Here is a 54,888-nt window from a genome sequence, read left to right as displayed (position 1 = left end):
GCCCGCCCGCGCATTGTCCTGGTCGCGATGATGCGCCATGACGAGCGCCCAGGAAGCGAGCGACATGAATTCCCAGGAAAGCAGGAAAGTGAAGGCATCGTCCGCGAGCACGACAAGATTCATTCCGGCGAGGAAGGCCGGGAAGAACGGCAGCACCCGATGTGGCACAGACTCATGCCTGCCGTAGCCGAGGCCGTAAAGACTGGCCATGGCGCCGCCGAAGTTGACGATGACGAGGAAGAAAGTCGAGAGCGCATCCAGACGGAAATGCGCGCCGATCCATGGCAATCCAAGCGGCAAAACGGCGGTCGACGGGGTGACGGGATCATCGGCGATGCGGCTCGCGAGAACCAGGAGCACGGCCGCCGATATGCCTAGCGTCAAGCTATAGATCAGGCGTGTTGCCGGTCCCGCCCTGCGGCTTTCCGAAACCGCAAGCACCGCGGTCCCCAGGAGCGCGGCAACGCTCCACAGAAGGACCGCGGCCCCCGGAATCACGCCACGCTCCTCACAGGGAATTTGGCATCCGCATCTGCCCGGCCAAGAACCTTGGCAGGATCAAAGTCTGCCTTCAACCGCACGCCGCGCCCGCCGATCTGGCTCGAGGCGCCATCGGCGATCAATTCGACGCCGGCGAGGTCAAGTGCTCCGATCAACTTCATGAGGGAATCGACGTTGCCCCGGATAATCGACTCGCTGGCCTCCATGCGTTGAATTGTCGGCACGGAAAGGCCAGACAATTCGGCAAGCCTGCGCTGGTCGATACCAAGGAGCGCCCTCGCGGCACGCAACTGTGGAGCAGTTATCACGGTCGCACCCCCTTTGTCAGCTTTGAGGTATTATCTCTGGGCGTTGGAGCATATATTAAAATGGGGAGCATTCAAATAATGATGCGTTACGCATCTGCGAGGCGAGCTGCAATGGTGGAGGTATCGCTCCCCTCACGAGGGGCGGCACAACGCTTAGCGGCGAGGCATCCCTTGACCTAGTCTTGTCGTGGTCCTGAGGCAGGACTGCCGAGCTGTTGCAGGAGCCGCCTCATGCGAACGGAGACATCCTCCAGGACTGGCATGGTGGCCAGAACGAGGAGGATGGCTGCGAGAAACAGCGTTGCGGCAAAGCCGACGTGCTTGAAACCCACTGCGCCGATGACGCCGCCGATAAAGAACAATGCTACAAGCGACGCGAGCAGTCTCAGCTTCCTTCGATCCGCCTTCACGAACAGTCCGTCGGAATCATTTCCCGAGATGTTCCAATAAAGCAGCTTGCCGATTTCGATGCCCATGTCGGTCACCAGGCCAGTGACATGCGTCGTCCGGATTCTGGCTTCCGACAGCTTGGTGATGATGGCGTTCTGCAACCCCATGATGAAGGTAAGCAGCATCACGGTCATCGGCACGAACAGCGCTTCGTGACGTGCAAGATGGCTGCCGAGCAGACCGAAACAGATCAGCAGGATCGCTTCCAGGACAAGCGGAAACGCGTATTCGCTCTGCAGACCCTGCCGCCTTCCCCAGTTGACCAAGATCGCCGAACAGGCGGCCCCGGCAACAAACGACAAGAAGGCTCCCAATCCGGAAAGCACCAGTTCGACATTGCCGAGTGCCAGATGATCAGCCATCGAGGACACGATGCCTGACATGTGGGACGTATATTGCTGAACCGCCAGAAAGCCACCGGCATTGGCGGCACCTGCGATGAAGGTCAGAAATCGAGCGAGGTGCCGGTCGGTTCTTTCGCTTCGCTCCTTTCCGGTCAACCGGCGCAGATACACGATCATGAGCGAACCTTGCCTCCCGCGCGGAATCGAGGCTTCAGTGTCTGAGTGTGAGAAATGATAATCCGGATCGTATCATTGATGTTCAAAACATCAATACAAACCGAAAAATATTGACCCACCCTTGGCATGGCAAACTGGCGCGATTATCGTGCATGCGTGATTCAACGCTACAAACCTTGCCGGGAGCCGGGCGGCACCTGGACCGTCGACGATGCCCTTACCGGGCGGCCCGCCGAGATGGGCAGCCGTACCATTGTTGGAATGAACCAGCACGATGCCGAGGAACTCGCCGATCTCCTCAACGGGCTGAATGCACAACGGCAGGAAGCGAAATCATGAAAGTCAAGGACAGCAACGGCACCCCTTTGAGTGACGGAGATTCCGTCACGCTCATCAAGGATCTCAAAGTCAAGGGCACGTCCGTCACTCTGAAACGCGGAACATTGATCAAGAACATCCACCTCACGGGCAACGAAGATGAGGTCGAGTGTCGAGCCGAAAAGGTCAAAAATCTGGTGCTGCGAACGGAATTTCTAAAGAAGGCGTAGGAGAGCGACCGCTCCGATGGGATGTTGCCTGGAGTGCAATCCAGAGCACCGAAACCGCAATCAGACACCCTTCTCGGAAAAACATCACTGGTGTTGTGGCGCGGCTCTTGTTTGGTCGCCAACGGCAAACACGGCGCTCGCTTCGCTGACGATGGACACGTGATCCCTGGCAGCCTGGCCTGCCGCATTGCCATCGCCGCGCATGATCGCGGTGACGATGGCGTCGTGCTCCTGCCAGGACTTGGCGAGGCGCCCCGGCAGCATGAACTGGGCACGGCGGAACGGCGCCAGCCGGCTCCGCGTCATCACCGTCATTTCGCAGATATGGGCGTTGTGGGCGCCGCGATAGAGCCGGCTGTGGAACTCGGTGTTGAAATACTCGTAGTCCTCCTCGGCGCCTAGCCGTACCATCCGCGCCGAAGCCTGGTGCTCGACCTCGAGCGCCCGGCGCTCGCTGCTGGTCATGCGCTCGGCCGAGAAGCGCGCGCAGATCGCTTCCAGTTCGGCCATGCTCTCGAACATCGAGGCCAGATGCTCCTGCGTCACCACGGCGACGATGGCGCCGCGGTTGGGGCGCCTTTCGACCAGGCCCATGGCGCTGAGCTGCCCGAGCGCCTCCCGAACCGGAGTGCGTGACACGTCGAAGCGGGCGGCGAGCGAGGTTTCATCGAGCTTTTCGCCCGGGCGCAGGAAGCCGGTGACGATCCGGTCGCCGATCGCCCTCACCATCTGATCCACGGTCGTGCCCGACCTGATCAAGCTGCGCTTCCCCGACAAATCTCCTCCGTCCCGTCTTCTCGTGGCGTCGGTCGAAGCGGCGTCTTCGACTCAATATACCTCTCTATGCCTTTATTTTAATCTGCCTGTCAAATTGGCTGTTTTCAAGGCAAAAAGTGCATGCAATTGCCTGCTACATGAGCAGTCGCTTTTGAAGCTTGAGTTGATTTCATTCAATAAATTCCGCCAAACAAACTGGCACAGCGATTGCATGCACTTTCTTGATGGCATGTTAACCGGCCCGGAAGAAGGGTCCTACAGGGGAGCATTCAATATGACCGCGAGATTCACGCTTAACCGCCGCGAGCTGCTCAAGACCTCCGCCGCCGGAGCCGCGCTCGGCCTGGCTTCGGCATCCTTTCCGATCAGCAGGGCCTTCGCCGCCGACGCCACCGTCGGCTTCATCTATGTGGGGCCGAAGGACGACTACGGCTACAACCAGGCGCATGCCGAGGGTGCGGCGGCGCTGAAGGGCATCGAGGGCATCACCGTCGTCGAGGAGGAGAACGTCCCCGAGACGGTCGACGTCCAGAAAACCATGGAGTCGATGATCAATCTCGACGGCGCCTCGCTGATTTTCCCGACCTCCTTCGGCTATTTCGACCCCCACATGCTGGCCATGTGCGCGAAATTCCCTGACGTGCAGTTCCGCCACTGCGGCGGCATGTGGAACAAGGACAAGCATCCGATGAATGCCGGGTCCTATTTCGGCTATATCGGCATGGGCCAGTATCTCAACGGCGTCGTCGCCGGCCATACCTCAAAGTCGAAGAAGCTTGGGTTCGTCGCGGCCAAGCCGATCCCGCAGGTGCTTCTCAACATCAACTCCTTCCTGCTCGGCGCACGCTCCGTCGACCCGACGATCACCTGCCAGGTGATCTTCACCGGCGAGTGGTCGCTGGCGGTCAAGGAGGCTGAGGCCACCAACGCATTGGTCGACCAGGGCATTGACGTCATCACCTGCCATGTCGACAGCCCCAAGGTCGTGGTCGAGACGGCCGCCGGCCGCGGCGCCTTCGTCTGCGGCTACCACGCCAACCAGAGCCCGCTGGCACCCGAGAAATATCTCACCGGCGCCGAATGGAACTGGGCCAAGGTCTACAAGATGTTCGTCGACGACCTCATCGCCGGTAAGCCGCTGCCCAATTTCACCCGCGGCGGACTGGCCGACGGGTTCGTCAAGATGAGCCCGCTCGGTCCCGCCGTCTCCGAGCCGGCGCGCAAGCAGTTCGACGCCACGCTGGCCGAAATGATGAAGGGCGGCTTCTCCGTCATCAAGGGCCCGCTGAAGAGCAACAAAGGCGCCGTCGTGGCCACCGAAGGCCAGGCCTTCGCCGAGACCGCCATCGAGCTCGAAAGCATGGACTATCTCGTCGATGGCGTGGTCGGCTCGACCGCCTGAACCGCACGGAGGCGGCAACATGACAGACACGGTGGCAGGCGCGCCGGCGACGTTCGGGGCCAGGGGTTATCCGGCGGCGCTCGAATGGATCGCCAGGCGGGCGGAAGCCTTCGTCGTTCCGCTCGCGGCACTGGTCGTCGGCATGGTGCTGTTCAGCCTGTTCATCCTGGCTGTCGGCAAGTCGCCGGTCCAGCTCTATGAAACGATGTGGCGCGGCGGCTTCGGCTCGTGGTTCTCTGTCCAGAACTCCCTGTCGCGCGCCGCACCCTTATTGCTGGCGGCGCTCTGCGTGGCGCTGCCGGCCCGGCTCGGGCTGGTCGTCATCGGCGGCGAGGGCGCCATCGTGCTCGGCGGCGTCGCCCCCGCGGCAGCCGGCACCGCGCTCAGCGGCGCTCCCTCCCTCATTGTCATCCTCGTCATGGGCGTGGCGGGCATGGCCGCCGGCGGCATCTGGATAGGTGCCGTCGGCGCGCTCCGCCATTACCGCGCCGTCAACGAGACCATTTCCAGCCTGCTGATGGCCTATATCGCGATTGCCCTGATGAACCAGCTGGTTGAAGGGCCGCTGCGCGATCCAGCCTCGCTCAACAAGCCCTCGACCCAGCCGCTGGCGGACATCTACCGCATCGGCAACATGCCCGGCATGGAGGTGCATTGGGGCCTTGCCGTCGGCGTCGTCGCCTGCGTGGTGTCCTGGGTGCTGATCGAAAAGACCCGCTGGGGCTTTGCCGCACGCATCGCCGGCGGCAATGTGCGGGCGGCCCAGGTGCAGGGGCTTGCCGTCGGCTCGCTGATCGTCGGCTTCACCGGGCTGGCCGGCGCGTTCGCAGGTCTCGCCGGCATGCTGGAGGTCGCGGCGGTGCAGGGCAGCGCCAACGCCTCGCTCGCCGCCGGCTATGGCTATACCGGCATTCTCGTCGCCTTCCTTGCCCGCCATAATCCGCTGGCCATCATACCGGTCGCTTTCCTGCTCGGCGGCATCGATGCGTCCGGCGGACTGATCCAGCGCCGCATGGACCTTCCCGACGCCACCGTTCTGGTGCTGCAGGGCATGCTGTTCATTGTCATCCTGTTCAGCGAGACCCTCTACGGCCGCTTCAAGGCCTTCAACCCCGATCTCTGGCAAAGGAGCAGCTGATGGACGACTCCGGGATCGGCCTCTGGGGCGTTCCGCTCGCCATACTCGGCGGCGCCATCCGCGTTTCTACCCCCTTCATCTTCGTCTCGCTCGGCGAAGCCATCACCGAACGCTCCGGCCGCATCAACCTTGGCCTCGAAGGCACGCTGGTGTTCGGCGCCATGTCCGCCTATGCGGTGGCGGTGGAGACCGGCTCGCCCTGGCTCGGCCTCGTCGCCGCCGCCTTCGCCGGCCTCTGCTTCGGCCTGTTCCACGGCTGGATCTGCAAATTTCCGAAGGTCAACGACATCGCCATCGGCATCGCCCTGATGCTGTTCGGTTCGGGTCTGGCCTTCTTCTTCGGCAAGCCCTTCATCCAGCCTTCGGCGCCCGACCTGCCGGCCATTCCCTTGGGCGCCTGGTCCGACATTCCGCAGGTGCAGGCGGCGCTTGACGTCAACGTGCTGTTCCTGACCGGCGCCGCACTGGCGGTGTTCCTGTGGTGGGCCTTCCGCAACACCCGCGCCGGCCTGATCCTGCGCGTCGTCGGCGACAGTTCCGACGCCGCGCGCGCCATGGGCCTGAACCCGAACACTGTGCGGCTCGCCGCCACCGGCGTCGGCGGCGCGCTGGCAGGGATAGGCGGCGCCTATCTGTCGCTCTACTATCCCGGCAGTTGGACCGAAGGCATCTCCTCGGGGCAAGGGCTGATGGCGGTGGCGCTGGTCATCTTCGCGCGCTGGAACCCGCTCGGCTGCTTTGCCGCAGCGCTTCTGTTCGGAGGCGCCGGCGCGCTCGGGCCGGCGCTGCAGTCGGTCGGCGTCACGCAAGGCTACTATCTCTTCTACGCCGCCCCGTACATCCTCACCCTCGTCATCATGATCGCCACCTCGTCGCCGAGCCGGTCGCTCGCCGGCGCGCCGGGCGAACTGTCGATCACCAAATGAGACCGGAGGTTTTGCCATGAACGCCAGAACCGGGCAGCGCTACATCGAGGCCGATCCCTATCCATGGCCCTACAATGGCGATCTCAGGCCCGACAACACGGCGCTGATCATCATCGACATGCAGACCGATTTCTGCGGGCCGGGCGGCTATGTCGACCACATGGGTTACGACCTGTCGTTGGTCCGCGCCCCGATCGAGCCGATCAAGTCGGTGCTGTCGGCGATGCGCGAGAAGGGCTACACCATCATCCACACCCGCGAGGGCCACCGGCCCGACCTTGCCGACCTGCCGGCCAACAAGCGCTGGCGCTCGCGCCGCATCAATGCCGGCATCGGCGATCCCGGCCCCTGCGGGCGCATCCTGGTGCGCGGCGAGCCGGGCTGGGACATCATCCCCGACCTCTATCCGGCCGAGGGCGAGCCGATCATCGACAAGCCGGGCAAGGGCTCGTTCTGCGCCACCGACCTGGAACTCATCCTCAACCAGCGCGGCATCGACAACATCGTACTCACCGGCATCACCACCGATGTCTGCGTCCACACCACCATGCGCGAGGCCAACGACCGCGGCTTCGAATGCGTCATGCTGGAGGATTGCTGCGGCGCCACCGACTACGGCAATCATCTGGCGGCCATCAAGATGATCAAGATGCAGGGCGGCGTCTTCGGCGCGGTGTCGAGCGCAGCCTCGCTCGTCGCCCAGCTACCGTGAGGAAATTGCCATGAGCCGAACCAGGAAAGCGGTTGGCGTCGAGACCATCGGCATGACAATGCGTTTCGGTGCCTTCACCGCACTCGACAATGTTTCGGTCAAGGTTCCCGCCGGCTCCTTCCACGCGCTGCTCGGCGAGAACGGCGCCGGCAAGTCGACGCTGGTCAAATGCATGATGGGTTTCTACCACCCGACATCAGGCGACATGCTGGTCGATGGCCGCGAGGCAGCGATCGCCGGCCCCAGGGATGCCTCCGCGCTCGGCCTCGGCATGGTCTATCAACATTTTACGCTGGTGCCGTCGCTGACCGGCGCCGAGAACCTGGTCATTTCGCGCGAAAAAGTGCCTGGGGTCATCGACTGGCGCAAGGAGCGCGCCGGCCTTGCCCGGTTCATGGAGCGGATGCCGTTCAAACTGCCGCTCGATGTGAAGGTGGCCGAGCTTGCCGCCGGCGAGAAGCAGAAGCTGGAGATCGTCAAGCAGCTCTATCTCGGCCGCTCCTTCCTGGTGCTGGACGAGCCGACTTCCGTACTCACGCCCGCCGAGGCGCAGGAAGTGCTGGGTCTGGTGCGCGCCATGACCAAGGCAGGCGACCTCACCGTGCTGATGATCTCGCACAAGTTCCATGAGGTGACGGCCTTCGCCGACGACGTCAGCGTGCTGCGCAAGGGCAGGCTGACTGGCACCGGCCGCGTCGCCGACCTCGACCATAGGCAGATGGCGGCGATGATGATCGGCGACCAGCCGATCGCCGCTCTCGACAGCCGTGCTGAGACGAAGCCGAACGCCGAGATCGTGCTGAAAGTCAGGGCATTGAAGGCGCCGGACCGCACCGGGCTGAAGTCGATCCGCATCGAGGATCTCGGCGTGCGCTCGGGCGAGATCGTCGGCATCGCAGGCATTTCGGGCAACGGCCAGAAGGAATTCCTCGAAGTGCTGGCCGGGCAGCGCCCGCGCGATACCGGCGAAGTCCTGGTGCGCGGCACCGCCTATGCGGCGACGCGCGCCGAGGCGCGCGCGCTCAATGTCCGCCTCATCCCGGAGGAGCCGCTGAAGAACGCCTGCGCGCCGAAGATGACCGTGGCCGAGAACATCTCCTTCCGCACCTTCGATATCGACGGCAACGGCAAGCCGGTGAGCTGGATCAGTGCCGGCGCCATCAGGACATTCAGCGCCCGCCTGGTCGAGCAGTTCAAGGTCAAGACCGCATCGCTGTCCTCGCCGATCGCCTCGCTGTCGGGCGGCAATGTGCAGCGCGCCGTGCTCGCTCGTGAGCTCACCGGCGCGGTCGATCTGCTAATCGTCTCCAACCCGTGCTTCGGTCTCGACTTCTCGGCCGTGGCCGAGATCCGCGCCCGCATCATGAAGGCGCGCAATGCCGGTGCCGCCGTGCTTTTGATGTCGGAGGATCTCGACGAACTGCTCGAACTCTCCGATCGCATCCTTGTCATGTCCGACGGCGCGCTGGTTTACGAGACATCGATCGCCCAGGCGAGCGTGCAGACGATCGGCGAGCACATGGCGGGACATCATTGATGGCTGAAATCGCAGCGCAGCCATTCCCATTTGCCTTCAAGCCGCGCACCATGGCGCTGGTCGTCATCGACATGCAGCGCGATTTTGCCGAGCCCGGTGGCTTCGGCGCCAGCCTCGGCAACGACGTCAGCCGGGTCGTGGCGATCGTTCCGACGGTGAAGCGGCTGATCGAGGGCTTTCGCGCCGCCGGCCTGCCGGTGATCCACACCATGGAGTGCCACAGGCCCGACCTTTCAGACCTGCCGCCGGCCAAGCGCAACCGCGGCAATCCATCGATCCGCATCGGCGATGCCGGCCCGATGGGCCGCGTGCTGATCGCCGGCGAGCCGGGTACGGCGATCCTCGACGCGCTTGCGCCGCTGCCCGGCGAGATCGTGATCGAAAAGCCCGGCAAGGGCGCGTTCTATGCGACCAGCTTCGGTGACGACCTCAAGCGGCTCGGCGCCCAGCACCTCGTCTTTGCCGGAGTGACGACAGAAGTCTGCGTGCAGACGACGATGCGCGAAGCCAATGACCGAGGCTATGAGTGCCTGCTCGCCGAGGACGCGACGGAAAGCTATTTTCCCGAATTCAAGGCGGCGGCACTGGCCATGATCCGGGCGCAGGGCGCCATCGTCGGCTGGACGGCAACGACCGACCAGGTGCTCGAGGGAATTGCCAATGCCTAATCTTGCCTTTGCCGGCCTGCTCGACGGCGGCTGGCGCGATCTCGCGTTCGAACATTTCCGCGACGGCATCAGCGTGCACTGGCTGCTGAAGGGCGGGCCGGTCGAGCCGTCGGTCGCGATCCTGAAATATCGGTCCCGCGCCAGCGTGCCGCGACACCGGCATGCCGGGCTGGAAACCATCGTTGTGCTGGAAGGCACCCAGAGCGACGAGAACGGCGACTATCCCGCCGGCAGCGTCATCCTCAACCCGGTCGGCACCGAGCATTCGGTTTGGACGAAGGACGGTTGCGTCGTGTTGATCCAGTGGGACCTGCCGGTGATCATTCTGGGGGAGACGAAATGAGCGAGATCCACTTCGACATAGCGAGCCTGCACGCAGCCTATCGGGGAGGCCTCGCCGTCGGCGATGTGATCGCGACGATCTTCACCAGCATCGAAGCGGCCGACGACCCGGGCATCTTCATTCATCTCGCCGCCAAGGCGGATCTCCTCGCCCAGGCCGCGGCGCTCGGTCCGTTCGACCCGGTGGCAAAGCCGCTCTGGGGCATTCCCTTCGCCGTCAAGGACAACATCGACGTCGCCGGCATGCCCACGACGGCCGCCTGCGCCGAATACACCTATTGGCCCGAGAAAGACGCCACGGTCGTGGCGCGGCTGAAAGCGGCCGGTGCGCTGGTCGTCGGCAAGACCAATCTCGACCAGTTCGCCACCGGCCTCGTCGGCGTGCGCACGCCCTGGCCGATCCCGCGCAACGCCATCGACGAGACGCTTGTGCCAGGCGGCTCCTCCTCGGGGTCGGCGGTGGCGACGGCGCGCGGCATCGTCTCCTTCGCGCTTGGCACCGACACCGCCGGCTCCGGACGCATTCCGGCCGGCCTCAACAACATCGTCGGGCTGAAGCCGACGGTCGGCGCGCTGTCGGCCGCCGGAGTCGTGCCGGCCTGCCGCACGCTCGACTGCGTCTCGGTGTTCGCGCTGACCGTCGATGATGCGTATAGGGTGTTCTCCGTTGCCGCCGCGCGCGACGCTGCCGATCCTTATTCGCGTGACATCGCCGTCCAGCCGCTCGCCACGCGCCAGCCGGTGCTGACCGTCGGCGTGCCTGCAAAAGCGGACCTCGAATTCTTCGGCGATACGGCCATGCAGGCTGGATTCGAAGCTTCGCTTGCCATGTTGTCGCGGCTTGGCTGCCGGCTGGTAGAAATCCCCTTCGGCGATTTCTACGCCACCGCCAACCTGCTCTATGAGGGCGCCTGGGTGGCCGAGCGCTATGCGGCGATCCGCGATTTCATGGAGGCCAACGAAGCAGCCTTGCATCCGGTGACGCGCAAGATCATCGGCGGCGCCAGGAACCTGTCGGCGGCAGACGCCTTCCGCGGCCTCTACGCGTTGCAGGGCTACAAGGCGAAGCTCGCCCCGGTCATCGCCTCGGTCGACCTGTTCTGCGTGCCGACCGCCCCAACGCACTATACCACTGCTACCGTGCTCGCCGATCCCGTCGAGACCAACAGCCGCCTCGGCACCTATACCAATTTCGTCAACCTGCTCGATATGTGCGGCATCGCCGTGCCGACCGGCAAGCGCGGCGACGGCCTGCCGATGAGCGTCACCTTGCTGGCGCCGGCCGGCTGCGATGCGCTGACGGCGATGCTCGCCCGCGACCTGCATGCGGCGAGCGGCCTTCCGCTCGGCGCCACAGACTGGCCACAGCCCGGCCTGCAGCCAGCCGCCCAGCCGCCTGGCGACGGCCTGATCGACCTAGTGGTGGTCGGCGCGCACCTGTCGGGCATGCCGCTCAACGGCCAGCTCAACCAGCTTGGCGCGCAGTTCGGGCGCGCGACCAGGACCGCCGCCGCCTACAAGCTCTATGCTCTGGCCGGCCAGTTGGTGCCGAAGCCGGGGCTGATCCGCGTTGCCGATGGCGGCATGCGGATCGACGTCGAGGTCTGGCGACTTGATGCGGCTGCATTCGGCCGCTTCGTCGCCGCCATCCCGCCGCCGCTCGGCATCGGCACGATCGAGCTCGATGATGGAACGTTGGCGAAGGGGTTCCTCGCCGAAACAGCGGGCCTGTCGGCGGCCACCGACATCTCGGCCTATGGCGGCTGGCGCCGCTTTGTCGCACGCGGCAAAGACATGGCCGATCAAAGTGAAAAGCGGTAGGACCGGCGCGCTGGCTTCCCGATCTGACCGTCGTGCAGACTTGCCTTGCCGGACTTGCCTATTGGCACGCCGGTAGAGGTGTCCTCTCGACCAGCAGTCCGATAACGCTTGCCTATCTCATGAAGCCCCTGTGTCAGATTGCGCGGGCGTTGAGGGGTTAAGGAGGCGCTCTTTTGCTATCGTCGGCGTCCTACGCCGTCACCTTGTCTTGGCCGTTCTGGCCTCGGGATCGCAATAGATGCCGTAGAGCGTTTGCAGGATTCGCTCGACTTTAGACGAAGCCAGCCGGTAGTAGACCTGCTGGGCATCACGCCTTGTGTCCACAAGTTTGAGCGCTCGCAATTTTGAAAGCTGCTGCGAGAGCGCTGACTGGTTCATATCGACCAGCTCGGCCAATTCGTTGACGCTAGTCTCGCCATCGAGCAGATGGCACAGGATCATCAGGCGCTTCTCGTTGGCCATGGCCGCGAGCAACTCGGACGCTTCCCGCGCCATCTTGCCCAATTCGATAATTTTTATATTGCGCATATGAACACATTATCATATTAAGAGTTACAAATAATAATAGTTTGGCGCCAGCGCCTGTCAAGCCAGCGGATCGATGGGAACGGCAATCCGGTCCAAGCAGCCTTATTGATCCGCATCAAGTCGCAGCCGATCGCAATGGCGCAGACCGCAATGGCGCAGACTGGGCAACGCTGCCCGTGAGCCTTGGAGACCGAAAACGTCGGCATCGCTGCAAGCGACACCGCAAAGGAGGAAAGAGCATGGCGCATATTGTCGTCCTGGGTGCCGGACTGGGAGGCACCATCATGGCCTACGAGCTTCGCGATGAACTGGCAAAGGAACACAAGGTTTCGGTCGTTAACAACGGCAGCCACTATTCTTTCGTGCCGTCCAATCCCTGGGTTGCCGTCGGCTGGCGCGACAGGGAGGCGGTCGAAGTCGACCTCGCTCCGGTCCTGGCACGCCGCGGCATCGGGTTTCATCCGCAAGGGGCGCGGCGCATTCACCCGGCCGAACGGTCCATCGAACTCAATGACGGGGGCAGGATCCCCTACGACTATCTTGTGATCGCCACGGGCCCCGAACTCGCCTTCGACGAGATCGAAGGCCTCGGGCCGGAGCACAACACGCAATCGGTCTGCCACATCGATCACGCCCTCAAGGCCAAGGCGGCCTTCGACGCGCTCGTCGCCAGGCCGGGTCCAGTCGTCATCGGCGCGGTCCAAGGCGCGTCCTGTTTCGGGCCGGCCTACGAATTCGCCTTCATCCTCGACAAGGCGCTGCGCGACGCCAAGGTGCGCGATCGCGTTCCCATGACCTTCGTCACCTCGGAACCCTATATCGGCCATCTCGGCCTCGACGGCGTCGGCGACACCAAAGCCCTGCTCGAGAGCGAGATGCGCCAGCATCACATCAAGTGGATATGCAACGCCAAGGTGGACAAGGTCGATCTGGGCAAGATGTTCGTCCAGGAGATCGCCGACGACGGTTTGGTCAGGCAGGCGCATGAATTGCCGTATGTCTATGCGATGCTGCTGCCGGCATTCCGCGGGGTGGCGGCGGTGCGCGGCATCGAGGGCCTCACCAACCCGCGTGGCTTCATCCTTGTCGACAAGCACCAGCGCAACCCTGCCTTCCCCGAGATATTCGCGGTCGGCGTCTGTGTCGCTATCTCGCCGGTCGGCAAGACGCCGGTTCCGGTTGGTGTGCCGAAGACCGGCTTCATGATCGAATCCATGGTGACGGCGACGGCCCGCAACATTGGCCGGCTGGTGAAGGGGGAAGAGCCCGACGCCCAGGGCACGTGGAATGCAGTCTGCCTAGCCGACTTCGGCGATTCCGGCGTCGCCTTCGTGGCGCAGCCGCAAATCCCGCCCCGCAACGTCAACTGGTCGTCTTCCGGCAAATGGGTGCACACCGCCAAGGTCGGCTTCGAGAAGTATTTCCTGCACAAGATAAGAGCCGGAAAGTCCGAACCCTTCTATGAGCGCCTCGCGCTGCAGGTGCTGGGTATCGACAAGCTCAAGCAGATCAAGATCGAGGCGTCCGCGGATGCGCCGGCTGCCTGACCGGGACGAGCCGGCACCGCCGGCCTTTCCCCGGATGGCGACTGGGGGGCACATGAACGTCCGCAGCCGCCAGCGGCAAATTCGATGGCGACGCCTCTTGCAGCCAACGATAACATTCATATATTTAGATATGATCATATACAAATGGAGGTGATGATGTCACTCGATCGTTCCGTTCTTGCGTTTGCCGGCATCATGGTGCTGCTGTCGGTCGCGCTGACTGCCTGGGTTTCGCCGCTGTTTGTCTGGCTGACGGTCTTCGTTGGGCTCAACATGCTGCAGTCGGTGTTCACCGGCTTCTGCCCCGCGGCCATCGTCTTCAAGAAACTCGGCGTCAAGCCGGGATGCGCGTTCTAGGACCATTGGAATGCGTACGCTTCTTTTGTTCGCCGCGTTGCTGGCGGCCTCTCCGGCGCTGGCCGGCACGCTCACGCTCGCACCGACAACGGTGACCGAATGGAAGGCGGTCTATGGCGGTGTCGAAGCGCGCGACACTGTTCCGGCACGGGCACGCGTCGGCGGCCTCGTCGTCGACCTGGCCATTACCGAGGGCGAGCCGGTCAAGGCCGGCCAGAAGATCGCCACCGTCCAGGACGACAAGATCGCCTTTCAGGTTGCGGCGCTGGACGCGCAGCTTCGCGCCCTGCAGGCACAACTGGAAACGGCGCAGTCCGAACTGACCCGCGGCCAGACTCTGGTCGACAAGGGCGTGATGACCGCGCAACGTCTCGATCAGCTCCGCACCGAGGTCGACGTCGCGCGCAACCAGCTTGCCGCGACCGAGGCCCAGCGTTCGGTGATCATCCAGCAGGCTGCCGAAGGCGATGTCTTTGCCCCCGGCGACGGTCGCGTGCTGACCGTGCCGGTCACACGCGGTGCAGTGATCATGGCCGGTGAAGTGGTGGCGACCATCGGCGGCGGCGGCGTGTTCCTGCGGCTGGCCGTTCCGGAGCGGTATGCGGCGACACTGAGGCAGGGCGCCGCTATCCGCATCAATGCCAGCGGCAAGGAGTCAGCCGGCCGCCTCGCCAAGATCTATCCGCAGATCGAAAATGGCCGCGTCATCGCCGACGTCGAGGTCGACAATCTCGATACAGATTTCATCGGCGCCCGGGTGCTGGTCGAACTGCCGGTCGCCGAGCGTTCCGCGCTGCTGGTCCCGACTTCGGCGATAGCGACCCGCTCCGGGATCGATTTCGTCCGCGTCACTGCGGCCGGCGTGGAGACCGAGCGGGCGGTAGTGCCTGGTGAACGGATGACGCGAGCCGACGGCGATTATGTCGAGATCCTGACCGGTCTTGCGCCTGGCGATGTCGTGATCACGCCATGAAAGGTCCTGCCAGCTTCGGTATTGCGGGTGGGCTGACCCGAGCTTTCATCGGGTCGCCGCTCACGCCGCTGTTCCTGGTTGCTGCGTTTGCCTTCGGGCTGGTGGCGCTGCTCACGTTGCCGCGCGAGGAGGAACCGCAGATTTCGGTGCCGATGGTCGATATCTTCGTGCGCGCCGACGGCCTGAAGGCCGACGATGCCGTCAAGCTGGTCACCGAACCGCTGGAGACGATCGTCAAGGGTATAGACGGTGTCGAGCACGTCTATTCGCAAACCCGCGACGACCAGGTGATGGTCACCGCGCGCTTTGTCGTCGGTACGTCGTCGGACGCAGCGGTGCTGCGCGTCCACGACAATGTCCGCGCAAATATGGAGCGCATTCCCATCGGCGTGCCCGAGCCGCTCATCATCGGACGCGGCATCGACGATGTCGCCATCGTCACGCTGACGTTGTCGCCAAAGCCTGAGGCGGCCGGACGTCTGACGGCGAACGATCTCACCCGCATCGCGCGCGAACTGCGCACCGAGATCGCCAAGATCGACAATGTCGGCCTGACCTATCTGGTCGGCGACACCGGCGAGATCATACGCGTCGACCCCAGCCCGGAAAAGCTCGCCCTCTACGGTGTGACCTTGCAGCAGCTTGCGGCAAAGGTCTCTGGCGCAAACAAGGCCTTTCCGGCGGGACGGGTGCGCGATGCGGGCGAACAGATCGACATCGTCGCCGGCGAGACGCTGGGCTCGCCGGACCAGATCGGCAATCTGCTGCTGACCTCGCGGGACAACCGCCCGGTCTATGTCCGCGACGTTGCCGACGTCGCCTTCGCGACCGACACCGGCGACGTGCTTGTTTCGACACTCGCAAAGTCCGCAACGGGCGTGACGCGGGTGCCGTCGGTAACCGTCGCCATTGCAAAACGCGCAGGCTCCAACGCGGTGTCGGTCGCCGAGGCGATCCTGCGCCGGGTCGAGATGCTGAAGGGCAGCCTGATCCCCGCCGACCTGTCGGTCGAGGTTACGCGCGACTATGGCGAGACGGCGAACGAAAAAGCCAACGAGCTCCTCTATCATCTCGGCCTGGCGACGATTTCGATCATCGTGCTGGTCTGGATCGCCATCGGCCTCCGCGAGGCCATGGTGGTGGCGATCGTCATCCCAGTCACCATCCTGCTCACGTTGTTTGCCTCGCGCGTCATGGGCTATACGCTGAACCGCGTCTCGCTGTTCGCGCTGATCTTTTCCATCGGCATCCTAGTCGACGACGCGATCGTGGTGATCGAGAATATCTCCCGGCACTGGGCCATGGGCGACGGTCGCGACCGCCGGCAAGCGGCGATCGAGGCGGTGGCGGAAGTCGGCAATCCGACCATCGTCGCCACCTTGACCGTGATTGCCGCGCTGCTGCCGATGCTGTTCGTCTCGGGAATGATGGGCCCGTATATGAGCCCGATCCCGGCTAATGCATCGGCGGCAATGATCTTCTCTTTCTTCGTCGCGGTGATGGTGACGCCGTGGCTGATGCTGAAGATCGTCGGACGGGCGCCGGTGCATGCCGATGTAGGCCACGCCGGCGGCGGCATGCTGGGCCGCGTCTACACTGCGGTTGCCAGGCCCATACTGTCGTCAAAGACGGCCAGTTGGACATTTCTGCTTGCCGTCGGTGTGCTGACGCTTGGCGCGCTCGCGCTTTTCTACACCGAGCATGTCACGGTCAAGCTACTGCCCTTCGACAACAAGTCCGAACTCTCGGTGACCATCGATCTGCCGGAAGGGTGCTCTGTCGAGGCGACCGATCAGGTAGCGCAGGCGGTCGCCGGCAAGGTTCTCGAACTCGGCGAAGTCAGGTCGGCCCAGACGCATGCCGGAACCCCGGCGCCATTCAACTTCAACGGTCTTGTCAGGCACTCCTTTCTGCGCAGCGCGCCGCAGCAGGGCGATGTCGCGATCAACCTCTCGCCGAAGTCGGAACGCAGCCATTCCAGCCACGACATCGCGCTGGACATTCGCCGCCGCATCGCCTCGATCGCCGTTCCCGCGGGCACCAGCCTGAAGGTCGTCGAGCCGCCGCCGGGACCACCCGTCATGGCGACATTGCTGGCCGAGATCTACGGGCCAGGCGGCGAGACGCGCCGTATGGTTGCGGCCAAGGTCGAGGCGGCCTTTCGTTCGGTGCCGTTCATCGTGGATGTCGACAATTCCTGGGGACAGCCGGCGCGCCGGCTGCGCACCACGGTTTCTACCGACAATGCTGAGTTCTTCCATGTCGAGGAGAGCGACGTGTTCGATACGATCGCCATCCTCAACGGCGGCAAGACCGTCGGCTATTCGCATCGCGGCGGCGGCCGCCAGCCGATCCCGATCCGCATCGAGCGGAAGAAGGGCGAGAGGACGCTCGACGAGCGCTTCCTGACCACGCCCATTCCGGCGAATGTACTGCCTGGCGACCGCGGCGTCGTCGAGTTGGGCGACGTCGTGCGCGTGGCGCCGGAACGCGCCTCTTTCCCGGTGTTCCGGCACAATGGCCGCGCCGTCGAAATGGTGACAGCCGAACTTGCCGGCAGCTTCGAAGCGCCGCTGTACGGCATGCTCGCGGTCAGCAAGGCCATCGACGCTCAGGACTGGACCGGCCTGCAGAAACCCGCAATCTCGCTGCGCGGCCAGCCGGAGGATGAGAGCCGGGCGACGCTTCTGTGGGACGGCGAATGGGAAGTCACCTGGGTGACCTTCCGCGACATGGGCGCAGCCTTCGGCGTCGCGCTGCTTGGCATCTACATCCTGGTCGTCGCCCAGTTCGGCTCGTTCAAGGTACCGCTGGTGATCCTGACGCCGATCCCCCTGACCTTCATCGGCATCCTCGGCGGACACTGGCTGTTCGGTGCGCCGTTTACCGCTACCTCGATGATAGGCTTCATCGCGCTGGCCGGCATCATCGTGCGCAATTCGATCCTGCTGGTCGACTTCATCCGGCACGCGGCATCCCCGGGCAGGCCCTTGGGCGAGATCCTGATCGAGGCCGGCGCGATCAGGTTCAAGCCGATCCTGCTGACGGCACTTGCCGCCATGATCGGCGCGGCCGTGATCCTGGCCGATCCGATCTTCCAGGGGCTCGCCATCTCGCTGCTGTTCGGCCTGGCCTCCTCGACGCTGCTGACGGTGCTGGTCATCCCCGCGATCTACCGGGTGCTGCGCACGTGAACCCGCGCGGTATTTCTCCCGTACGATGTGCCCGAAATGCGCCAAAGGCTATGGCACCAATTACGTCCTCGGTGTCGTGCCGGTAGCCCAAGGTTTCTGGGGGAATAGAGCGCTGGCTTCGAACCAGGTGCCGCGTTGCCCTCTGACAATTTCAAGGGCGTTATCGAGCTTGCCGATTGCAGCAGACTTGCCTGTCGCTTCAATGAATTCGATTGCAGCGCTGACCTTTGGCCCCATGGAGCCGGCCGGAAAAGTCCTCCCCGATAGCTCCTTGGGGCTCACGCTCCGGAGTGCCCGAGCGGCTGCTGTTCCGTAGTCGGCATAGACGGCGTCGACATCCGTCAGCATCAGCAGCATGTCCGCCTTCAACTCGCGAGCGAGAAGCGAGCTTGCCAGATCCTTGTCGATGACCGCTTCCACACCGCAAAGACTGCCGTCGTCACGGGCTATTACTGGAACCCCGCCGCCGCCGGTGCAGATGACGATCACGCCGCGCTCGACCAGGAACGAGATCACCGATGCTTCCAGGATCACCAGCGGCTTGGGCGAAGGCACGACGCGGCGCCATTTGTCGCCATCGGGCGCTATCTGCCAGCCTCGCTCATTGGCAAGCCTATGTGCGGTTGCCTCATCGTAGACCGGACCGATCGGCTTCGTCGGATGAACGAAAGCCGGATCGTGCGGGTCCACTGTCACCTGTGTCAGCAGGGTCGCGAACAGCCTTCGCTTGAGGAGGTTGCCGAGTTCCTGCTCGATCACATATCCGATCATGCCGGCGCTCTCGGCCCCGAGCACGTCGAGTGGAAACGCCCCGTCGCCCGGGTTGGCAGCCGCCTGGAGCGCGAGCAGGCCCACTTGCGGGCCGTTGCCGTGCGTAACTACAACCGAGTGTCCTTCGCCGATGAGTTCCGCGAGCACGGATGCGGCGCGTTTGATGTTGGCGCGCTGATTCTCCGCCGTCATCGGTTCTCCTCGGCGCAGCAGTGCGTTTCCGCCGAGCGCAACGACGATAAGCATCTCAGTTGCCGATCGTGGCGACGAGCAGCGCCTTGATCGTGTGCATCCGGTTTTCGGCTTGGTCAAAGACGATCGACGCAGCCGATTCGAACACCTCGTCGGTGACCTCCATGCAATCGATGCCATATTCCTTCGCGATGAATGCGCCGATCTCGGTATCGGTGTCGTGGAATGCCGGAAGGCAATGCATGAATTTGACATGGGGATTGCCGGCGGCAGCCATCACCTCGCTGGTGACGCGGTAGGGCGCCAAAAGCCGGATGCGCTCGGCCCAGGCCGATTTGTCCTCGCCCATCGACATCCACACGTCGGTGTAGATGAAATCTGCCTCCTGGACGCAGGCCGTCACATTCTCGTCGAGCCGGAAACGGCCACCGCTGCGTTGAGCCAGGTTCCGGACATGGGCGCAGAATTCCTCGTCTGGCCAAAGTTCCTTCGGCGAAGCGATGCGCATGTCGATACCGACCTTGGCTGCGCCTAGTGCCAGCGACAACGCGACATTGTCCCGGCCTTCACCGACGAAGGTGACTGTCATGTCCGAAAGATGCTTGTGCGTGTATTCGCGCATGGTCATGAGGTCGGCGAGGATCTGCGTCGGATGCGCTTCGTCGGTGAGGCCGTTGTAGACGGGCACGCCGGCATGCGCGGCAAGCAATTCAGCCTGGTGCTGGCCAAAGCCGCGATATTCGATCGCGTCATACATGCGGCCGAGCACACGCGCTGTATCCTTCATGGATTCTTTGTGGCCAATATGGCTGCCGCTGGGGCCAAAGTAAGTGACGTGCGCGCCCTGGTCGTAGGCCGCGACTTCGAAACCCGTGCGCGTGCGCGTCGAATCCTTCTCGAAGATCAGGGCTATGTTTTTCCTGACCAGACGCGGTATCTCGTGACCGGCGAGCTTGGCCGCCTTGAGATCGGCGGCCAGCTTGAGAAGAAAGCGGATTTCCTCGGCGCTGAGATCGTCCAGCGTCAGGACGGAGCGGCCGTGAAGATTGGTCGACATGGAGAATTCCTTTCAGGTATCAAATCGCGTCGCGAGCGATCGGACAGGTCATACAATGGCCGCCGCCGCGGCCGCGGCTGAGTTCAGCCCCCTCGACGGTGATCACTTCGACACCTGCGTGGCGCAAAAGCGTGTTGGTGTAGACGTTGCGGTCGTAGCCGATGACCACGCCGGGCCCGACCGCAACGACATTGTTGCCATCGTCCCATTGTTCGCGCTCGGCCTCGTAGCGGTCGCCACCGGTGGCGATGATGCGCAGCGTTTTCAGCCCAAGGGCTTCGGCAACAACAGCCGTGAATGGTTTTGCCTCATCGGTGATGTCGACCGCCGCCTCGCCATCGCCAGGACGCAGCGAGAAGGTGCGCAACCGGTCGACCACCGGCGGATACAAGGTCACAAGATCGCGATCGCAGAAGGTGAAGACGGTGTCGAGATGCATGAAACTGCGGTCGCGCGGCATCAAGGCGGCAATCACGCGTGTCGCCTCGCCGGCTGCAAACAGCTTGCGGGCCAGATCGCCAACGGCTTGCGGCGTGGTGCGCTCCCCCATGCCGACGAGAACAGTCCCGCTACCAATAGGCATAACGTCGCCGCCTTCAAGGCTGGTGCCGGTCCCCAGGTCCGGCGACACGAAAGGAATACCGCTGTCGCGAAAGCGAGGATGGAAGCGGTAGACAGCCTCGACATTGGCCGCTTCGGGGCGCCGCGCCACCCAATACATGGAATTGACGGAGACGGAGCCGTAGATCCAGCAGGAACTGTCGCGGGTGAACAGCTGGTTCGGCAATGGCGGCAGCACAAAATCCTGGGGGGCGAGCGTCATTCCCGTCAGGCCCTTGGGCTCGAAAGGAAGCTCCGCCCGGGCAATGCCCCCGACAAGGTAGGAGGCAAGCAACTCTGACGGCATTTCATCGAGCCATCCGCGCAGTTCGTCGACCATGTCGAGCCCGACGACGCCGGGATGGACCCGACGATCGAGAAGCCATTCACGGGCCTCGACCAGGCCGAGCGTCTCGGCCAGTAGTCTCCCGAACGAATGCACCAGCACGCCCCGCTCACGCAACGCATCGACGAAAACATCATGCTCCTGACGTGCCTTCTTGACCCAAAGGACATCGTCGAAGAGCAGCGCCTTACAGTTCTCCGGTGTCAGCCTTTGCAGGCTGAGGTCGGGGCGGTGGACGAGCACCTCGCGGAGTCGACCGACTTCAGAAAAAGCGCCAAGCTTGGTCGTGGTAATAGGTGCGTTCATAGTGGGCTAATGCTCCCGTTCCAGATGAGGTAGGCTGCGGCGACACCGGCGGCGACCAGGGCCACGGCAAGCAATCCCTCGATGAATGTGAAGCTCTTCTCGTCGGCCTCGCGGCGCGCCCAGACGTAGAAGATAATGCCCGGGGCATAGAGCATCGCGGCCATGAAGAGGTATGTCGGGCCGGCCGCGTAAACGAGCCACAGCCCGTAGACCGTCGCCAGCAGTCCGGCGAACAGAGGACCGACGCGTTGCTCGCCGCTGCCATAACTCTCTCCGGTCAACGCGAGCTTGGCCGCGTAGGCTCCGGAAAATATGTAAGGCACCAAGATTGCGGCCGATGCGATGTAGAACAGCGCCTGGTAGGTGCTTTGCGCGAAGAGCGTGATGACCAGGAATGCCTGGACGAGCAGGTTGGTGATCAACAGCGAAGTCGACGGCACGCCGCGTTCGTTCTCTGTGCCGAAGAAATTCGGCATCGTGCCGTCCTTGGCGGCGGCATGCGGAATTTCGGCGGCAAGCAGCGTCCAGCTCAGGAAGGCGCCGACCACCGACACGACAAGCGCGATGTTGATGAGGATGGCGCCCCAAGGCCCGACAACCGCCTCCAGCACGCCGGCCATCGAGGGGTTCTTCAGCGCGGCGAGCTCAGGCTGGCTCAGGATGCCGAGCGACAGCAACGACACCAGCGCATAGAGCGCGAGGCAAGTGACGAAGCCGAGAACTGTCGCCGTGGCGATATCCTTGCGGCGCTCGGCACGGCCGGAATATACGCTGGCGCCTTCGATGCCGATGAACACCCACAGCGTCACCAGCATCGTGCTCTTCACTTGCGCGGTGATCGAGCCGAGACTGGCGTTGCCCAGACCGGTGAAGTCGAGCGACCAGACCTGAAGTTTGAAGGCGACGGCAACAACCCCGACGAACAGGACGATCGGAGCGATCTTTGCCACCGTGACGATCAGGTTTATGACCGCGGCCTGACGGATGCCGGCAAGAATCAAGCTGTGAATCAGCCACAGCAGGATCGATGCGCCGAGCACGGCCTGCCAGGTGTTTCCGTCACCGAAGGCTGGGAAGAAGTACGACAGGGCGCTGAATACGATCACTGCATAGGAGACATTGCCGACCCAGGCGCTGATCCAATAGCCCCAGGCGCTGTTGAAACCGATGAAAGGACCGAAGCCGGCCTTGGCGTAGGCGTAGGGTCCAGCGTCGAGTTCGGGTTTGCGGGTGGCAAGCGATTGATAGACGAAGACGAGCGCCAGCATGCCGGCCGCAGTGATCGCCCAGCCAATGAGGATGGCCAAGGGACCAGCACCTGCCGCCATGTTCTGCGGCAGGCTGAACACTCCGGAGCCGACCATCGAGCCGATCACCAGTGCGGTCAGGGAACCCAATCGAAGTTTTGACGGCAACGCGGTCGCGACTTTCCGAACAGGAATGTTGATGTCCGCCGTAGTCATGATGCTCTCCCAAATTGAGGCGATGGGAGGCAATAGACAGGAGTTCCGCACTGCCAACTTTGATGCGGGTCAAACAAGAGGTAATTTCCAAAGCTGTGCGTTGAGGTCACGCATCGCGCTCAACCAGCGATCGTTTGATCGTCATCAACGTCGACACGAACTCGGCACTCCATTGTCGGTTCGTTCAACCGGGCGAGCGTGGCCCGCTCACAAGAAGAGATGCAACCATGAACAACAATATTTTGAGGCAGGACATCATCGATGAACTGGAGTTCCAGCCAAGCATCGACGCGGCCAACATTGGCGTCGCCGTGGACAACGGCGTGGTCACGCTGACCGGCCATGTGTCGACCTATGCGCAAAAGGCGACCGCGGAAGAGGCGGTACGCCGCGTCAAGGGTGTGAAGGGTATCGCGCAGGAAATCGAAGTCCGGCCTGCCGGCAGCAATCTGACTGCCGACGACGAAATTGCCAAGCGCGCTCTGCACTCGATCAGCTGGAATACGGTCGTGCCGGATGGCGCCGTACAGGTGCGGGTCCAGAATGGCTGGGTGACGCTCACCGGCAAGGTGGAGTGGCAGTACCAGAGATCGGCAGCGTTTGCCGCCATCCGATATCTGGCAGGCGTGCTCGGGGTTCACAACAGCATCGAGGTGCTGCCGCACGCAACGGCATCGGATGTGAAAAAACGCATCGAGGACGCGTTGAAACGCAGCGCCGAAGTCGAGTCGAGAGCGATAGAAGTCAACGTATCCGACGGCAAGGTCACGTTGAAGGGTAGGGTCAACAGCTGGGCCGAACGTCGCACAACCGAGCGCGCCGCCTGGGCTGTGCCCGGAGTGCGTATGGTCGAAGACCGCATTACAATCGCCTGATGCATCGGAACTTCAAAAGGGAAGCCGATCATGATCCCGCTTCCCTTGTCCCTCGCTCCACTCAGGAGCGTGTCATGAGCGCGATGGCGCTCGAAAAGGTCGGACGCCGAATCGACAGGCTCGATTTCGCACCTGGGTCGGGTGAGATCAGGCTCACGCGATATCGGCCGGCTCTGCCTTGCGCTTTTGCCCTGTAACCATGGCTCTAACCAGGTTTTCGCGATGGCGAAAGCTTGCCAGCACGACACCGCCGATGTGGAGTAAAATAAGCAGCAACAAGCCGTGCGCGGCGAGGCTGTGCGCCGCTTCGACCCACGACACGCCGAAAAAGGCGTCCGTGGTCATCAGCCATCCGGTAAGGGCGGTTAAAGCCATGGCTGCGATCAGCACGATCACCATCGCCCCACCTGCCGGATTGTGGCCGATATAGCGGGCCTCGCGACCACTCAGTATCGCCAACAGGTATTGCACCACCGTCGCTGGGTCGCGCAGAAATTGCGTGAAGCGCGCATAGGGCGTCCCGATGACACCCCACAAAAGCCGCATCGATACGAGGGCGGCCGCGACATAGCCCGCCCAATGGTGGATGTCCTCCGAAGAATGAGAAGTGAGCCAAGCCGTTACGAAGCTTAGCACCAGCGCCCAGTGGAAGCTGCGCACGACCCGGTCCCAGACGCGCACCATCTCCGGAGATGGATGCGCGTCCGCGGCCGAAATGATCCGATCAGTTTTCACCGGCTTCGGCATTGTCGAGCTTTTCAAGGGTCTCGGCATTGTAGGCCAGGTTCACCTTCTTGCCGGCCTTGTCCACCGCGTAGACTTCATAGCAGCCTTTCTCCACCTTGATCTGGCGGACGGTGAGACCTTCGCCGGTCAATTGCGTCTCGAGCGTTGCCTTGGGCTTGAACTGTGATTTCGGGGCGGTGCTGCAGCTGCCGCCGGCGGCGAGGGCTGGCCCCGCAACGACGCCAGCGAGAGCGGCGATAATGAGTGTGCGATACATGATGGCTCCATTCGGGAGTTTGGGCGCAGATGTCGCGCCTGCTGGGTTTCGATCGGTTCTGTCAGACGGCGATTTCACCGTCATTGGTGCGAAATAATCAATTCAAGCTGACAACTGGCTGACAGTTGTATCGGCGCCGCCGATCGACCTTGCAGAAGCCGGTTTGATCTGGCGCAAGGACGGCGTGCGGCTATACGGGCAGGATCGCGGTCGGGATGGGAAGCGTTTTTGCTGCTGTTCTGGAGGAGATCGCAATGAAAGCCATATTGAGGAGTGCAGCGCTCGGACTCGCTGCCGCAATGCTCATGGCCGGCAATGCCGGCGCCGTCCAGGCAGCCGCGCTTGTTCAAGTCTCCCTGTGGGACAAGGGCGCCAGCACGGAGATGCCGATGGGTCTTGCCTATGCGGCGCCGGGGCTCGATCTCGCCAAGGCGACCATGGGCATCAAGGCCTTGCCCGGTGCGGTGAAGGCCGGGGAGGTCACATTCAAAGTGAGGAATGACTCCAAGGACACCGTTCACGAAATGATCGTGATGTACCTTGCCGATCCCAGCAAGCCGCTTCCTTACGTTGAGGCCGAGAACCGGGTCGACGAAGACAAAGCCGGCGACAAGGGCGAAGTTTCGGAGCTCGATCCTGGCAAATCAGGCACTTTGACCGTCGAACTGAAAGCTGGAAAATACCTGCTCATCTGCAACGTGCCAGGTCACTATGGCGCCGGCATGTGGGCCGAATTCACCGTCGATCCGTAACCCTGCGGGATCCAGGTCGCGTAGGTCTTATCGTTGATGCCAGCGACCATGCCGAACTTGACGGACCGTCTTAAGCCTCGCGATCATCGAGAATGCGAACCGGGCTTGGTGCGCAGACAGATCATCAGGCGATGTTGCGTCAGCTCAGTTTTGCGTTTTCACCCTTGATCATGCTCCGACCAGATTTTTCGCGAAGCGAGGGGCCTACCGTGCGAACCTATCCGACAAATAGCGCACGGAAACGATGACGCAACGGAGCGACCGTGAGGCGGTTTAGCCACGTCTGATGAAGGTGCGGCCTCATCCTTGGTCGCCTGCCTCCGCTGTCAGCGCGTTGTCAGCTTGGCTGTTCTAGCCGGGTGCCGCGACCATCAATGATTCGCCAAACACGCGTTTGTGGGGGTCGCCGCAAGCGATCAGGAGCCTTTCGAACATGCAACCTTTCAAGACCGGACTGGTCCTCGTTCTTCTAGCCGTGTCGGCACCCGCCTCCGCCAACACGATCGTAAACGTCAAGCTGTGGGACAAGGGAGGCGTCGCGAACCCCGACGCAAAGATGGGAATGGGCATGCCCGCAAACATGAGCATGGCGACGATGAGGATCAAGCTGGATCAAACCGTCGTGCCTGCGGGCAAGGTGACCTTCGAGGTTCAAAACAGCTCCAAGGACGCAGTCCACGAGATGATTGTGGTGCCGGTGACCGATGTCAAAAAGACTGCGCTGCCCTATGTGGCAAATGAAAATCGCGTCAATGAGGATGCGGCGGGCCATCTCGGCGAGGTCTCTGAACTTGATCCGGGCAAAACCGGATCGCTGACGCTCGACCTCAAGCCCGGAAACTATGCTGTCTTTTGCAACATTCCCGGCCATTTCATGAACGGAATGTGGGCGACAATCCTGGTCAAATAGGCCGTGGTTTGATGAGGCACCCGCCGCGCCAAAGGCGCGGCGGTTTTTTTGATTTCGTATACGTCGTTGTCCCGATCAGAATCGAACTCGAGCGACCCGCCTATAGGCAGCCATCAGGGCCGCTCGACCCTTGCCACCTGGTAGGTGTGCATTGCGCCGTTGCGCGCAATCGACACATATTCACCGGTGACGAACCGTTCCTCGCCGAGATGAAAACCTATTTCGTCGTCGCGATCGCCTTCGGCATAGTCGAAATACCATTGCCCGCCGGGCTTGCGCCTCAGTCTTCCGACCAGATCTTCCTCACCGGTACGAAACCGGCGAACACGGCAAGAGCCCTTGTGCGATTTCCACTCTTCCGCATCGAGCCGGCCTTCGCCGGTCAATGGAGCGAGCATGTCATAGCCTTCTTCGCGGTCGCCTGCCGGATGACCCTTCTCGCGGGCGAGCAGCAACCGGACATTGCGGAAATTCGGGGTGAGGTCTTTCAGACTGGGCATGGCAAACTCCTTCACGGAGTTTCATGGAGCGGTTTTAGGGCGCGGCCCTTGATCCGCGTCAAACAAGACTGCGGGAGCAGCACTTCTATCCAGAACCGAGTAACAAGAAGGTGCAGATGCCCAGGGTCGCGGCGACCAGGGTTGCGGCAGCGAGTGGCAACCAGAATCTGACCGGACCGGCAAATACTGCGAACGACAGGCGGCCGAGCGCGTTTGCGGCCAGCGCCACCAGCACGGCCTGGCTCACCGTCCCGATTGGGACCGAATGCTTGATCAGTCGCAAGGCACTGAGCACCGAGACGTCAACATCGAAAGTGCCTGCCAGCGCCGAGGTACCCAGCAAGCCGCGGCCGCCGAATTGAGCTGCCAACGCAGCGCTTGCGGTCGCGACAACCGCAAACAGCAGGGCGAACAGCAGCAGCGGACCCAACTCGAATGGGTTGCGCGCGATAGCGCTGCCTTCATTATTTCCGCTGTCATGCGCGAGCAGTAATGCTCCGCAGATAGCGAAGGCGAGCGCCGCGGCAATCGCCGGAATGCCGGCCGAAGAGAACACGCTTGGCTCGATGATCAGGACCACGGCACAAACGCGGAGCACCGAAACCATGGCAGCAAGCGAAGCGGCTCCGGCAAGCGGCAGGGGGTTGCTTGCCGACATCGCGTTGCGGGCAAGCGCCATGGTTACGGCGGTGGAAGAAACGATCGCACCGGAGAGCGAACTGACCAGCAGACCACGCGTGGTTCCCAATAGGCGAACGGCGACATAGCCGGCGAATGATATCGAGGCCATCAGCACCGTCAGGAACCAGACCTCCCACGGATTGAAACCGCCCCACGGGTCCATCGTCCGGTTTGGCAGCAAGGGCAAGACGATGGCCGTCATCACTGCCAATATGAGCGCGGAACGAAGTTCCACCCAGGTCAGTCGCTTCAAAAGACCGTGCAGGATCTCGCGGCTGGCCAGGATTGCCGCCAATGCCGCGCCACCGGCGGCAGCGGCCCGATAATCGCCGGCGACGGAAAGTGACCCAAGGGCAAAGACGCCTAGGCCCGCGATCACGCTCGTCACGCTGAAATCTTGGTCATGGGCAGCCTCGCGCGCCTTGTACAAGGCGAAGATTGCCGCAAAGGCGATGAAGCCGCCGACCAGCACCGACACCGAGCCTAGTGCACTCGCCAGCGCCGCGAGCACGCCACCAAGCAGGCCGGAAATGCCGAATGTCCGGATGCCAGCTGTGCGACTGCGATCGGGCGCATCCCGCTCCTGCCAACCACGCTCCAGGCCGACAAGAAGCCCAATTGCGAGCGCCAGTCCAAGCCGGGCGATGAGCGGATCCATTGGCGCGACGACTTCAGGCGGTGACCGTTGGCAGACGGTCACGTACCCACCTGACAATCTGGCCTGCCGTCATTGCGCCGGATGTGCGCGCGACTTCGCGCCCGCCATGGAACAGGATCATGGTCGGGATGCCACGGATGCCGAGCCTGGCCGCGACAGCCTGCTCATTGTCGGAATTGAGTTTGATCAGGCGAACATGGGGCTCCAGTTCACTTGCCGCCGCTTCATAGGCCGGTGCCATCATCTTGCAGGGGCCGCACCAGGGTGCCCAGATGTCGACGACAACGGGCAGGCTGCTGCGCGCGATCTGATGATCGAAACCAGCGGCGTCGACATCTTCGGGATGCCCCGAAAACAGCCTGGTCCCGCACCTTCCGCATTTTGCCTCACTGGCATTGCGAGCGGGTGGCAGGCGGTTGACCCCACCGCATTTGCTGCAAACCACCAGATTTTGCTGTGCCATGGCCATTCACCGATTTTGTTCTCGATCACTATGCGCGCCGCAGATGCCCGTCGCCAAGGGTGCGCAACGCGTTCAGGATAACCGCCACGTCGATCCCTTCCTGAAGCAGCGCTCCGGCAACCGGCGTGATCTGCCCCATGGCCGCTGCGATCATTGCCAGCCCGGACAACGCCAGCCCGGCGATGATGCTCTGCAAGGCGATCGATCGCGTTCGCCGTGCAATCCGGACTGCATCGGCGACGGGCTGCAGCCTGTCGGTCAGCACGATGACGTCCGCCGCCTCGGAGGCGGCGGTGGCACCCCGTGCGCCCATGGCGACACCGACCGTTGCCGCCGCAAGCGCAGGGGCATCGTTGATGCCGTCGCCGACCATCATTGTGGGCGCCTGCGCTTTCTCGGCCTCGACCGCGGCGACCTTTTCGGCAGGGGTCGCGTCGGCGACGACGACATCGAGGGCGAGCAAGCGTGAAATCCGCTCGGCCGCCACGCCGTCGTCGCCCGTGAGCATAATCATGCGCTTGATGCCCGCCTTGCGTAGCTTGCCGATTGTGTCGCGCGCGTCAACGCGCAGGGCATCCCCGAACGTAAAAATCCCGGCAAGCTCTCCACCGACGGCGACAAAAACCCTAAGCACCGGATTGTCGCGGTATTTTTCTTCGCCGCTTTTCGCCCAGCCGGGCAGCGGCTGGTCGGCGAGCACGAGAGCCCGCGATCCTGCGGCAATAGACATGTTTTCGACCCGGCCCTTCAGGCCCGCGCCGCGATGCTCGCTGACATCATGCGGATGCGAAAGCATCAGCTGTCTGCCGCGCGCCGCCCGGACGACGGAGTCGGCGAGCACATGGTGCGAGGCCTGCTCCAGGGATGCGAGCAGCTGCAGCAGATGGTTGGCGTCACGGCCGGGTGCAGCTTCTATTTCGATGAGCTCGGCGCCGCCGATGGTCAAGGTCCCCGTCTTGTCGAAGATCGCGGTTCGGACTTGCGCAAGCGCCTCCAACGCCGTGCTGCCTTTCATCAGGATGCCAGCACGCGCGGCGCGCGAGACGCCACCGATGAAGGCAACGGGCGCGGCGAGGATGAGCGGGCAGGGCGTTGCGACAACCAACACCGCAAGCGCTCTGATTGGGTCGCCGGAAACATACCAGGCGACACCGGAAACCAGCAATGTGACCGGCAGAAGGAACAGGGCAAAGCGGTCGGCCATGCGAATGAACGGGGATTTAGCGGTCTGCGCTGCAGCGACCATGCGCACGATCGCCGCATAAGTGCTTTGTTCCGCGAGGGCAGAAGCCCGCATGTTGAAGGTCTCGCCGGCATTGACGGTGCCGCTGTGCAGCATATCGCCTGCGCTGCGCCGTTCCGGCAGGGGTTCTCCGCTCACCGCCGACTCGTCGAGAGAGGCCGAAGCATCGAGCAGAATGCCGTCAACAGGAAGCAGTTCGCCGGCACGAACCAACAGCTCATCACCGACAGCTACGTCTTCGACAGAGATGCTCTCTGTCCCTCGGGTTGACGTCCGATGGGCGACACGCGGCGATCGGTCGGTCAATGCCTTGAGGTTCCGTTCGGCGCGGCCGCGAGCGAAATCCTCAAGCACTGTGCCGCCGGCATACATGATCGCGACCACCACTGCCGCGAGGGGTTGTCCAAGCAGCAGCGCGGCGGACATTGACACCAGCGCAATCGCATCGACACCGAAGCGGCCTATCCAGAAATCACGCAGGATAGAGATGGCGAGAGCCGCCACCACGGGCAAGGTCGCCACCGTCCAGATCGTGTTGGCTTCAAGCGGGCCGAGCCCGATTCGCCACGCTCCAATCCCTATAGCGAGACCCAGGATGGCAATGACCAGCAATGCGCGTCGCAAGGTGGACTCGTTCATGCGATGCCTTTCGATTTGATCGATGCTCGCCAATCTTCGCCAGCGCTGACGGGGCGCGTCGAACTCGCGCAACAGCTAATAGCGAGAACCGGAGAACGCTTTGATCCAACGCAACGAACGGGCAAGATCGACGGGCGATCATCGCTACGAACAAGAGGGCATGAGGGTGACGATCCGAAATCTCGAACATGCGTTCACCCCAAAGTCCGTTGCCGTGTTCGGGGCATCGGAGCGCGACGGCTCTGTCGGCCGCGTCGTCTTCGACAATATCGTCAGCGGCGGCTTCGAGGGCGAGATCTGGCCGGTCAATCCGAAATATTCGCAAGTGGCCGGTCGGCAATGCTATGCCAAGGCGGCCGATCTTCCGGGTGTTCCAGACCTTGGTGTCATCGTGACGCCGCCTGGGACAGTCCCCGCCATCGTGCGCGACCTTGCTGAAAAGGGCACGCGGGCGGCGGTTGTCATCACCGCCGGGTTGACGCACGAAAACGGTCTGCGCCAGGCGATGCTCGATGCGGCCAAGCCCACTGTTTTCCGCATCATTGGGCCGAACACGGTCGGTCTGATGATCCCGCCATTACGGCTCGATGCCGGATTTGCGCATATGGCCGCCAGACCCGGCAACATCGCACTGCTGTCGCAATCAGGCGCCATCGCCACGTCGCTGATCGATTGGGCGGCTGACAACCATGTCGGTTTCTCGCAGATCGTCTCTCTGGGCGACATGGCGGATGTCGACGTGGGAGATTGTCTGGACATGCTGGCGGGCGACATCCACACACGCGCCATCGTAATGTATCTCGAAACCATTCCCAACCCGCGCAAGTTCATCTCGGCCGCCCGTGCGGCGGCACGCATCAAGCCGGTGATCGCGATCAAGTCTGGCCGGCACGAGCAATCGGCCAAAGCGGCTGCGACCCATACCGGCGCGCTGTCGGGGGCGGATCGTGTCGTCGATGCGGCCTTGCAGCGCGCTGGCATACTGCGCGTCAAAGGCCTCACCGAGTTGTTCGATGCGGTTGAAACGACCGCTCGTTTCGTTCCGCTAGAACGAGCCCGTGTCGGCATCGTCACCAATGGCGGCGGCGCCGGCGTGCTTGCCGTGGATCAACTCATCGAAGGCAACGGGGAACTGGCCGAACTGTCGCCGGAAACGATCGCCCGCCTGAATGCCGTCCTGCCGAGCACCTGGTCCCACGCCAATCCGATCGACATTATCGGCGATGCCCCGCCAGAGCGCTATCGGGTCGCGACCGAGGCCGTGGCGGCCGATGCTGGAACCGACGTCGTCCTGGTCATGAACTGCCCGACCGGGCTCGGCTCGCCGCTTGGCGCGGCAAGCGCGGTGGCGGCGCTCGCGCAGGACGGCAAGATCGGCGGCAAACCGATCCTGACCTGCTGGCTTGGCGAACACACGGCTCGCGAAGGGCGGCGTGTTCTTCAGGATGCCGGTATTGCAAGCTTCGAAACGCCCTCCGATGCCGCAACGGCCGTCTCCTACCTGAGCGAATGGTCGCGGGCTCAGCGGGCATTGATGCGCACGCCGTCGAGTCGCAGCGAGGACGCTGGAAGCGGCCGAGAAGCCGTGCTTGCCATATTCAGGCAGGTCGCAAAAGGCGGCCGGCGAATGCTGACCGAGCCCGAAGCCAAGGCGGCGATTTCCGCCTACGGCATTCCGGTGCCCGAGACGATCGTCGCCAGATCTCCTGTCGAAGTGGAAGCGGCTGCTGGCCGGCTCCTCAAGACGTCCGCGCAGGCCGTCGTCAAGTTGTTGTCCAAGGCGATCTCGCACAAGTCGGACATTGGCGGGGTGGTGCTTGGCATTGCTAGCTCTGCCGCCGCCGGGGAGGCCGCACGCTCAATCGAGGCGCGTGTGCTCAGCCACGCTCCGCAAGTCGATATTGAAGGGTATGCCGTTCAGCCCATGGTGGTGCGGAAACAGGCGCAGGAACTCATCCTCGGCATGAGCCGCGATCCGATTTTCGGCCCGGTCATCCTGTTTGGAGCCGGTGGCGTTGCGGTCGAGGTGATGGACGATACCGCGATCGGGTTGCCGCCGCTCGACGACGTTCTTTCCGATGACCTGATCAGGCAAACGCGGATCGGCCGCCTGCTCGCCGGGTTCCGCGATCGCGAGCCGGCGGACAGGCAATCGATCATTGCAGCACTCACCGGCCTGTCGCAGATGATCATCGACTTTCCGTGCCTGGTTTCGTTGGACATCAATCCGCTGCTGGCCGACGCCGAGGGCGTGATTGCGCTTGACGCCCGCATCGAGATCGAACCGGAACGGGTGGAAGCGGCCGGGCCGAACCCGGCACTTGCCATCAGGCCTTATCCGTCGGGTTGGGAGAAGACGTTTTCAGTGGGCGACACCCACTACAGCATCCGCCCGATCAAGCCGGCCGACATCGCGCTCTATCCCGAATTCCTTGCCAGGATTTCGCCTGACGATTTGCGCCTGCGTTTTCTGTCGCCGCGCAAAAGCTTCTCCGACCAGATGTTGAAGCGGCTCACCCAGCTCGACTACGATCGCAACATGGCCTTCGTCGCGCTGGAGACACGCACTGGCGCTTTGGCGGGCATCAGCCGTCTATCCTGCGATCCCGACCACGTCAGCGCGGAATACGCATTGCTGGTTCGGACGGACTTACAGGGGCAGGGCCTGGGTTGGGAGTTGCTCAGCCAGATCGTCGACTATGCAAAGGCCGATGGGATCCGCCGCATCCAGGGCATCGTGCTTAGTGAAAACAGCAAGATGCTGGCAATGTGCCGTGAATTCGGCTTCTCCATCATGCATCTTCCGAACGAGCCCGGCCTTGTCGAGGCCAAGCTCGAACTCTGTTGAGGCGATCATCCGCAACAGTCAGGAGGCCGTGCGCAGGGTCTGCGAAGCATCGCGCTCGCAACATCTCCTCAACTCCGCGACGATGTCGACGAGCTTTCGATCGGACTCGGTCTTGCGCCAGGTGGCCTGGCTGACATTTCGCTGCAATTGACGCGACAGGATATCCCCCGTGGCGTCCGAGGGGCCGCCCTTGCGTTCACTGACCCGCTGCCAAAGGACGAGTGGATCCGCCTCCAGCCAGAAACCGGAGAATGGGATGCCCCGGTCGCGTGCCGCCTTTTCAATTCGCTCACGATCGGCCGGTCTGTCGAAAACCGCATCAGCTACAACCGAGCCACCCTCGGAGAGGATCAGGCCGGCGCGCCATGCCATTTCGTTGTAGACCCGTTCGGAGACCTCAGGTCGATAGGCCTTGTTCGGCAGCCGCGTTTCGGCCGGCACGCCATGCATCGCTTTGCGGATGCGGTCGCTTTCGACAATGCGGGCGCCGGGCGGTGCACCGATCTGGGCGGCGAGCGCCTCGGCAATGGTCGTCTTGCCGGAGCCACTCAGGCCACCAATCGCAACGACTAGCGGAGGCGTTTCTTGGAGCAATGCTTGGGCCAGGTCGAAATAGGATCTGGCTTCGGCAGCCAATTTGTCGCTACCGGCACCGCTTTGCTCGACCTGGGTCGCTGTGACGTGGGCGCGCACGGCAGCCCGCACCGCCATGAAAAAGGGCAGCAGGATGAAACCGTCCTCATCGTCGGCTTCGTCGAGATAGCGGTTCATCACAAGATTGGCGAGCTCCGGAAACCCCTGGTGCCAAAGGTCCATCAGCAGGAAGGCAAGGTCGTACAAAACGTCGATGCTGGCGATCTGGTCGTTGAATTCGATACAATCGAAGAGGCGGGGCTCGCCGTCGAAAAGGCAGATGTTGCGCAGGTGCAGGTCGCCATGGCACCGGCGAATCTTGCCTGCGGCTTCGCGGCGGTCGAGCAGTCCGGAGTGGCGGACGAGGGCGGTGCGGAAGGCCTTTGCAAGGGTCTTGACCTCCGGTTTCGTGAAAATGTGGCTGGTGGCAAAGGCGGCCTCGTTGATGTCGAGCACGCCAGCCATGTTGGACGACCCGCTGCCATTGTGGATTGTCGGCGCGGCACGGTGGTATCCGACGATCATGCGCGCAACCGCGGTCATCAGCACCTGCGTCAATTCTCCCGCGGCAGCCATGCGATCAAGAAGCTTGGATTGGTCGAAGCGGACCATCTCGATCACCGCGTCGACCATCTGGCCAGCGCCGTCAAAAGCCAATTTGCCATCCGCCTCGCGTGTGACGCGCCGCACTCCCAGATAGAGGCCGGGTGCGGTTTTCGAGTTGAGTTCCACCTCTTTTTCGCAAGCGGCCAGCCTCAGCGTCGGCGTCGAGAAATCGACATAGGGCAGCTTGACCGCCCGTTTCATCTTATAGGCGCGTTGGCCAACCAGGAAGATGAGTGAAATGTGGGTCTCGATCCCCTCGACGGGTCCGGTTGCGCCATACGAGGCAGGATCGAGCAGAAACGCGGCAGCGGCTTGCTGGTCGTCAACAATCATGTCCGGCCTCTTCGACGCCTTGTCGCGCGGAGACCGACTGCGCCTTCTGCTTCATTGCTGCAGCGTCTCGACATAACCGGCCAGATCATGGATACGCTCCCTGGTGACGATTTCGCCGGCGTTAGGGCCATATTTCGTCACCTCGCCAGGCAGGAACTGGTTGCCCCACACCGGCATATCGCGATCGCCATGCGCGGGCACCATGCCGCGGCCATCGATCATGGCAAAGACGCGCCAGTAAGGGAATTCGCCGCCATTGCGCCTGGAGAGGCGCGTCAGGTCGCTCGGCCGCTTCAACAGTTCGTCGCCCAACGGTCCATCCCCCTTGCCATCCGGGCCATGGCAGACGGCGCATGAGTTCATGTATTCCGCCTTGCCGTCACCGAGTTCCTGGGCACTGGCTGCGTCAAAAACCAATCCTGCCAGAGCCGCCGCGATCAGGAATCTCATGTGTGTTTCCTCGATTGATTGGCTGAAATCTACCGCCTCGCTTTGGCAGCGCGTTGATGCGGATCAATGCCGCCGCGGTCACGGTGTTTGATTCAACTCAATGAACGCGCTGGCCGTCCTCGCTAGTGACTGAAAACCACGACTGACCCTTCAATCGAAATCAGGAGTTGCCGCCGTGACATTCAAGACACTGCTTACGGTTACCGGACCGAACCAGGGCGAGGGCGATCTGAAGCTCGCCGCCAACCTTTGCGAACAGGTCGGTGCCCATCTCTCCGTGCTCGTGCTCGAACTGGCATCACCGCCCTCGGGCGGCGAGTATGCCGCTGTCGTCTCGCCTGCCTGGCTTGAGGAACGGCAGGCCGAGTTGAAAAGGCTCGAGAAACGAATTGCGAACGTCGCCGGGTTTCTCGCCCAGAGCGCCGTGTCTGCTGATCTGAGTGACGACTATCCCGACATGGGATGGGCAGACGACGTCATCGGAAGGCGTGCCCGCTACGCCGACCTGACCATTCTGGGACCGGATCTGCTGGCAAGCCATGCGCTGAGGGACAAAGTCATCGAGGGAACACTGTTTTCATCGGGAAAGCCCATTCTGCTTGTTCCCGAGGGCTCGCGCCCGACGCTGAAGGCGAAACGCATCCTCGTTGCATGGGACGCCCGTCTTGAGTCATCGCGCGCCGTCCGCGAGTCGCTCGACATGCTGAAAGGCGCCGAAGATGTGCGCCTTGTCATCGTCGATCCCATTGAAAATGAGTTCCATCATGGTGAGGAGCCAGGTGCAGACGCCGCGGCCTATCTTGCCCGGCACGGCGTGAAGGTTACGGTCGACCGGCTGCCGAGCGCGAACCATTCGGTTGCCGACGTGCTTAGCCAGCATGCTGTCGATGTTGCTGCAGAGTTGATGGTGATGGGCGCCTATGGTCACTCCCGGTTGCGCGAACGCATTTTCGGAGGTGTCACCAAGTCAATGCTTGCGGGTCAGTCGTTGCCGGTCTTGATGGCGCGATAGCAATTCAACGGGAGGAGAAAAGGACCGGTGCAGATTGCGCCGGCCCTTTTCGTCACTCGCAAGACTTGATGGGCCGACTACTCGCTCGCTTCCCGTCCGGATACCTGCTCGATCAGGATACGAAAGAAAACATGCGGTGCACTGTCGGCCGTGGGGGGAATGACGGGCTTGAGTGAGCCCGGCTCCCACCAGTCGGAGTGCTTGCTCAACACCGACCAGGCATGGTCCCGCTGGAGCTTGTGGCCGATCCGGTCAGGCAATTCTTCATATCGGCCGTCAACAACGACGCTTTTCCATCCGCGGCCCTGGCCATGTTCGTCGACTTGGATGCACACCAGCGGATTGGCGCGCATCCAATCGATCTTCTTGCCCGGCATTGAGAACGCGTAAAGATGGGCATCCGCATGGGCGTAGTGAATGGGCACGACGTAGGGCTGCTTATCCCTTGCGCATGCCAGGCGGCCAACGCGATTGGCCGTCAGGATTTTCGTGCATTCCAAGGCAGAAAGCGTGCGGATCAGCATGACGTGACCTCCTATTTCTCACGGTTGTCCCGTGTCATTGATTTTGTGGTGGCTTTTGAGCCATGGCCAGCGGCGTGTTGCGCACTTCGATGCTATCAGGCTTTTTGCGCGACCGAATAGCCTCGTCCATCGCAGCGGCGACATCGCTGTCGGAGAGCGGAGGAAAAAGCAAATATAGCAAATAGCCCAGGGCACGGAAATCTCCTGGCTGACTAAGGCAGACCACACGATCGGCTTCCCGTGCCAGGTCAGCAACTGTCTCCTGCGGTGAAAGAGGGACTGCCACGATGATTTGCCTCGGTGACCGTCGCTTGAGGGCAGGAAGCGAGTTAGCCCAAAAAGGCGACGAACACCTTGATGCGTATCAGCGCGGCATCGAGGTCCGTTGCCGGCTCTGCATTTCGGGCAGGGGTGAAACGGTTGATCCTGATCAAGGACATGGCGAGGAATGGCGTCAGATTTGCCAGTTGGCGGCTTTCCTTTGCATGACGTCAGAACGGAGCAATCGATAATGCACACTCGGACCGAACTGTTGTCTTTGGACATGCCGTTGTTGCCGATGGCGGAGAATGGCCAGAAATTCTTCCTCACTGCTGCATCCCTTCAGATGCACGCCTTCAAGGCGATGATGCGCTATAACGTCCAGGCGCTGGCGTTTCTGAAGCATCGTTGTGAACAGGACGCCAAACTGGCCGATGACTTGATCACGGGTACGCAGTTCAATGACGCCGTCGACACCTTCGCCGCTTTCCTGCAGAATGCGACATCGCAATACGTGACCGAAGCTGGCAAGGTCGCCACACTGACCTCCCGGCTTGCCTCCGAAACAGCCAGACAGATGCGCAAGGGCGCCAGGATCGCGATCGAGAATGCCGCGGCGAAGACAGTCGCGTAGACCGGCAATGCGGAGATCGTCAGACAACATGAACACCGTTTACAGGCATCGTCGTCTTAAGGCTTCCGTACTCGCACTGGTGTTACTCGGATATGTGCAGCCCGCCTCGGCCGACAGCGTGACGGAGCATGGCAAGGGGTTGGTGGAAGTCAATTGCGCCCGCTGCCACGCCATTGGAAAAACCGACGCGAGCAATCATCCTGACGCCCCGGCGTTCCGTACCTTGTCAAAGCGCTATCCGATCACTGATCTCGAGGAGGCCCTCGCCGAGGGGATTTCGACTGGCCACCCGGACATGCCTGAGTGGATCGCAAGCCCCGACCAGATCGAGGCAATCATCGCTTACATCAGCACCCTGCAGGAGCCGTGACCCACGCTTCAAATGCTGCAGGCGATCGAGCCTTGGTGCATCAGTCGTGCCAAGGAGGCGATCGATCTCGCGGCTGATTGCGAGCCGCAAACCCGGCGAAGCGACTAGGGCAACATCCGGTCGGCGGCATGGAAGAACGAGCGAGCATGCGCCACGATCTGGGCCTCCGTAGGATGATCGGCAGGCTCGACGCCGACGATACGATCGTTCAAGTGGCGGTCGCGTATATGTTTTGCCAGCTCGTCTTTTGCCGATCCCGGCCCTACGATTAGCCATTCCTTCGCCGGCTGCAGGGCTGTGACGATGTCGTGGTAGAAGGACTGGTCTTCCGGCGCACGCTTGCCATCGATGGTGCCTGCCTTGTTGTGGATTTGATGATGCGCAAGCGTGGTGGCAAGCTTCAGGCTTTCGGTTGTCTCGCGATTGAAGAAGAACACTTTGGCTTCGCGATGGTCCAGCCAGGCGACGGCATGTTGGGTCTGCATTCCGGAACATCCTTGCGTATATCGTTGAGGGGTAAATGCAATCATTCTCCGGAGTCACCGACGGCGTTAAGCCGGCTGCGACTCCAGGATTGCCAGGACAGACCCAGGTTCAATGACCGCACTCGCTGATGCGACAATGGTCGCGCGACCAGCTGCCGGCGCGACAATCTCGTGCAGTGCGTCCTCAACGCGAACTTCAGCTATGCGTTCTCCGGCCTTGATTGTGTCACCGCTGGCAATGAACCAGCGTTCCAGGATGCCCTCCGGCAACATGCTGGACGCCCATAGCGCTTCATCAACCTTGATATAGTGCATCGCGATTCTCCCTGTAGCGTCGAACGATATGCCCCTGCGCGGCGCAGTCCTTGATCACGATCAATCGGCCTATGACGCAGATGCCGCGATTGTACGGTGTTTGACGCGGGCCAAATTCTGGTTAGGCAGCCCGCTTAAGATGGCCGAGCATCGCCAAAGCGAGGCCATGAATCAGTTCAGGTGCCTATCGCCATGGACGTCGGAGCCGGTATGGGCGCTGCGATCGATCAATTGCGTTGCCCGCGACCGGCATATGATGGCGTCTGCGGTAGGAACCGTTATCGACATCGGTTCGACGCCGGCAATAGCGCCTGCGTGGCAGACGATTTCAGAAAATGATGCAGATCAAAGCGTACCACATCATTTGCGAAGATTTTGATGCGATGTGGGAACCAATCCTAAGTGCTCCCTTTGGTCGCGATCTCAAACTGGCCGTCATCGACGAAGACGGCGAGCACGCGCTTGTGTTTGCCTGCAGAAGGGAGAAGGAGGGCTGGAAGAATGCTGCCAGTGGTGCCCGTGTCGATATCCGACCGACCCATTGGCGCGACTGGGAAGGGACCGAAGTCAGGATTCGCAAACCTCTCGAGGACTCTCCTTAAGATCTGGATTCCACGATCAGCGCCATACGCACCAGGTGCGACAGGCTGCTCGCCGCCATTTTGCTCATCACATTGGCCCGGTGGATTTCGACCGTGCGCGGACTGATCCCCAGATCGTAGGCGATCGTCTTGTTGGGCAGACCGGAAACAAGCCCGTCCAGCACCTGGTGCTCGCGGTCTGACAAGGTCGACAGACGCTCGCGGATATCCGCAGACTGGGGATGCGCCGCGTTCGCCTCGTTCCGGTTGGCCAGTGCAGAGCGGATCGCCAGGATCAGCATCTCGTCGTCGAACGGCTTTTCGATGAAATCGGAAGCGCCTTCCTTCATGGCCTGAACGGCGAGCGCCACGTCGGCATGGCCGGTCATGACGATGACCGGAATCTTATGTCCACCTGTTCTGAGTTGCCGTAGCAATTCGATGCCGTCTATTCCCGGCATGCGCACGTCAGTAACGATGCAGCCGTCGAGATGGCCACTCGCTGCTGCGAGAAAAGCGGTCGCCGATTCATGCAGGCGCACGGCAAAGTCAGCCGTTGCCAGCAGAAAGCCAAGCGACTTGCGAACATCCACATCGTCGTCGACGACGTGGACCAGATCACTGTCGGCCATTTGTGACCTCATCCTTCTCAATGATGCGTAAGGTGAACCGAAAAGCGGTGCCACCCGTTGCCATTGCCTCGGCCCAGATGTGACCGCCGTGCGATTCAACGATGGTGCGGCAGATGGAGAGGCCGACACCCATACCCTGCTTCTTGGTGGTCACAAATGGCTGGAAGAGTTGCGCCGAAACCTCGGGCGCGAGCCCCGGACCGGTATCGATCACGCTCACTTCAGCCATGCCATCATCCCGGGCAACGGTTGTGATTTTCAATTCACGGCGCGGCGTTTCCTGCATGGCCTCCACCGCGTTGCGCATCAGATTGAGCAGAACCTGCTGAATCTGAATGCGGTCGGTCAACACCAGTTCCGCGGCAGGATCGAGCTTGTAGCTGACCTGGACATTGATCTCCCTTGCGCCGACCAAGGCGAGCGACGAGGCCTCCTCAATCAGCGCCGGCAGTCGTTCCACCTGACGCTCGCTTTCGCCCCTGGCAACAAAATCGCGCAGATGTCGAATGACATCACCTGCCCGCAGGGCCTGCTCGGCCGCCTTTTCCACGGCATCCCGCAGCATCGGCGCGTTCTTTTCCTCGCTATTCTCGAGAAGCCGTCGGCTGCCCTTCAGGTAGTTCGTGATGGCTGTCAGCGGTTGGTTGATCTCATGGGCAAGCGTCGATGCCATCTCGCCAAGCGCGGTAAACCGCGCCATGTGCAGAAGCTCCTGCTGCTGTTCCTGAATTCTTGCTTCCGCGCGATGACGTTCGGTCAGGTCGCGGCAAAAGCCGGTAAAGAAGCGTCCGGTTCCCGGGTGCATTTCGCCGACGGAAAGTTCCATCGGGAAAGTCGTGCCATCCTTGCGCGCCCCGGTCACGGTGCGGCCGAGCCCGATGATCCGGCGCTCTCCCGTCGTCAGGTACCGAAGCAGATAGGCATCGTGCTCTTCGCGATATGGCGCCGGCATCAGCATTTTGACATTCCGTCCGATGACCTCGCCTGACTGGTAACCGAACAGCGTTTCGGCAGCCGTGCTGAAGGACTGGATACTGCCTTGCTCGTCGATGACGACCATCGCATCGGGCACGGTCGCCAAGATTGAACGCAGATGATCTTCGCGCAACAGAAGCGCAGCATTCGCAAATGAGAGGTCGCTGACATCCGTGCCTTCAATGAAGATGGCGGTAATTCGCCCATCGTCGGCCTTGATCGGCTGATAGACAAAATCCAGGATGCGCTCTTCAATTGGCCCATCACTGCTGTTGCGGAAGCCGACCTTCACGCCTTTGCCGCTATAGGGCTGGCCGGTCATATACACACGGTCGAGCCGTTCGAGAAATTCGTGCCTCTCGAGTTCGGGAAAGGCCTCGCGCGCCGATTTTCCAATAACCTGCCGATCGCCAACGAGATGCTGGTAGGCGGCATTGGTCAGCACGAATACATGGTCAGGCTCACGTATCAGGGCCATAAATCCGGGAGCTTGCTCGAACATTTGCGACAACAGGGATTTCAGCGTCGTCCCGCCAGGTGTCAAACTGAATGCTTCGTCTTGGATCACCTGCGGTTCCTAGTCTCGAGACACATAAAGAAGGCCTAACTATCACTTCTTCGATCAGAGACAAAATGGATCGAGGCCGAAGTGTAGATGCAAAAGCAATTGGCCGGTTCTTTGACGCGCATCAAGGAAGCCAGCGCCAGTGAATGCAATTCATAGCGCGTCCAAATCGCTTGAGTGAAAGGCGCGTCCAATGTCCTATAAGTCCATAATAGCGAATCTCGCGGTCGACGCGCCCCCTGCTGCCATTGTGAAAGTAGGAATCGAACTCGCAGAGCGTTTTGGCGCCCATCTCATTGGTCTGGCGGCGGCGGATGTTCCGCCTCTGGTCGCGACAGGCGAAGGCATGGTCTACGAAGGCGAGGTCATGCAGATTCAGCGAACCGAAATCGAAAAGCGTATTGCCGAACTGCGTGCCGAGTTCGAAAGCCTGGTCCCGGCTTCGATCACAAGCGAATGGGGCCAAGCCGTCTGCAGCCCGACCCGGTTCCTCAGCGTTTTCGCCCGCGCAGCCGACCTTGTCGTGACCGGTGCGTCGGGAGACGACGTGTTTCGCGCCGCCGATGTTGGCAGCTTGGCGCTCGGCATCGGCCGGCCAGTCCTAGTCATCGGAAACAAGGTCGAACACCTTCGCGCTAACACGGTCCTGGTTGCCTGGAAAGATACCAGGGAAGCGCGCCGGGCGGTGGCGGATGCCTTGCCCTTTTTGGCCAAGGCCAATGAGGTTGTCGTCGCCACGATCGCCAGCAACGGCGACGACAGCGTTCGTGACAGCCTCGCCGATGTGGCGGTCTATCTCGAGCACCATGGCATTATGGCACAGACGGAACTGATCATCGGTGAAGTCGACGGCGAGCAGTTGTTGACATTCGCACGCTCGATCCATGCCGATATGATCGTCTCAGGCGCCTATGGCCATAGCCGCCTGCGCGAATGGGCGTTTGGTGGCGTCACCCGTACGCTGATTGAAGAGACCAGCATCAACCGTTTCCTGTCATATTGATGGAATCGAATATCGTGTCTCCGGGCATGGACCAGGAATCCGTCACGGCGGCCGCAAGTCCCTATTGGTCGATCACCAGCGATGAGCTCGTGAGACGCTTGGCGACGTCCGCCACGTCTGGGCTGGCAGGATCCGAGGCCGCCTCTCGGCTCGTCAGATACGGCGCAAATATGCCGGCGTTGAAGCCAGGCGCGTCGGCGCTTACCGTATTTGTTCGCCAGTTCCGCAGCCCACTCGTCCTGATCCTGATCTTCGCAGCCATCGTTTCGGCCTTCGTCGGCGAAGGTCAGGAGGCCGCAATCATCGGGGCGATCGTGCTGGCAAGTTGCGTTCTCAGCTTCACCCAGGAATATGGGGCGTCGCGAGCGACAGAGGCTCTTAAACAGCGTATCTCACGCAAGGCTATCGTGCTGCGCGATGGCCTCGAATCCTCCGTTTCTGCTGAAGAAATTGTGCCGGGCGATCTCATCCGGCTGTCGGCCGGAAACCTCATACCCGCCGATGGTATCATCCTCGAGGCGCTGGATTTCAACGTCAGCGAGGCGGTGCTGACCGGCGAAACCTTCCCCGTCTTGAAGGCGGCGGGGCGATCAGACCCCGATGCGCCCGTCGCCCAACGCAACAATGCGGTGTTTACCGGCACATCCGTGCGCAGCGGCACTGCAACCGTACTTGCGGCCGCGACCGGCGCCCACACCGAATTCGCCTCCATCGCAGCGGCATTGGAGCGACAAATCCCGGAAACGGGTTTTGCCCGGGGTATCAGATTGTTTGGCTATCTGATGACCGAGATCATGCTGGCGATCGTCATCATGGTGTTTTTTGCAAATCTGATGCTGCATCGTCCGCTGATTGAATCGCTGTTGTTTTCCCTGGCTCTCGCGGTCGGCCTCACCCCGGAGCTGCTCCCGGCCATTATCAGCGTAACGCTTGCTCGTGGCGCCCGCGCCATGGCTGCCAACGGCGTCATCGTGCGCCGCCTCGATGCCATCGAGAATCTCGGCAGCATGGATCTGCTGTGCACCGATAAGACAGGTACGCTGACGAAAGGTGTAATCCACCTCGATGGATGGTTCGATGTCGATGGTAATCCGTCTGAGGAGATCCTGCTTTGGGCTCGTCTCAACGCCACCCTACAGACCGGATTGAAGAATCCGCTCGATGAGGCCATTGCGGGGGGTGGGAGCGCTTCATTGGGTGCTTTCTCCAAGGTTGACGAACTGCCTTACGATTTCATTCGCAAGCGCCTCTCCGTTGTTGTGCGAAGCAAGGACGGTGGCGACCTCCTGATCACGAAAGGCGCGGTACAGAACGTCCTCGAAACCTGCAGCTTCGTCGGCACAGCGAAAGGCCTGGAACCTCTCGAAGACGCTCACCGCGCGGCGATCGACAAGATATTTCGGCGCTGGAGCGCGGAGGGATATCGCGTCCTGGGGATAGCGACGCGTCGATTTAAAGGCTGCGGTCCCTACAGCAGGAAGGATGAGGTCGATCTCGCTTTCGCCGGTTTTCTGCTTTTCCTCGACCCGCCCAAGGAAGGCGTAAAGAACACGCTTGCCGAACTCGCCCACCGGGGCATCGCGGTGAAGGTCATTACGGGCGACAATCGCTACGTTGCCGCCCATCTTGCCCAAGCTGTCGGCTTGCGCAGCGATCGGATCTTGACCGGGGAGGAGCTGTCGAAGCTGACTAAGAGCGCTCTCTTTGCCGGAGTGCAGGACACCGATCTCTTCGTCGAGATCGATCCCAACCAGAAAGAACGCATCATCCAGGCCTTACGGAGCAGAGGCCATGTCGTTGGCTATCTTGGCGACGGTATCAACGATGCGCCCGCGCTTCATGAGGCCGACATCGGTGTCTCCGTCGACAGCGCATGCGATGTCGCGCGCGAGGCGGCCGATATCATCCTCCTCAAGCAGGATCTCGGCGTACTGGTGCGGGGCGTCGACGACGGCCGCAAGACGTTCGCCAACACCATGAAATATATCTCGATCACCACCAGCGCCAATTTCGGCAACATGATCAGTATGGCCGTCGCTTCGCTGTTCCTGCCTTTCCTGCCGCTTCTGGCAAAGCAGATACTGCTCAACAATTTCCTTTCCGACGTTCCCTCACTCGCCATCGCCAGTGACAATGTCGATCAAGACCAACTGCGACGGCCTCGCCACTGGGACATCAGCTTCGTGCGGCGGTTCATGATCAGCTTTGGCCTTGTGAGCTCGTTGTTCGACTTCGCAACATTCGCCTTCCTGCTTTTGTTCGCTCACGCAACGGCGTCGACATTCCAGACCGCCTGGTTCGTCGAATCCTTGCTGACGGAGCTCGCCATTGTGCTCATCGTGCGCACACACGGAGCTTTCTGGGCGAGCCGCCCGAGCCCGTTGCTTGCCTGGCTCACGCTAGCCGTCGGAATTGTCGCGATCGCGATCCCTTATCTGCCGTTCGCGGCATGGTTCGGCTTCGTGCCTCTGCCGCTACCGGTGCTGGCCGGACTTGCCTCCATCACTGCGCTCTACCTATTGGCATCGGAGGCGACAAAGCGCTGGTTCTTTGATCGTGACCGGAGAGGGTACAAGTCGAGTTTGGCGACGCTTCGCAAAAACACGACAACGCTGGGGTCTCATTACTGATTGCCCGCACCTATGTGATCGTGGCGCGGCGATCGTGGCGCGGCGCCCCTCAGGAACCAGGAAATCGTGCTGAAGGGGGGCGAACATCACCTTTTCCGTGACGGACAAACAGACAGACGTCAAAGTACACGGCATTCGTCCTGACCTCTCCGAGAGGGCAGGGCATGATCCCCGCGGGCGGCTTCGGCCCCGCCGCGGGTGTCGTTGTTGCGGAGAGCGTGCTGGTCAAACATGACGAGCGCTATATACCCCAAGGACGTGGCCGAGAGCCTCAAGGACAGGGGCGTTTGGAAGGAGAGCAGAAACAACCAGCAGCTGGTGCTGATACGGCGCTTGTTTTTGTGGCCAGACGAGCAATAAAAAACGGATGCGCCCAGCGGACTTTTGCGCTGCTCCAGTGCCGTGGCAAGAAGACTACGAAACCAGGATCACGGAGACCGGATCTGCGCAAAACAGATTGTCTTCGACGAACCTGACGCCTGCGACATTTTCAGCGGCGACGATGGCTGCCTGGCGCTCGCGTTCGTCGAAAATGGCGCCGCTGAGTTTCGCCACGCCCTTGTCCACCATCACGTTGATGAGGGCTTTGCCGGCCCATTTCTGCTTCGCAAGCTCGGCAATGATGCTCTGTCGTATCCGTTGGTCATCGATCGCTGTGGGCCCGGCATCCGGAAGGAGGCTGAGCAATGCCCGCACAATATCAGAGCGGGTAATAATGCCGACGACTCTCCTACCTTTCACGATCGGGATGCGTTTAACGTGGTGGTGCATCATGAGATCGACGATCTCGGCGAGTGACGCGGCAGGAGATGCAGTGACGACGCTGTCGGACATCACCTCTTCGATCCGTCGACCATTGGCCCGGACATATTCGTCGGCGGCTTTCCCGGGGCTGACCAGAAGCTCCAGCCAGCGCGAGCGCTTCTGTTGCGTGCCCAGTTCTCCTCGCTGCAGGAAATCGCCTTCGCTGACAATCCCCACCAGCGTGCCATCGCCACTAATGACAGGGAGGCCGCTGATCTTTTTGGACAGCATCAGCCCGGCCACCTCGGCGATCGAGGCAGACGGGTCCGTGCAGATGACTGGCTTGCTCATTATGGCTTCGGCTTGCATGGTCGCTCTCCGGAGATATTCCCATTCCCCAGCTTCCTAGATGCCGCATGAGCGATGGGCCTTGATCTGAATCATTTTACCCTCGAGACAAATGACCCAAGCTGGGGCTGCAAATAACCGGGCGCGTGCCAGTCAACCAGCAATCGTGGTCTTGGCGACGTTCACGCCAAGTTCGTAGACAAGCAGTCCACCATAATAGGCCGTCGCCGTGACCAGAATTGCTCCGCCAATTTCGATCAGAGGAATAGCAATGGTCAGTAGCCGCAGTTCACGATTCCGCACCCAAAGGCCGAGCCTCACAAGGCCCCAGATCAGAAACGCGAACGCTGTGATGCCTCCCAGGCTCTCGTGGATCTCCGCTATGTCACTGCTGAAGCCGGCCGCTTCGGCATGATCGAGGGCAAGTCCGCCATAGAACCAGGTTCCAATGGCGAAAGCCCCGGCTGCGAGGGCGATAAAAGTCGAAATCGTCCCCGCGCCAGAACGCTTGGTTACCGTGTTGCCACGGGCGAGCGCCACAAGGTCGATTACTACCAGTGTGTAGATGAGGACAATGGGAAAATGCACGAGCATGGGATGAATATGCTGGACTGGAATCATGACAAGAAGATCTCCGGAGTGGCAAAGAGATGGCGCGGCGATAGAGTGGGCAGGTTTCGGCGATAGGGCAGTTGATCAGCGGGCGCTCGGCTCAATGGCAGGGCATAAGCTTTTCGATATCAGTCGCCGTCCCCCTGGCCGTCCTCGTCAGTGCTGCTGAAAACGGCTTTACTGGAAGCATAACTGTCGCCGCATTCGTGGTCATCGCCAACGCCCTTGATCGCCTTGGGACCGGTGGCATCCTGCATGGGAATGGCCTCCAGATCGATTGGGCCGGCAGGGGCAATTGAGGATGACGCTCCGCATGAACCTTCTTCAGATTCAGCGGCTGCCGGCAGGGCAAAGGTCGAGAAGCATCCGAGTGCTACGAGTAAGAACAGGGAATTACGCATGGTTTCGACATCCTTTTTTCTGCGCGGCCATGATTGGCCCCGAGGAGGCCCTGATAGGGAACCTTTGCTTGCTGGCAGCTGTGGATGGTTGACAGCAAATTGAAAGCTTCGACGTGCGACATGCCTCGCTCATGATGGTCAACCTAAAGCGCCTCGCAATGCTGGGCCTGGCCGGGCTTGTCCTGGCCCAGCCACTCGCCGCGCGCGCTGACGAGGATGACGACGGCGATCATGACAGGGCGCGGGACCTCTACGAACACGGAGAGATAAAGGGCCTTTCCAATATCCTCGATATTGTTCGCGCGCAGGCTCCAGGCGACATCGTCGCGGTTGACCTCATCCGCAAGGCCAACAAATGGGTCTACCGATTCCAAGTCGTCGGCGCTGATGGCCGGCGAAAGACTGTCGATGTTGACGCCGGTGCCGGTGTCATCATGCGCGAAGGGGAGGGGGACTGATGAAGATCCTCCTGGCCGAGGACGAGCCCCGTATCGCCGCCGATATCGCAATAGCCCTTAAGGCATCCGGTATGGCGGTCGACATCGTTCGCGATGGAGAGGCTGCCTGGTTCGCAGGCGATGTAGAGAACTACGATGCTGCGATCCTGGACCTCGGGTTGCCGAAGCTCGATGGTCTGACGGTCTTGAAGCGCTGGCGGGCCAATGAGCGCAGGTTTCCGGTTCTCATCCTGACCGCAAGAGGCACGTGGACCGAACGCGTGGACGGCATCAATTCCGGTGCTGACGACTACCTTCCCAAGCCTTTCGAGATGGAAGAACTGCTCGCCCGATTGCGGGCAATCCTGCGGCGCTCGGCCGGGCAGTCGGCCCCCATATTGAAGTCCGGGCTGTTGCTTCTGGACACGCGCCAGATGCGTATCTCGCTCCGTGGCGTTCCCGTTTCCCTGTCGCCGCTGGAGTACCGGCTCCTGGCATTTCTGATGCACCATGCCGGCCGAGTGGTGGCGCCGACCGAACTTGCTGAGCATCTCTACGATTCAGGGAACGACCGCGATCCGAACACGATCGAGGTGATCGTCGCGCGCTTGCGTCGCAAGCTTGGGAGTGGCGTCATCGAAACGCGGCGCGGCTTCGGGTATCTGATGCCCGATGATCCTGCCTGATGGGCAACTCGATCCGCTTCAGGCTGTGGCTGGCGGCAACGATCTCGATTCTTGTCGCGCTCGCCATAGCCGGCGCCGGCTTGCGCTATTTGTTCGAACTTCACGTCGAGCGGCGCGTTGTGGGCGAGCTGACGGTCGACCTCAATGAGTTGATCGGCGCAACGAGCTTCACAAGCGACGGTCACTTGGTGGTGGCCCCGGTGCTCACCGACCCGCGCTTCGCCAATCCGCTGTCCGGTTACTACTGGCAGGTCGAAGACGTCGCCACCGGCGGTCTCGAGCGCTCGCGATCTTTGTGGGACGCCAAGCTGGTCCTGCCTGCCCGCAGCGCAAGTGGCGAGATGCGAACGGTAGAGGAGTTCACGGGTCCTGGCGGAGAACTCAGCATTGCGGTCGAGCGTACAATCATCGACGCTGGAGGTCGGTCCTTTCGCGCCATCGTGGCGGAAGACCATCGCACCGTTGAGATATCTGTAAGCGAATATGTTCGTGACCTCGCTCCGGCTCTCTTGATGCTCGCCGCAGTTCTCATGGCCGCGTTTTTCATCCAGATCACGATCGGTCTCGCACCTCTGGAGACCTTGCGGGCCGCCGTCGGAAGCGTGATTGCGCAGCGAACGACACGGCTCGATGTGGTGGCACCGAGCGAAGTGCAGCCGCTCGCTGACGAAATCAATCGTCTTCTCAATGCCCAGGAGAAGGCTCTTGCTCGGGCCCGTTCGCGCGCCACCGATCTGGCGCACGGCCTCAAGACGCCGCTCCAGGTCCTGTCGGCTGACATCCGTGCCTTGCGCAAGAAAGGCGAGACGGAACTGGCCGACGAGATTGAGAAGAGCGCAGGAGCTATCCGGCGCCATGTCGAGCGGGAGCTCGCGCGCGCCCGCCTCGCGCCCGGCGTTTCCGGCGAGGCATCCTGCCGGGTATCGGAGGTCGCGGCCGGCGTCATTGCCGTCGTCAAGCGTACGCCAACTGGCAGGCAGCTTTCGTTCAAGATGGATGTCGCGGAGGAACTGACTGCGCCAATCGACGAAGGCGACCTGTCTGAAATTTTGGGCAATTTGATCGAGAACGCGGCACGCTACGCGAAATCGTCGATCCGCATCGATGCATCGGCCACAACCGCCGAGGTGATCGTCACCGTCACCGATGATGGCCCGGGTATACCGGATGCCGATCGGGAAACCGCTCTGTTCCGTGGTGTCCAGCTCGACAGCAAGGGCGGCAGCAGCGGTCTTGGCCTGGCCATCGTTTCCGACATCGTCGAAGCCTATGGGGGACGCCTTGCCATGGCTAACGCCGATCCGGGCCTGGCGGTGACCATTTCCTTGCCGCGGCATATTTGAGCGTGCTTCAGGCAAAACCCGGGAAGTAGTCGACCTTTATCTTCGAGCGGCGAACGCCCATGACCAGCAGTTTCTTACGCAGCGCCTTGACCATCGCCTGCGGGCCGGAAATGTAGAAAGTTCGCTCGAGGTAGTCGGGTATGACCAGACGTATCAGGCGCTCGTCGATGTTGCCGGGATACTGGCTGCGCTCAGCACCTTTCGCCACAGCATGGATCGTCTTGATTCCCAGTTCCTGCTTGGCGGCGTCAAGCACATCGCGATATGCGATGTCCTGCTGGCCTTGGGTTCCGTAGAGGATGACGATCGGTCGCTGCTCTTTACGGTCGATGAGATATTGCAGCATCGAGCGGAACGGCGTGATGCCGATCCCTCCGGCCAGGAACGCGATCTTGGTTTCACGCCGGGCCGGCAGCGTGAAATTGCCGGCCAGTTGCGCGGCGTGGATCGTGCTGCCTGGCTTCATCGTCATCAATTCGCGCTTGAAGGCGCTCGATTGCGGATAGAACTTGACGCCGAGGCGGACTGTTTCCTCCGTCGGAGCCGAGGCGACCGTGAAATAGCGGCGGTTGCCGCGATTGTCGGCGCGATCGAGGCCAAGCGTCCATTCGAGATACTGGCCGGCCTCGAAGGCGAGCTTGCGCGGCGACCGGAATACGAAGTCAAAGCTGTCGACGGCCGACTGCTCGATGCCTTCAAGAGTCAACACGAAGCGTCCTTTGGGGCCTGCCGCATAGGCAAACAGGTTGCCGGCAATCAATGCCAATTCCGGCGTGAAATAGAACGAGCCGATATGGATGTTGGGAGCAAACAGAAAGCCGACGATGGCGGCAAAGGCGATACGCGGCCAACGCATCGTCGGCGCGGTCAGCGGCTCGGTCAGCATCACGAAGGCAAAGAACAGAAGAGGCGACGAACCCAGTGTCTCGGCGAGCGCGGTCCAGTATTGCGATGGATCGCTGGTTGCCAGAATGGTGGCCAGCGCCACGACAACAAAGGTCGAGACAAGATCAAGCCGGCGCAGTTTGCGGACAATGAGCATGCCGCCGAAGAGCACGAGCGGCAGCAGCGGCAGATTGCCACCAACCCACCAGGTGGCTGGTTGGTCGAGCAGCAGCGCGGACAGCGCCACGCCCAGCGCAGCCGGATTGAAAAGATGCTTCCGGCCGATGGCGAGAATGAACTTGGATGATATCGCCCAGATGGACGCGAATGCCACCGCCGCGATCCCCTTGATGTCCGTGACCGCAACCGGATCGAGGATAAGCGCCAGGATGAGCGCGGTGATGTAGACGGACTCGTTATTGGCCGGGACTGCAAATATCCGCGCAAAAACCTTGTTGGTAATCCAGTAGGCCGCCAGCGCCAAAGCCGTCGTGAAGCCGAGTGCAAGCGGGTCATGTGGCACCAGCTTGACGAAGCCGAGCACGAACGCCGCGCTGACCAGTGCGATCAGACAGTAGAGGACCAGCCGATACATGGTCAGGTGATCGAGAAATCGGTCGATGGCTTTGATCATGGCTGGCAAAGGGCTCCGAACCCGGTTGTCGGCGTGGCGCGGCCATTGACGTCGATAAGATAGCCTTCCAGGCCTGCCGTCTGCTCGATAAAGAGAATGCCGTCGCGGCCCATGGCGAAGGCAGCGGTGGCGAACCGGTCGGCGTCGAGCACGTCGGCGCCGATGACGGTCAGGCTGACGATGTCCTGGATTGGGCCACCACTTCCGTGCGGGTTGTAGATGTGTTGATCCCGGACATAGGTTCCGGAGGTCGCCACACCGCGACGGCGGGGATAGACGACCTTTACGATCTCGTCCGCGTTGAAGGGATTGCGGATGCCGACGCTCCAGTCTTGGCCCCGGGCATTCTTGCCGCAGGACTGGATATCGCCGCCCGCTTCGATGAAGAAATCGCTGATGCCGGCCCGTTGAACGATGCCTGCCGCATTGCGGATTGCCCAGCCCTTGACGATGCCGGAAGGATCGAGCGATCCGTCGGGCTTGCGAATATCGAAGTATCCGTCCGTCTCGTCTCTCGTCTGTCTGGCGAGAGCGAGCACTTCCATCATCTCGCCGCTCCAATCGGCGACCGGAACGTCGCCACGGTTGATGGCCGCGATCTCGCTGTCAGCCCGGTATGTACTGAAACGCCGGTCGATATGCTCGAAATAGCCGAAGACCGTGTCGATCAACTCACCGGTCGACGCGCCACCGATGTCGACCGTTATGGGCATGCCCATCAAAATGCGCGTTTCACGCATGGACCTACGACGACGCTTTCTTCAACGCGCCGCGCAGCGACTGGATGAAAGCCCTGCTGGTTAGCGTCGCGCCCGAAATAATGTCGACATTGGCGCTTTGGGCGCTGATCGCTTCGTCGCGCAGCATGGGCAGAGCTTGCCTGTTGATGTTGATGGAGGTGCGGCGGTCGGATGGGTATTTCAGCACTTTCAGCGAGGTAAGCTGCCCGCCCTGTACTAGGGCCTGAATCTGGATGAGGCCGTAGTAGGCATCGGCCGTGGGGCCGGTGTAGACGCCGTCGGCATAGATCTTCATGCCCACTCGGATGACACGTGCCGGCGCATCCCGATATGCTGGCCTCGGCTGCGGGACTGGTATGTAGACGGCGGGAGTTACGGCGAATGAAGGTACCGATGGCGCAGGATCGGAGGCGGCCGGAGCCAGTGCCTGCTCCAGTGGCGCTCGCGACGGTTGTGGTGCCACCTGAACCACTGTTTGCTTGACCGGATCATTTGGCCATTCGGCGGGCGTTGCTATGCCAGCCGTCGTCTCCGGGGCAACCGGGAACCTTGTTCTGAACCGGGGCTCGAGGGGCGCCGGCAAGGTCCGAAGCAGCGGCAAAGTCGCAAAGGGTGCTGGCTCTTTTGGCTGCGCTGAAGGCGCTTCGGCTGCGTCGGCCGGCAGCCCTTCGCCGAGCATATCGTTTGCAGGATCCTTGCCGGCCTGATCCCAGACATAAGCGCCCGAGGCGGCGATCACGAAAAGTGACAAGGCAATCTGTTTCATCGGATGTGTTTCCACGTTGAATCTCGCAGGGCGGGCTATCCGGTCCGCTTGGAAGGCAATATCCCACGACCAAGCTGACAACTGGCTGTCAGCCTAGGCCGAGCTGCGAGGTGCCGTTAAACCTCATGGTGGGGACGGCAAATTGATTTGTCCTGGATCAACATGGTCGCATAAGCAGCGAGGTAGAAAGGTTCTCAAGCGAGGTAGCTACCTATGACTGTTGCCAACGAGCCGGCGAGATACACCGGAATCCAGATAGTGCTGCATTGGACAATCGCGGTGCTAGTCGTCCTGCAGCTTGTAATCGGCGAGGACATCAAGCCGGCTTACCGGGCGTTCTCACGCGGCGCCGGGCCTGCGGCTGGCGACGTCTTCAACGCGAACATTCATGTCTATGTCGGTCTGGCCGTTCTGGTGCTGGCGATCTGGCGGCTCGCGGTCCGTCTACGGCATGGCGTGCCTGCGGCGCCGCCCGAAGAAAGCGTCCTGTTGAAGCGGATTGCCGCAGCCGCCCATTTCCTGCTGTATCTTTTCATTTTCGGGATGCCGATTACCGGGGCACTGGCATGGTACTTCAGCTTTGGAGCGATGGGGGAGATTCATGAACTCGCCAAGCCGGTGATCATCATTGTCGTCGGCCTCCATGCCGCAGCAGCGCTGTGGCAACATTTCTATGTGAAATCGGATGTGCTGGTCAGGATGCTGCGACCTGCCGGACGGCGCGCGCCGTGATTTCATGAGCCGGCTGCACAATGAAAACCACCTTATATCCCGCGTCGGCTGGTTGCGCGCCGCAGTGCTCGGCGCCAATGACGGCATTGTGTCGACGGCTAGCCTCATCGTTGGCGTGGCGGCGGCCGATGCCGCGGCCTCCAATGTTCTGGTTGCCGGCGTAGCCGGACTGGTCGCCGGCGCGATGTCGATGGCGGCCGGCGAGTATGTCTCGGTCAGTTCGCAGTCCGATACCGAACAAGCCGACCTTGCGCGTGAGAAAGGGGAACTGTCGACGCAGCCAGATTTCGAGCGACAGGAGCTTGCGGAGATCTATGTCAAACGTGGGTTGGAGCCAACGCTTGCCTTTCAGGTCGCCGACCAATTGATGGCGAAGGACGCGCTTGGCGCCCACGCTCGTGACGAACTCGGTATTTCAGAGGTGACGACGGCTAGACCGATCCAAGCTGCGCTGTCGTCTGCGGCTGCATTTTCGGTTGGCGCGGCCATGCCATTGGCGATGGCACTTGTTTCGCCGGCCGCCTGGCTTGCCGCAACGGTGTCTGTTGCCTCGCTCTTGTTCCTGGCAGTGCTGGGTGCCATTGGGGCCAAGGCCGGCGGCGCCAATGTGCTGAGGGCAACAGTCCGTGTCACATTCTGGGGTGCGTTTGCCATGGCGCTGACGGCCGGCATCGGTGCCGTCGTTGGTACTGCCGCCATCTGAGCCAGTGTGCGATTCTAGATTTCATCGACGGCGCGAGCCGAGACCCTCAAGGTCCAGCCATCTGTCGGTGCCAAGCGGCATGGACCCGTCTCGGCACACTGCATACCGGCGGCTGTTCGAACGGGTAGTGTGCTGAGAGTTCTGCAAATTCGCTGAGAGAGGGCGGTCTAGCCGCCGCGTCTCTTTGTAAGTCTCTGATACTTATTGAGAAATTTGGTAGCGGGAGACCGCTGCATCGTAAAACCCACTATTGAAGAAGCGCTTTTTCGCTATCGGCGGCGATCAGTCGGG

At 61.8% G+C, this 54,888-nt stretch carries 57 protein-coding genes and 1 pseudogene (1 of these 58 only partly in view); 29 read left to right on the top strand and 29 right to left on the bottom strand.

Annotation, left to right across the window (positions count from 1 at the left end; translation table 11 throughout):
- The 3 genes and pseudogenes from hyfB to LB577_RS24255 form a co-directional block, all read right to left on the bottom strand.
- A protein-coding gene (gene hyfB / locus LB577_RS24265) for a hydrogenase 4 subunit B (protein ID WP_411969329.1) crosses the window boundary here: on the bottom strand, positions 1-498 show its 5' end (the start). Its footprint begins 1,524 nt before the window's first position; only the first 498 of its 2,022 coding nucleotides appear in the window; it begins with the start codon at positions 496-498; its stop codon lies off the left edge, out of view.
- The gene (locus tag LB577_RS24260) at positions 495-809 is read right to left on the bottom strand and encodes a helix-turn-helix domain-containing protein (RefSeq protein WP_013893336.1); all 315 of its coding nucleotides are present in this window, start codon (positions 807-809) and stop codon (positions 495-497) included. Before LB577_RS24260 ends, hyfB begins: the two co-directional genes overlap by 4 nt.
- A 224-nt stretch (positions 810-1,033) precedes the next feature.
- A pseudogene (locus LB577_RS24255) lies at positions 1,034-1,780 on the bottom strand (YoaK family protein); the annotation flags it as partial.
- Between the two features lie 126 nt (positions 1,781-1,906).
- Between LB577_RS24255 and LB577_RS24250 the strand changes: the two are divergent.
- Entirely contained in the window at positions 1,907-2,119 is a 213-nt protein-coding gene (locus LB577_RS24250; RefSeq protein WP_224689202.1) for a hypothetical protein, read from the top strand.
- Positions 2,116-2,328, top strand: coding sequence for an alkylphosphonate utilization protein (locus LB577_RS24245; RefSeq protein ID WP_013893339.1), 213 nt, complete (start codon positions 2,116-2,118; stop codon positions 2,326-2,328). Before LB577_RS24250 ends, LB577_RS24245 begins: the two co-directional genes overlap by 4 nt.
- A gap of 84 nt (positions 2,329-2,412) precedes the next feature.
- On the opposite strand, the gene LB577_RS24240 is transcribed toward LB577_RS24245, so the two are convergent.
- The gene (locus LB577_RS24240) at positions 2,413-3,087 is read right to left on the bottom strand and encodes a GntR family transcriptional regulator (protein ID WP_032922970.1); all 675 of its coding nucleotides are present in this window, start codon (positions 3,085-3,087) and stop codon (positions 2,413-2,415) included.
- Between the two features lie 292 nt (positions 3,088-3,379).
- On the opposite strand from LB577_RS24240, the gene LB577_RS24235 reads away from it, so the two are divergent.
- From LB577_RS24235 to atzF, 8 genes are read left to right on the top strand one after another with little or no spacing between them, the layout of a single operon-like run.
- Entirely contained in the window at positions 3,380-4,507 is a 1,128-nt protein-coding gene (locus tag LB577_RS24235; RefSeq protein WP_224689200.1) for a BMP family ABC transporter substrate-binding protein, read from the top strand.
- Between the two features lie 19 nt (positions 4,508-4,526).
- Positions 4,527-5,645, top strand: a complete 1,119-nt coding sequence (locus tag LB577_RS24230) for an ABC transporter permease (protein ID WP_224689198.1) — start codon at positions 4,527-4,529, stop codon at positions 5,643-5,645.
- Positions 5,645-6,571, top strand: a complete 927-nt coding sequence (locus tag LB577_RS24225; protein ID WP_224689197.1) for an ABC transporter permease — start codon at positions 5,645-5,647, stop codon at positions 6,569-6,571. The genes LB577_RS24230 and LB577_RS24225 overlap by 1 nt, the downstream gene beginning before the upstream one ends.
- A 16-nt stretch (positions 6,572-6,587) precedes the next feature.
- On the top strand, positions 6,588-7,283 hold the full coding sequence (locus LB577_RS24220; RefSeq protein ID WP_023765231.1) for a cysteine hydrolase family protein: 696 nt from the start codon (positions 6,588-6,590) through the stop codon (positions 7,281-7,283).
- Between the two features lie 10 nt (positions 7,284-7,293).
- A complete protein-coding gene (locus tag LB577_RS24215; RefSeq protein ID WP_224689196.1) occupies positions 7,294-8,820 on the top strand; it encodes an ABC transporter ATP-binding protein in 1,527 nt (508 codons plus the stop codon).
- The gene (locus LB577_RS24210) at positions 8,820-9,488 is read left to right on the top strand and encodes a cysteine hydrolase family protein (RefSeq protein WP_023765233.1); all 669 of its coding nucleotides are present in this window, start codon (positions 8,820-8,822) and stop codon (positions 9,486-9,488) included. Before LB577_RS24215 ends, LB577_RS24210 begins: the two co-directional genes overlap by 1 nt.
- A complete protein-coding gene (locus LB577_RS24205) occupies positions 9,481-9,831 on the top strand; it encodes a cupin domain-containing protein (RefSeq protein WP_224689195.1) in 351 nt (116 codons plus the stop codon). The genes LB577_RS24210 and LB577_RS24205 overlap by 8 nt, the downstream gene beginning before the upstream one ends.
- Complete coding sequence (atzF, locus tag LB577_RS24200) at positions 9,828-11,651, top strand: allophanate hydrolase (protein ID WP_224689194.1); 1,824 nt, start codon at positions 9,828-9,830, stop codon at positions 11,649-11,651. The genes LB577_RS24205 and atzF overlap by 4 nt, the downstream gene beginning before the upstream one ends.
- A gap of 198 nt (positions 11,652-11,849) precedes the next feature.
- Here the strand turns inward: atzF and LB577_RS24195 are convergent, their stop codons facing one another.
- Positions 11,850-12,179, bottom strand: coding sequence for an ArsR/SmtB family transcription factor (locus LB577_RS24195; protein ID WP_224689193.1), 330 nt, complete (start codon positions 12,177-12,179; stop codon positions 11,850-11,852).
- Between the two features lie 239 nt (positions 12,180-12,418).
- Here LB577_RS24195 and LB577_RS24190 point away from each other — a divergent pair, with 239 nt between their 5' ends.
- From LB577_RS24190 to LB577_RS24175, 4 genes are all read left to right on the top strand, one after another.
- Positions 12,419-13,726, top strand: a complete 1,308-nt coding sequence (locus LB577_RS24190) for an NAD(P)/FAD-dependent oxidoreductase (RefSeq protein ID WP_224689192.1) — start codon at positions 12,419-12,421, stop codon at positions 13,724-13,726.
- Positions 13,727-13,882: 156 nt separating this feature from the next.
- A complete protein-coding gene (locus LB577_RS24185; protein ID WP_023765238.1) occupies positions 13,883-14,083 on the top strand; it encodes a DUF2892 domain-containing protein in 201 nt (66 codons plus the stop codon).
- Between the two features lie 10 nt (positions 14,084-14,093).
- Positions 14,094-15,056, top strand: a complete 963-nt coding sequence (locus LB577_RS24180; protein ID WP_224689191.1) for an efflux RND transporter periplasmic adaptor subunit — start codon at positions 14,094-14,096, stop codon at positions 15,054-15,056.
- A complete protein-coding gene (locus LB577_RS24175) occupies positions 15,053-18,250 on the top strand; it encodes an efflux RND transporter permease subunit (protein WP_224689190.1) in 3,198 nt (1,065 codons plus the stop codon). Before LB577_RS24180 ends, LB577_RS24175 begins: the two co-directional genes overlap by 4 nt.
- Before the next feature lie 60 nt (positions 18,251-18,310).
- On the opposite strand, the gene arcC is transcribed toward LB577_RS24175, so the two are convergent.
- The 4 genes from arcC to arcD are packed head-to-tail and all read right to left on the bottom strand — an operon-like array spanning position 18,311 to position 22,985.
- A complete protein-coding gene (arcC, locus tag LB577_RS24170) occupies positions 18,311-19,267 on the bottom strand; it encodes a carbamate kinase (protein WP_224689189.1) in 957 nt (318 codons plus the stop codon).
- A gap of 1 nt (position 19,268) precedes the next feature.
- Positions 19,269-20,270: an ornithine carbamoyltransferase gene (gene argF / locus LB577_RS24165; protein WP_023779522.1), complete on the bottom strand. Its 1,002-nt coding sequence runs from the start codon at positions 20,268-20,270 to the stop codon at positions 19,269-19,271.
- Positions 20,271-20,289: 19 nt separating this feature from the next.
- A complete protein-coding gene (locus tag LB577_RS24160) occupies positions 20,290-21,522 on the bottom strand; it encodes an arginine deiminase (RefSeq protein ID WP_224689188.1) in 1,233 nt (410 codons plus the stop codon).
- Positions 21,519-22,985: an arginine-ornithine antiporter gene (gene arcD, locus LB577_RS24155; protein ID WP_224689186.1), complete on the bottom strand. Its 1,467-nt coding sequence runs from the start codon at positions 22,983-22,985 to the stop codon at positions 21,519-21,521. The genes LB577_RS24160 and arcD overlap by 4 nt, the downstream gene beginning before the upstream one ends.
- Positions 22,986-23,212: 227 nt before the next feature.
- On the opposite strand from arcD, the gene LB577_RS24150 reads away from it, so the two are divergent.
- Positions 23,213-23,860 (top strand): BON domain-containing protein, encoded by a 648-nt coding sequence (locus tag LB577_RS24150; RefSeq protein WP_224689185.1) that lies wholly within the window; start codon positions 23,213-23,215, stop codon positions 23,858-23,860.
- Between the two features lie 153 nt (positions 23,861-24,013).
- Here the strand turns inward: LB577_RS24150 and LB577_RS24145 are convergent, their stop codons facing one another.
- Both LB577_RS24145 and LB577_RS24140 read right to left on the bottom strand, forming a co-directional pair.
- Positions 24,014-24,607 (bottom strand): cytochrome b/b6 domain-containing protein, encoded by a 594-nt coding sequence (locus tag LB577_RS24145; RefSeq protein WP_318013556.1) that lies wholly within the window; start codon positions 24,605-24,607, stop codon positions 24,014-24,016.
- Positions 24,585-24,863, bottom strand: coding sequence for a PepSY domain-containing protein (locus tag LB577_RS24140; RefSeq protein ID WP_023765247.1), 279 nt, complete (start codon positions 24,861-24,863; stop codon positions 24,585-24,587). The genes LB577_RS24145 and LB577_RS24140 overlap by 23 nt, the downstream gene beginning before the upstream one ends.
- A 254-nt stretch (positions 24,864-25,117) precedes the next feature.
- Between LB577_RS24140 and LB577_RS24135 the strand changes: the two genes are divergently transcribed.
- Together LB577_RS24135 and LB577_RS24130 are read left to right on the top strand one after the other, a co-directional pair.
- Entirely contained in the window at positions 25,118-25,615 is a 498-nt protein-coding gene (locus LB577_RS24135) for a sulfocyanin-like copper-binding protein (protein ID WP_224689183.1), read from the top strand.
- A gap of 433 nt (positions 25,616-26,048) precedes the next feature.
- Positions 26,049-26,525 (top strand): plastocyanin/azurin family copper-binding protein, encoded by a 477-nt coding sequence (locus LB577_RS24130; protein WP_140572579.1) that lies wholly within the window; start codon positions 26,049-26,051, stop codon positions 26,523-26,525.
- Between the two features lie 113 nt (positions 26,526-26,638).
- On the opposite strand, the gene LB577_RS24125 is transcribed toward LB577_RS24130, so the two are convergent.
- The 4 genes from LB577_RS24125 to LB577_RS24110 all read right to left on the bottom strand — a co-directional run bounded on the left by LB577_RS24125 (position 26,639) and on the right by LB577_RS24110 (position 30,709).
- The gene (locus LB577_RS24125) at positions 26,639-27,025 is read right to left on the bottom strand and encodes a hypothetical protein (RefSeq protein ID WP_224689182.1); all 387 of its coding nucleotides are present in this window, start codon (positions 27,023-27,025) and stop codon (positions 26,639-26,641) included.
- Between the two features lie 85 nt (positions 27,026-27,110).
- Positions 27,111-28,364: an MgtC/SapB family protein gene (locus tag LB577_RS24120; protein ID WP_224689181.1), complete on the bottom strand. Its 1,254-nt coding sequence runs from the start codon at positions 28,362-28,364 to the stop codon at positions 27,111-27,113.
- Positions 28,365-28,377: 13 nt separating this feature from the next.
- Positions 28,378-28,827 (bottom strand): thioredoxin TrxC, encoded by a 450-nt coding sequence (trxC, locus tag LB577_RS24115; protein ID WP_023765252.1) that lies wholly within the window; start codon positions 28,825-28,827, stop codon positions 28,378-28,380.
- Positions 28,828-28,855: 28 nt separating this feature from the next.
- The gene (locus LB577_RS24110; protein WP_224689216.1) at positions 28,856-30,709 is read right to left on the bottom strand and encodes a heavy metal translocating P-type ATPase; all 1,854 of its coding nucleotides are present in this window, start codon (positions 30,707-30,709) and stop codon (positions 28,856-28,858) included.
- A gap of 166 nt (positions 30,710-30,875) precedes the next feature.
- Between LB577_RS24110 and LB577_RS24105 the strand changes: the two genes are divergently transcribed.
- Positions 30,876-33,557 (top strand): bifunctional acetate--CoA ligase family protein/GNAT family N-acetyltransferase, encoded by a 2,682-nt coding sequence (locus tag LB577_RS24105; protein ID WP_224689215.1) that lies wholly within the window; start codon positions 30,876-30,878, stop codon positions 33,555-33,557.
- 18 nt (positions 33,558-33,575) lie between these two features.
- Here the strand turns inward: LB577_RS24105 and LB577_RS24100 are convergent, their stop codons facing one another.
- Together LB577_RS24100 and LB577_RS24095 are read right to left on the bottom strand one after the other, a co-directional pair.
- On the bottom strand, positions 33,576-35,129 hold the full coding sequence (locus LB577_RS24100; RefSeq protein WP_224689180.1) for an AAA family ATPase: 1,554 nt from the start codon (positions 35,127-35,129) through the stop codon (positions 33,576-33,578).
- 51 nt (positions 35,130-35,180) lie between these two features.
- Positions 35,181-35,579, bottom strand: a complete 399-nt coding sequence (locus LB577_RS24095; protein ID WP_224689179.1) for a c-type cytochrome — start codon at positions 35,577-35,579, stop codon at positions 35,181-35,183.
- A gap of 175 nt (positions 35,580-35,754) precedes the next feature.
- On the opposite strand from LB577_RS24095, the gene LB577_RS24090 reads away from it, so the two are divergent.
- The gene (locus LB577_RS24090; protein WP_224689178.1) at positions 35,755-36,591 is read left to right on the top strand and encodes a universal stress protein; all 837 of its coding nucleotides are present in this window, start codon (positions 35,755-35,757) and stop codon (positions 36,589-36,591) included.
- Between the two features lie 77 nt (positions 36,592-36,668).
- Here the strand turns inward: LB577_RS24090 and LB577_RS24085 are convergent, their stop codons facing one another.
- Together LB577_RS24085 and LB577_RS24080 are read right to left on the bottom strand one after the other, a co-directional pair.
- The gene (locus tag LB577_RS24085; protein ID WP_224689177.1) at positions 36,669-37,115 is read right to left on the bottom strand and encodes a pyridoxamine 5'-phosphate oxidase family protein; all 447 of its coding nucleotides are present in this window, start codon (positions 37,113-37,115) and stop codon (positions 36,669-36,671) included.
- A gap of 34 nt (positions 37,116-37,149) precedes the next feature.
- Positions 37,150-37,401 carry a hypothetical protein gene (locus LB577_RS24080; RefSeq protein ID WP_224689175.1) on the bottom strand — a complete coding sequence of 84 codons (252 nt, stop codon included), beginning with the start codon at positions 37,399-37,401 and terminating at the stop codon, positions 37,150-37,152.
- 225 nt (positions 37,402-37,626) lie between these two features.
- Here LB577_RS24080 and LB577_RS24075 point away from each other — a divergent pair, with 225 nt between their 5' ends.
- Entirely contained in the window at positions 37,627-38,010 is a 384-nt protein-coding gene (locus LB577_RS24075) for a phasin family protein (RefSeq protein ID WP_224689173.1), read from the top strand.
- 28 nt (positions 38,011-38,038) lie between these two features.
- On the top strand, positions 38,039-38,380 hold the full coding sequence (locus LB577_RS24070; RefSeq protein ID WP_224689172.1) for a c-type cytochrome: 342 nt from the start codon (positions 38,039-38,041) through the stop codon (positions 38,378-38,380).
- A gap of 104 nt (positions 38,381-38,484) precedes the next feature.
- On the opposite strand, the gene LB577_RS24065 is transcribed toward LB577_RS24070, so the two are convergent.
- Positions 38,485-38,910, bottom strand: a complete 426-nt coding sequence (locus LB577_RS24065) for a translational machinery protein (RefSeq protein WP_156937936.1) — start codon at positions 38,908-38,910, stop codon at positions 38,485-38,487.
- Positions 38,911-38,931: 21 nt separating this feature from the next.
- Positions 38,932-39,180, bottom strand: coding sequence for a lipoyl domain-containing protein (locus LB577_RS24060; RefSeq protein ID WP_023765262.1), 249 nt, complete (start codon positions 39,178-39,180; stop codon positions 38,932-38,934).
- 335 nt (positions 39,181-39,515) lie between these two features.
- Between LB577_RS24060 and LB577_RS24055 the strand changes: the two genes are divergently transcribed.
- Positions 39,516-39,782: a hypothetical protein gene (locus LB577_RS24055; RefSeq protein WP_318013555.1), complete on the top strand. Its 267-nt coding sequence runs from the start codon at positions 39,516-39,518 to the stop codon at positions 39,780-39,782.
- Here LB577_RS24055 and fixJ read toward each other — a convergent pair.
- Positions 39,779-40,393, bottom strand: a complete 615-nt coding sequence (fixJ, locus tag LB577_RS24050; protein ID WP_023765264.1) for a response regulator FixJ — start codon at positions 40,391-40,393, stop codon at positions 39,779-39,781. The genes LB577_RS24055 and fixJ overlap by 4 nt on opposite strands.
- Positions 40,380-41,936, bottom strand: a complete 1,557-nt coding sequence (locus LB577_RS24045) for a PAS domain-containing sensor histidine kinase (protein ID WP_023779511.1) — start codon at positions 41,934-41,936, stop codon at positions 40,380-40,382. Before LB577_RS24045 ends, fixJ begins: the two co-directional genes overlap by 14 nt.
- Before the next feature lie 190 nt (positions 41,937-42,126).
- On the opposite strand from LB577_RS24045, the gene LB577_RS24040 reads away from it, so the two are divergent.
- Both LB577_RS24040 and mgtA read left to right on the top strand, forming a co-directional pair.
- Entirely contained in the window at positions 42,127-42,936 is an 810-nt protein-coding gene (locus tag LB577_RS24040; protein ID WP_224689171.1) for a universal stress protein, read from the top strand.
- A complete protein-coding gene (mgtA, locus tag LB577_RS24035; protein WP_224689170.1) occupies positions 42,936-45,566 on the top strand; it encodes a magnesium-translocating P-type ATPase in 2,631 nt (876 codons plus the stop codon). Before LB577_RS24040 ends, mgtA begins: the two co-directional genes overlap by 1 nt.
- Positions 45,567-45,980: 414 nt before the next feature.
- Here the strand turns inward: mgtA and LB577_RS24030 are convergent, their stop codons facing one another.
- The 3 genes from LB577_RS24030 to LB577_RS24020 form a co-directional block, all read right to left on the bottom strand.
- Positions 45,981-46,679, bottom strand: coding sequence for a CBS domain-containing protein (locus tag LB577_RS24030; RefSeq protein ID WP_224689168.1), 699 nt, complete (start codon positions 46,677-46,679; stop codon positions 45,981-45,983).
- A gap of 132 nt (positions 46,680-46,811) precedes the next feature.
- Entirely contained in the window at positions 46,812-47,279 is a 468-nt protein-coding gene (locus tag LB577_RS24025) for a DUF2231 domain-containing protein (RefSeq protein WP_023765270.1), read from the bottom strand.
- A 119-nt stretch (positions 47,280-47,398) separates the two neighbouring features.
- Complete coding sequence (locus tag LB577_RS24020) at positions 47,399-47,671, bottom strand: hypothetical protein (protein WP_224689167.1); 273 nt, start codon at positions 47,669-47,671, stop codon at positions 47,399-47,401.
- 131 nt (positions 47,672-47,802) lie between these two features.
- Here LB577_RS24020 and LB577_RS24015 point away from each other — a divergent pair, with 131 nt between their 5' ends.
- The 3 genes from LB577_RS24015 to LB577_RS24005 are packed head-to-tail and all read left to right on the top strand — an operon-like array spanning position 47,803 to position 50,137.
- Entirely contained in the window at positions 47,803-48,129 is a 327-nt protein-coding gene (locus tag LB577_RS24015) for a PepSY domain-containing protein (protein ID WP_031257651.1), read from the top strand.
- Positions 48,129-48,794 carry a response regulator transcription factor gene (locus tag LB577_RS24010; protein WP_023765273.1) on the top strand — a complete coding sequence of 222 codons (666 nt, stop codon included), beginning with the start codon at positions 48,129-48,131 and terminating at the stop codon, positions 48,792-48,794. Before LB577_RS24015 ends, LB577_RS24010 begins: the two co-directional genes overlap by 1 nt.
- Positions 48,794-50,137: a sensor histidine kinase gene (locus LB577_RS24005; RefSeq protein WP_224689162.1), complete on the top strand. Its 1,344-nt coding sequence runs from the start codon at positions 48,794-48,796 to the stop codon at positions 50,135-50,137. Before LB577_RS24010 ends, LB577_RS24005 begins: the two co-directional genes overlap by 1 nt.
- Positions 50,138-50,144: 7 nt before the next feature.
- Here the strand turns inward: LB577_RS24005 and LB577_RS24000 are convergent, their stop codons facing one another.
- From LB577_RS24000 to LB577_RS23990, 3 genes are read right to left on the bottom strand one after another with little or no spacing between them, the layout of a single operon-like run.
- Complete coding sequence (locus LB577_RS24000) at positions 50,145-51,656, bottom strand: RnfABCDGE type electron transport complex subunit D (protein WP_224689157.1); 1,512 nt, start codon at positions 51,654-51,656, stop codon at positions 50,145-50,147.
- Entirely contained in the window at positions 51,653-52,375 is a 723-nt protein-coding gene (locus LB577_RS23995; RefSeq protein WP_224689155.1) for an FAD:protein FMN transferase, read from the bottom strand. The genes LB577_RS24000 and LB577_RS23995 overlap by 4 nt, the downstream gene beginning before the upstream one ends.
- A 25-nt stretch (positions 52,376-52,400) precedes the next feature.
- Positions 52,401-53,162 carry an FMN-binding protein gene (locus tag LB577_RS23990; RefSeq protein ID WP_224689141.1) on the bottom strand — a complete coding sequence of 254 codons (762 nt, stop codon included), beginning with the start codon at positions 53,160-53,162 and terminating at the stop codon, positions 52,401-52,403.
- A gap of 213 nt (positions 53,163-53,375) precedes the next feature.
- Here LB577_RS23990 and LB577_RS23985 point away from each other — a divergent pair, with 213 nt between their 5' ends.
- Both LB577_RS23985 and LB577_RS23980 read left to right on the top strand, forming a co-directional pair.
- Entirely contained in the window at positions 53,376-53,894 is a 519-nt protein-coding gene (locus LB577_RS23985; protein ID WP_224689128.1) for a cytochrome b, read from the top strand.
- A 4-nt stretch (positions 53,895-53,898) separates the two neighbouring features.
- The gene (locus LB577_RS23980) at positions 53,899-54,597 is read left to right on the top strand and encodes a VIT family protein (RefSeq protein WP_224689126.1); all 699 of its coding nucleotides are present in this window, start codon (positions 53,899-53,901) and stop codon (positions 54,595-54,597) included.
- Positions 54,598-54,888: the final 291 nt, after the last annotated feature.

The organism is Mesorhizobium sp. B283B1A (assembly GCF_020165735.1).
Taxonomy (GTDB): domain Bacteria; phylum Pseudomonadota; class Alphaproteobacteria; order Rhizobiales; family Rhizobiaceae; genus Mesorhizobium; species Mesorhizobium opportunistum.
Note: the sequence above shows the minus strand (reverse complement) of the source record. Positions and strands in the feature narration are given on the sequence as shown.

What these genes read in the sequence shown, in the direction of transcription:
- LB577_RS24250 (WP_224689202.1), top strand. Translation starts at nt 1,907, where the DNA reads ATGGCAAACTGGCGCGATTATCGTGCATGCGTGATTCAACGCTACAAA.
- LB577_RS24245 (WP_013893339.1), top strand. Translation starts at nt 2,116, where the DNA reads ATGAAAGTCAAGGACAGCAACGGCACCCCTTTGAGTGACGGAGATTCC.
- LB577_RS24235 (WP_224689200.1), top strand. Translation starts at nt 3,380, where the DNA reads ATGACCGCGAGATTCACGCTTAACCGCCGCGAGCTGCTCAAGACCTCC.
- LB577_RS24230 (WP_224689198.1), top strand. Translation starts at nt 4,527, where the DNA reads ATGACAGACACGGTGGCAGGCGCGCCGGCGACGTTCGGGGCCAGGGGT.
- LB577_RS24225 (WP_224689197.1), top strand. Translation starts at nt 5,645, where the DNA reads ATGGACGACTCCGGGATCGGCCTCTGGGGCGTTCCGCTCGCCATACTC.
- LB577_RS24220 (WP_023765231.1), top strand. Translation starts at nt 6,588, where the DNA reads ATGAACGCCAGAACCGGGCAGCGCTACATCGAGGCCGATCCCTATCCA.
- LB577_RS24215 (WP_224689196.1), top strand. Translation starts at nt 7,294, where the DNA reads ATGAGCCGAACCAGGAAAGCGGTTGGCGTCGAGACCATCGGCATGACA.
- LB577_RS24210 (WP_023765233.1), top strand. Translation starts at nt 8,820, where the DNA reads ATGGCTGAAATCGCAGCGCAGCCATTCCCATTTGCCTTCAAGCCGCGC.
- LB577_RS24205 (WP_224689195.1), top strand. Translation starts at nt 9,481, where the DNA reads ATGCCTAATCTTGCCTTTGCCGGCCTGCTCGACGGCGGCTGGCGCGAT.
- atzF (WP_224689194.1), top strand. Translation starts at nt 9,828, where the DNA reads ATGAGCGAGATCCACTTCGACATAGCGAGCCTGCACGCAGCCTATCGG.
- LB577_RS24195 (WP_224689193.1), bottom strand. Translation starts at nt 12,179, where the DNA reads ATGCGCAATATAAAAATTATCGAATTGGGCAAGATGGCGCGGGAAGCG.
- LB577_RS24190 (WP_224689192.1), top strand. Translation starts at nt 12,419, where the DNA reads ATGGCGCATATTGTCGTCCTGGGTGCCGGACTGGGAGGCACCATCATG.
- LB577_RS24185 (WP_023765238.1), top strand. Translation starts at nt 13,883, where the DNA reads ATGTCACTCGATCGTTCCGTTCTTGCGTTTGCCGGCATCATGGTGCTG.
- LB577_RS24180 (WP_224689191.1), top strand. Translation starts at nt 14,094, where the DNA reads ATGCGTACGCTTCTTTTGTTCGCCGCGTTGCTGGCGGCCTCTCCGGCG.
- LB577_RS24175 (WP_224689190.1), top strand. Translation starts at nt 15,053, where the DNA reads ATGAAAGGTCCTGCCAGCTTCGGTATTGCGGGTGGGCTGACCCGAGCT.
- arcC (WP_224689189.1), bottom strand. Translation starts at nt 19,267, where the DNA reads ATGCTTATCGTCGTTGCGCTCGGCGGAAACGCACTGCTGCGCCGAGGA.
- argF (WP_023779522.1), bottom strand. Translation starts at nt 20,270, where the DNA reads ATGTCGACCAATCTTCACGGCCGCTCCGTCCTGACGCTGGACGATCTC.
- LB577_RS24160 (WP_224689188.1), bottom strand. Translation starts at nt 21,522, where the DNA reads ATGAACGCACCTATTACCACGACCAAGCTTGGCGCTTTTTCTGAAGTC.
- arcD (WP_224689186.1), bottom strand. Translation starts at nt 22,985, where the DNA reads ATGACTACGGCGGACATCAACATTCCTGTTCGGAAAGTCGCGACCGCG.
- LB577_RS24150 (WP_224689185.1), top strand. Translation starts at nt 23,213, where the DNA reads ATGAACAACAATATTTTGAGGCAGGACATCATCGATGAACTGGAGTTC.
- LB577_RS24145 (WP_318013556.1), bottom strand. Translation starts at nt 24,607, where the DNA reads ATGCCGAAGCCGGTGAAAACTGATCGGATCATTTCGGCCGCGGACGCG.
- LB577_RS24140 (WP_023765247.1), bottom strand. Translation starts at nt 24,863, where the DNA reads ATGTATCGCACACTCATTATCGCCGCTCTCGCTGGCGTCGTTGCGGGG.
- LB577_RS24135 (WP_224689183.1), top strand. Translation starts at nt 25,118, where the DNA reads ATGAAAGCCATATTGAGGAGTGCAGCGCTCGGACTCGCTGCCGCAATG.
- LB577_RS24130 (WP_140572579.1), top strand. Translation starts at nt 26,049, where the DNA reads ATGCAACCTTTCAAGACCGGACTGGTCCTCGTTCTTCTAGCCGTGTCG.
- LB577_RS24125 (WP_224689182.1), bottom strand. Translation starts at nt 27,025, where the DNA reads ATGCCCAGTCTGAAAGACCTCACCCCGAATTTCCGCAATGTCCGGTTG.
- LB577_RS24120 (WP_224689181.1), bottom strand. Translation starts at nt 28,364, where the DNA reads ATGGATCCGCTCATCGCCCGGCTTGGACTGGCGCTCGCAATTGGGCTT.
- trxC (WP_023765252.1), bottom strand. Translation starts at nt 28,827, where the DNA reads ATGGCACAGCAAAATCTGGTGGTTTGCAGCAAATGCGGTGGGGTCAAC.
- LB577_RS24110 (WP_224689216.1), bottom strand. Translation starts at nt 30,709, where the DNA reads ATGAACGAGTCCACCTTGCGACGCGCATTGCTGGTCATTGCCATCCTG.
- LB577_RS24100 (WP_224689180.1), bottom strand. Translation starts at nt 35,129, where the DNA reads ATGATTGTTGACGACCAGCAAGCCGCTGCCGCGTTTCTGCTCGATCCT.
- LB577_RS24095 (WP_224689179.1), bottom strand. Translation starts at nt 35,579, where the DNA reads ATGAGATTCCTGATCGCGGCGGCTCTGGCAGGATTGGTTTTTGACGCA.
- LB577_RS24085 (WP_224689177.1), bottom strand. Translation starts at nt 37,115, where the DNA reads ATGCTGATCCGCACGCTTTCTGCCTTGGAATGCACGAAAATCCTGACG.
- LB577_RS24075 (WP_224689173.1), top strand. Translation starts at nt 37,627, where the DNA reads ATGCACACTCGGACCGAACTGTTGTCTTTGGACATGCCGTTGTTGCCG.
- LB577_RS24070 (WP_224689172.1), top strand. Translation starts at nt 38,039, where the DNA reads ATGAACACCGTTTACAGGCATCGTCGTCTTAAGGCTTCCGTACTCGCA.
- LB577_RS24065 (WP_156937936.1), bottom strand. Translation starts at nt 38,910, where the DNA reads ATGATTGCATTTACCCCTCAACGATATACGCAAGGATGTTCCGGAATG.
- LB577_RS24060 (WP_023765262.1), bottom strand. Translation starts at nt 39,180, where the DNA reads ATGCACTATATCAAGGTTGATGAAGCGCTATGGGCGTCCAGCATGTTG.
- LB577_RS24055 (WP_318013555.1), top strand. Translation starts at nt 39,516, where the DNA reads ATGATGCAGATCAAAGCGTACCACATCATTTGCGAAGATTTTGATGCG.
- fixJ (WP_023765264.1), bottom strand. Translation starts at nt 40,393, where the DNA reads ATGGCCGACAGTGATCTGGTCCACGTCGTCGACGACGATGTGGATGTT.
- LB577_RS24040 (WP_224689171.1), top strand. Translation starts at nt 42,127, where the DNA reads ATGTCCTATAAGTCCATAATAGCGAATCTCGCGGTCGACGCGCCCCCT.
- mgtA (WP_224689170.1), top strand. Translation starts at nt 42,936, where the DNA reads ATGGAATCGAATATCGTGTCTCCGGGCATGGACCAGGAATCCGTCACG.
- LB577_RS24030 (WP_224689168.1), bottom strand. Translation starts at nt 46,679, where the DNA reads ATGCAAGCCGAAGCCATAATGAGCAAGCCAGTCATCTGCACGGACCCG.
- LB577_RS24025 (WP_023765270.1), bottom strand. Translation starts at nt 47,279, where the DNA reads ATGATTCCAGTCCAGCATATTCATCCCATGCTCGTGCATTTTCCCATT.
- LB577_RS24020 (WP_224689167.1), bottom strand. Translation starts at nt 47,671, where the DNA reads ATGCGTAATTCCCTGTTCTTACTCGTAGCACTCGGATGCTTCTCGACC.
- LB577_RS24015 (WP_031257651.1), top strand. Translation starts at nt 47,803, where the DNA reads ATGATGGTCAACCTAAAGCGCCTCGCAATGCTGGGCCTGGCCGGGCTT.
- LB577_RS24010 (WP_023765273.1), top strand. Translation starts at nt 48,129, where the DNA reads ATGAAGATCCTCCTGGCCGAGGACGAGCCCCGTATCGCCGCCGATATC.
- LB577_RS24005 (WP_224689162.1), top strand. Translation starts at nt 48,794, where the DNA reads ATGGGCAACTCGATCCGCTTCAGGCTGTGGCTGGCGGCAACGATCTCG.
- LB577_RS24000 (WP_224689157.1), bottom strand. Translation starts at nt 51,656, where the DNA reads ATGATCAAAGCCATCGACCGATTTCTCGATCACCTGACCATGTATCGG.
- LB577_RS23995 (WP_224689155.1), bottom strand. Translation starts at nt 52,375, where the DNA reads ATGGGCATGCCCATAACGGTCGACATCGGTGGCGCGTCGACCGGTGAG.
- LB577_RS23990 (WP_224689141.1), bottom strand. Translation starts at nt 53,162, where the DNA reads ATGAAACAGATTGCCTTGTCACTTTTCGTGATCGCCGCCTCGGGCGCT.
- LB577_RS23985 (WP_224689128.1), top strand. Translation starts at nt 53,376, where the DNA reads ATGACTGTTGCCAACGAGCCGGCGAGATACACCGGAATCCAGATAGTG.
- LB577_RS23980 (WP_224689126.1), top strand. Translation starts at nt 53,899, where the DNA reads ATGAGCCGGCTGCACAATGAAAACCACCTTATATCCCGCGTCGGCTGG.